Below are 56,732 nucleotides of genomic sequence, written 5' to 3' on the forward strand. Positions count from 1 at the left end.
CAAGATCGAACGTACGGTGGCGCCCTTCGAGGTCGTCAGCTCCTACCAGCCCAGCGGTGACCAGCCGACGGCCATCGCCGACCTGGAGCGGCGTGTCCGCGCGGGCGAGAAGGACGTCGTCCTGCTCGGTGCGACCGGCACGGGAAAGTCGGCCACCACCGCCTGGATGATCGAGAAGCTCCAGCGCCCCACCCTGGTGATGGCGCCGAACAAAACGCTCGCGGCCCAGCTGGCGAACGAGTTCCGGGAGCTGTTCCCCTATAACGCCGTCGAGTACTTCGTCTCGTACTACGACTACTACCAGCCCGAGGCGTACGTCCCCCAGTCGGACACCTACATCGAGAAGGACTCCTCGATCAACGAGGAGGTCGAGCGGCTGCGCCACTCCGCGACGAACTCCCTCCTGACCCGCCGCGATGTGATCGTGGTCGCCTCGGTCTCCTGCATCTACGGCCTGGGCACGCCCCAGGAGTACGTGGACCGGATGGTGCCGCTGAAGGTCGGCGCGGAAATGGACCGCGACCAGCTGCTGCGCCGCTTCGTCGACATCCAGTACACGCGCAACGACCTGGCGTTCACCCGTGGCACCTTCCGGGTCCGCGGCGACACCATCGAGATCTTCCCGGTCTACGAGGAACTGGCCGTCCGGATCGAGATGTTCGGCGACGAGATCGAGGCCCTCTCCACGCTGCACCCGCTCACCGGCGAGGTCATCAGCGACGACCAGGAGCTGTACATCTTCCCCGCGAGCCACTACGTGGCCGGGCCCGAGCGCATGGAGAAGGCGGTCAACGGCATCGAGCGGGAGCTGGAGTCCCGCCTCGCCGAGCTGGACAGGCAGGGCAAGCTGCTGGAGTCCCAGCGGCTGCGCATGCGCACGACGTACGACATCGAGATGATGCGCCAGATCGGCTCCTGCTCCGGGATCGAGAACTACTCGATGCACTTCGACGACCGTGGCCCCGGCTCCCCGCCCAACACCCTCCTCGACTACTTCCCCGAGGACTTCCTGCTGGTCATCGACGAGTCGCATGTCACCGTGCCGCAGATCGGCGCGATGTACGAGGGCGACGCGTCCCGCAAGCGGACCCTCGTCGACCACGGCTTCCGGCTGCCCTCCGCACTCGACAACCGCCCGCTGAAGTGGGAGGAGTTCCAGCAGCGGATCGACCAGACCGTCTATCTCTCGGCCACCCCCGGGACCTACGAGCTGTCCCGCTCCGACGGCTTCGTGGAGCAGATCATCCGCCCCACCGGCCTCATCGACCCGGAGGTCGTCGTCAAGCCCACGGAGGGCCAGATCGACGACCTGGTGCACGAGATCCGCGAGCGCGTCGAGAAGGACGAGCGCGTCCTGGTCACCACGCTCACCAAGAAGATGGCCGAGGACCTCACCGAGTACTTCCTCGAACTGGGCATCCGGGTGCGCTATCTGCACAGCGACGTCGACACCCTCCGCCGGGTCGAGCTGCTGCGCGAGCTGCGCGCCGGGGAGTACGACGTACTGGTCGGCATCAACCTGCTGCGCGAGGGCCTCGACCTGCCGGAAGTCTCGCTGGTGGCCATCCTCGACGCCGACAAACAGGGCTTCCTGCGCTCCGGGACCTCGCTGATCCAGACCATCGGCCGTGCCGCGCGCAATGTCTCGGGCCAGGTCCATATGTACGCGGACAGGATCACCCCGGCGATGGAGAAGGCCATCGACGAGACGAACCGCCGCCGGGAGAAGCAGACCGCCTACAACACCGAGCGCGGTATCGACCCCCAGCCGCTCCGCAAGAAGATCAACGACATCGTCGCGACCATCGCGCGCGAGGAGGTCGACACCGAGGCCCTGCTCGGCAGCGGATACCGGAAGGCGAAGGACGGCAAGCAGGGCAAGGCCCCGGTGCCCTCGCTCGGCATGAAGCCCGCCAAGGGCGCCCGGCCGGGCGCGGTGGTCACCGACCGCCCCGCCGCCGAACTGGCCGGGATCATCGAGGAGATGACCGACCGGATGCGGGCCGCCGCCGCCGAGCTCCAGTTCGAGATCGCCGCCCGGCTACGGGACGAAGTGGGCGAGCTGAAGAAGGAACTGCGGCAGATGAGGGAGGCGGGACTCGCCTGACACCCCGGGACACCTGGTGTGTTGCAGGACCGACACAGAAAGGGCCGAAGTCTCCTGCGCCGTCAGCAGTACTGCGTAGGGTGCTGCGCAACCGCATACGGACGGTTGCGGGGGAAACCATTCGAGAGGGGACAGCGGTGGACGTATCGAAAGGCGGCGCGTCCGGGGGCCCGGGGGTCAATCTGACCAAGGGCCAGGCCATCAGCCTGGAGAAGAAGGGCGGCGGGACCCTGACCGCGGTGCGGATGGGGCTCGGCTGGCAGGCCGCGCCGCGCCGGGGCCTGTTCGGCTCCCGCACCCGGGAGATCGACCTCGACGCCTCGGCGGTGCTTTTCGCCGACAAGCAGCCGGTCGACGTGGTCTTCTTCCGTCATCTCGTCAGCGACGACGGCTCGGTGAAGCACACCGGCGACAACCTGGTCGGCGGCGCCGGCCAGGGCGGCGACGACGAGGCGATCCTCGTCGACCTGGCGCGGGTCCCGGTCCATATCGACCAGATCGTCTTCACGGTGAACTCGTTCACCGGCCAGACCTTCCAAGAGGTGCAGAACGCGTTCTGCCGCATCGTCGACGAGACGAACGGCCAGGAGCTGGCGCGCTACACGCTCGACGGCGGTGGCCAGTACACCGCGCAGATCATGGCCAAGGTCAGCCGCGCGGGCGCGGGCTGGCAGATGACGGCCCTGGGCAACCCGGCCAACGGCCGTACGTTCCAGGACCTGATGCCGGCGATCCTGCCGCAGCTGTGAGCAGCCGCGCGCGACGCGACTGACCGCCTTCGCCGAACGCGGAGGCCGGGCGGTACGGCTTCCCGGCGGCCGGGCACCCGCCCGCGCCGAACGCGGAAGCCGTACCGCTGTCGTACCCACCCACCCCAGCCACACACAGCCGAACACCGACGAGGGGACAGAGGCGATGACGGCCGAGCTGGTCCGGGGGCAGAACCACCCCCTGCCCCACACCCGACTGGAGATCCGGGTGACGGCCGGCGCGCCCGTCCTGGCCTGCGCCACCCTCGGCGGTGCCGGGGGCACCGTGCCCGGCGCCGAATGGATCGTCCACCCCGGCGCGCCCGCGCTCCCCGGTATCGAGGTGTCCCGCCGGGCCGCGCCGGGGCTGCGCTTCCACATCGACCTGGACGCCATGCCCGAGCGGGTCGAGCGGGTCCATGTCCTGCTCGCGCTCCCCGAGGGCGTCGGCGGCCCCGACCGCTTCGGCGCCACCGCTGCCCCCTTCGCCGCCGTCACCTCCACCGACGGCACCGAGATCGCCGGCTTCACCCTCACGGGCCTGGACACGGAGTCCGCCGTCGTCGCGCTGGAGCTGTACCGCCGCCGGGGCGCGTGGAAGGTCCGGGCCGTCGGCCAGGGGTACGCGGGCGGCCTCGCCGAACTCTTCGGCGACCAGGGCCTGCCCCGGGCCGGTGCCCTCGCCGCCGGGATCCAGGAGACGGCCGCACGCCATCTCGCGGGAGCCGTTCAGGCGCCCCTGCCCGGAGCGCCGGACCCGGCGCCGCGCGCGGCGCCACAGCCCCGGGCCCCGGAGCCCCAGGACCGGCCCGGCACCGTACCGGCGCAGCAGCCCGCCCCGCAGAGCGGCACGGGGGCCGGTGGCGCGGTCGGCTACGCGCACCCCGGCCGGCGCGCCTCGGCGCCGCCGGCACCGCCCCCGGCCGCCGCCGAGCCCGCGCCGGGCAGCCCGCCCCGGCCGGTCGCCGGGGACGCCACCGGCTGGACCATGGACGAGCGCCTGTACAACCAGGTCTGGGGCATGTTCGAGGACCTGGCCCGTACCACCGCCGCCTACCGTGGCGCGATGGACTTCGCCGAGTCCCGGATGGACCAGGAGCTGGACCGTGTCCTCGCCGACCCGCGCAACCGCGTCGGCGGAGCGGGGGACAGCGCCCGCGAGGCCGTCCGCGCCCGGCACGACCAGCTCGCCGACCGGGCCCGCGAGGCCCTCGACCGCGATCTCGCCCAGCTCACCGCCGAGTCCGAGGTGGTCGAGCCCGCCCTGCCGCCCGCCTACGCCCGCTGGGACAGCCCGGTCTGGCAGGGCTACCGGGTCCCGATGGAGCTGCCGATGGCGCTGCGCCTGGGCGATGTCCATCTGCCCGAGCGCCCCGATCTGCGGATCCCGATGCTCGTACGGCTGCCGCTGGAGCGCGGGTTGTGGATCGACAGCGGCCGGTCCGGCTCCGAGGCCGCCCTGATGACGGACGGGTCCCGGCTGCGCGGGCTGGCCATGGACACCGCCGTCGGCCTCGCCGCGCGGCTGCTCGCCGTCCATCCGCCCGCCGGGTTCACCGTCCAGGTGATCGACCCGGCCGGCTCGGGGGCCGCGCAGCTGGCCCCGCTGACCGCGTCCGGGGTGCTGGACGAGCCGCCCGCCGCCGGGGCCGGGGGAGTGGCGGCGGTCCTCGCGAAGCTCACCCGGCGGGTGGATCTGGTGCAGATGGCGGTACGCGCCGGCACGCCCGAGTCCCTGCCGCCGGAGCTGGACACCGCCGAGCAGCTGCTGATCGTCAACGATTTCCCGCACGGCTTCGACGACCGCGCGGTCACCCAGTTGCGCTATCTCGCGGACGAGGGTCCGGCGGTCGGTGTCCACCTGCTGATGGTGGCCGACCGCGAGGACGCGAGCGGGTACGGGCCGGTACTCGACCCGCTCTGGCGCTCTCTCCTGCGGATCACCCCACTTCCGGACGATCACCTGCAGGACCCCTGGGTCGGACACGCATGGACATATGAGTCTCCGGTGGTGCCTGCCGGAAGTCGGGTGTTGACTGATATTCTCGGCCAAGTGGCCGAAGCTCGACGCTCCTGGCCGCACTGACCTGCGGATTTGAGACTCCTTTACCCAACTCTTTACCTTCTTTTGGGTTTTAGTGTACTCTCCTCCGTAGCGGAGGGGAGTACTCCCACATCGCGACGTACCCGTCAATACGGGCCGCCATCGGTCCCGGGGCGTCGGCCGGACGGCAGAGCCGTTCAGGTGGAGGAGACCTCCGGCAGCGGACGACGCTGATCAGTTGCCGTACGAAGCCGGAGGAACAGTGGACGTCTCTTTGAACGTGTGGTTGCTGACCATTCTTGGTCTGTCAGCCCTGATCGCCGTCGATTTCTTCATCGGGCGCAAGCCCCATGACGTATCGATCAAGGAAGCGGGGATCTGGACGATCGTCTGGATCGTCCTCGCGGTCCTGTTCGGTTTCGGGGTGATGCTGTTCGGTACGACGCAGGCGTCCGGCGAGTTCTTCGCGGGCTTCATCACCGAGAAGTCGCTCAGCGTCGACAACCTCTTCGTCTTCGTCCTGATCATGGCGAAGTTCTCGGTGCCGACCCATCTCCAGCAGCGGGTGCTGCTCATCGGCGTACTGATAGCGCTGGTCCTGCGCGCGATCTTCATCGCCGCGGGTGCCGCGATCATCGCCAGCTTCTCGTGGGTCTTCTTCATCTTCGGCGCGTTCCTGCTCTACACCGCCTGGAAGCTCATCCAGGAGGCGCGCTCCGGTCATGAGGAAGAGGAGTTCGAGGAGAACCGCCTGCTGAAGTCCGTCGAGAAGCGCTTCGGCGTCGCCGACAAGTACCACGGCACCAAGCTCTTCATCCAGGTCAACGGCAAGCGTGTGCTGACCCCCCTGATGGTCGTCATGCTCGCCATCGGCACCACGGACGTGCTGTTCGCGCTGGACTCCATCCCCGCGATCTTCGGCCTCACCCAGGACCCGTACATCGTCTTCACCGCCAACGCCTTCGCGCTGATGGGTCTGCGGCAGCTCTACTTCCTCATCGGCGGACTGCTCAAGAAGCTGGTGCACCTCAGCTACGGGCTGTCGGTCATCCTGGGCTTCATCGGGGTGAAGCTCGTTCTGCACGCGCTGCACGAGTCAGGGGTGCATGTCCCCGAGATCTCCATCCCGGTCTCGCTCGGCGTCATCTGCGGTGTGCTGGTCATCACCACCATCACCAGCCTCATCGCCTCCAAGAAGCAGGCCGAGCGCGACGCGGCCGAGGGCAAGATCGAGGCCTGATCCGCACCGCGGAGAGCCCGCACCGCGGTATATCCGTCCCGTAGTAGCTGTCCCGCAGAGCCGGTGGACCGGCCCTGCGGGACAGTGCCGTCTACCAGCCCCGCGCCCGCCACTCGGCGAGGTGCGGGCGCTCGGCGCCGAGGGTGGAGTCGTTCCCGTGGCCGGGATAGATCCAGGCCTCGTCCGGCAGGGCCCCGAAGACCTTGGCCTCCAGGCCGTCCAGCAGAGTGCCGAACTCGGCCGGGCCCGCGGTCTTCCCCGGGCCGCCCGGGAAGAGGCAGTCGCCGGTGAAGACATGCGGGTGACCGTATGGATCGTCGTAGACCAGGACGATCGAGCCCGGGGTGTGGCCCACCAGCCACCGCGCGGTGAGGGAGACCTCGCCCACCCGGATGATGTCCCCGTCGTCGACCAGGACATCGGTGGGGACGGGGATGCCCTCCGCGTCGTACCGGCCCGCGTACGTACGCGCACCGGTCGCCGCCACGACCTCGGCCAGCGCCTGCCAGTGGTCGCCGTGGCGGTGGGTGGTGACGACGGACGCGATGCCGTCCTCGCCGATCAGGGTCAGCAGGGTCCCGGCGTCATGGGCCGCGTCGATCAGCAGCTGCTCGCCGGTGGCCCGGCAGCGCAGCAGATAGGCGTTGTTCTCCATCGGCCCGACGGCGGCCTTGGAGATCGTCAGGGCGGACAGTTCATGGACATCCGCAGGTCCGCCGACCTTTACCGCTCCGCTGTACGTCATGCGTTCAGCCTATAGCGGGGGCAGTACGGGCAGGGGGCCGCCGGAGCACTCCAGCGCGGCTCCGTCACGGCGGCCCGCGAGCCAGGCCAGCAGGTCGGAGGCGGGGCCGGTGACGGAGCGCGGGGCGCCCTCCGGGCCGCCGGTGCGCCAGTCGCCCCCGCCGGACGCGGCCAGGGCCAGCGGCGGGATGTCCGGGTTCCCGGCGAAGCGCTCCGCGAGGAAGCCGATCTCCCGGGCGGTGAACTCCTCGGGGAAGTCCTCCGGGCCGTAGCCGAGCCCCAGATCGGCGTGGTGCAGCTCCACCTCGATCCAGCGGCGGAACGGCACACGCGCCGCCACGTCCGTGACCCCGTTGCGCATCGTGATCACCCGGCTCCAGTCGGCGGGGACGGCGGCGGAACGCTGGAAACGGTCCGAGGCGTTCCGTACGTCGGCGAGCTGGTCCGCGAGGGGGCGGGGGGCATCCCGCTCGATGTCCGCGTCCCGGGTGCGGGCGTCCACGTACATCGGCCGGCCTTCGAGAACATTCACCAGCGCGTCCGCGTTACGCGCGAGGTGTGCCAGTACGTGGCCACGGCTCCAGCCCGGCAGCCGTGACGGCGCGGCGGTGGCGGCGTTGTCCAGTGTGGCGGCCGCGGTCAGCAGTCGCTCGGTCGCTTCGCGTACAGAGGCCAGGTCCTGTTCGTGATCGATCATGGCGCCGACGATAGCTCCGCCACTCGATCGGGTGAAGACGACCGGCGACCGCCGTAAATCGAATGCACGTGCTATAGGCTCGGAAGAGGCATCCTGGCATGTAGGCAATCCCCGTTCCATTCGTTCTGGCGCCCCCCTCGCACCCGGCAGGAAAGCAGGGGGCTCCGCCGCTGCTTCTCCTCAGAAAGGTGCGGACCGGCGTGGCCGACCGTCTCATCGTCCGTGGCGCGCGCGAGCACAATCTCAAGAACGTCTCGCTCGACCTCCCCCGTGACTCACTCATCGTCTTCACCGGGCTCTCCGGGTCGGGCAAGTCCTCGCTCGCGTTCGACACGATCTTCGCCGAGGGGCAGCGCCGGTACGTGGAGTCGCTCTCCTCGTACGCCCGGCAGTTCCTCGGCCAGATGGACAAGCCGGACGTCGATTTCATCGAGGGCCTCTCCCCGGCCGTCTCCATCGACCAGAAGTCGACCTCGCGCAACCCCCGCTCGACGGTCGGCACGATCACCGAGGTCTACGACTACCTCCGGCTGCTCTTCGCCCGGATCGGCAAGCCGCACTGCCCCGAGTGCTCCCGGCCGATCTCCCGCCAGTCGCCGCAGGCCATCGTCGACCGGGTGCTCGATCTGCCCGAGGGGAGCCGCTTCCAGGTGCTCTCGCCGCTCGTCCGTGAGCGCAAGGGCGAGTTCGTCGATCTCTTCGCCGATCTCCAGACCAAGGGGTACAGCCGGGCCAGGGTCGACGGCCGGACCATCCAGCTCACCGAGCCGCCCACGCTCAAGAAGCAGGAGAAGCACACCATCGAGGTGGTAGTCGACCGCCTCACGGTGAAGGACAGCGCCAAGCGCCGGCTCACCGACTCGGTCGAGACCGCGCTCGGGCTCTCCGGAGGCATGGTCGTGCTCGACTTCGTCGACCTCGCCGAGGACGACCCCGAGCGCGAGCGGATGTACTCCGAGCATCTGTACTGCCCGTACGACGACCTCTCCTTCGAGGAGCTGGAGCCCCGCTCCTTCTCGTTCAACTCGCCCTTCGGTGCCTGCCCCGACTGCACCGGTATCGGTACGCGCATGGAGGTCGACCCGGAGCTGATCGTCCCGGACGAGGACAAGTCCCTCGACGAGGGCGCGATCCACCCCTGGTCCCACGGCCACACCAAGGAGTACTTCGGACGGCTGATCGGCGGCCTCTCCCAGGCCCTCGGATTCCGTACGGACATCGCGTGGGCCGGGCTGCCGCAGCGCGCCAAGAAGGCTCTGCTGTACGGCCACAAGACCCAGGTGGAGGTCCGCTACCGCAACCGGTACGGGCGCGAGCGCGCCTACACCACCCCCGCCTTCGAAGGGGCGGTCACCTTCGTCAAGCGGCGCCACACGGAGTCCGAGAGCGACAGCAGCAGGGAGCGGTTCGAGGGCTATATGCGCGAAGTGCCCTGTCCGACCTGCGAGGGCACCCGGCTCAAGCCGATCGTCCTGGCGGTGACGGTGATGGAGAAGTCCATCGCCGAGGTCGCCGCGCTGTCGATCAGCGACTGTGCCGACTTCCTCGCCCGCCTCAAGCTGAACGCGCGGGACAAGCAGATCGCCGAGCGCGTGCTCAAGGAGGTCAACGAGCGGCTGAAGTTCCTGGTCGACGTCGGTCTCGACTACCTCTCGCTCAACCGCGCGGCCGGGACCCTCTCCGGTGGCGAGGCGCAGCGCATCCGGCTCGCCACCCAGATCGGCTCCGGTCTGGTCGGGGTGCTGTACGTCCTGGACGAGCCGTCCATCGGTCTGCACCAGCGGGACAACCACCGGCTGATCGAGACGCTGGTCCGGCTGCGCGACATGGGCAACACCCTGATCGTCGTGGAGCACGACGAGGACACGATCAAGGTCGCCGACTGGGTGGTGGACATCGGTCCCGGCGCGGGCGAGCACGGCGGCCGGGTCGTGCACTCGGGGCCGCTGAAGGGGCTGCTGGCCAACAAGGAGTCGATGACCGGCCAGTATCTCTCCGGCAAGAGGTCCATTCCGACCCCGGAGATCCGCCGCCCCGTCGACCCGGGCCGCCGGCTCACGGTGCACGGCGCCCGGGAGAACAATCTGCGGGACATCGACGTGTCGTTCCCGCTGGGGGTGTTCACGGCGGTCACCGGTGTCTCGGGCTCCGGGAAGTCGACTCTGGTCAACGACATCCTCTATACGCACCTGGCCCGCGAGCTGAACGGCGCGAAGTCGGTGCCGGGGCGCCACACCCGGGTCGACGGCGACGACCTGGTCGACAAGGTGGTCCACGTCGACCAGTCGCCCATCGGCCGTACGCCCCGGTCCAACCCGGCCACGTACACCGGCGTCTTCGACCATGTCCGCAAGCTCTTCGCGGAGACGATGGAGGCCAAGGTCCGCGGCTATCTCCCCGGGCGCTTCTCCTTCAATGTCAAGGGCGGCCGCTGCGAGAACTGCTCGGGCGACGGCACGATCAAGATCGAGATGAACTTCCTGCCGGACGTGTACGTCCCGTGCGAGGTCTGCCACGGGGCGCGGTACAACCGGGAGACCCTGGAGGTCCACTACAAGGGCAAGTCCATCGCCGAGGTGCTGGACATGCCGATCGAGGAGGCGCTGGACTTCTTCGAGGCCGTGCCGACGATCTCGCGCCACCTCAGGACGCTCAACGAGGTCGGCCTCGGCTATGTCCGGCTCGGCCAGTCCGCGCCGACCCTCTCGGGGGGTGAGGCGCAGCGGGTGAAGCTGTCGAGCGAGTTGCAGAAGCGTTCGTCGGGCCGCACGGTGTACGTGCTGGACGAGCCCACGACCGGTCTGCACTTCGAGGACATCAGCAAGCTGATCACGGTGCTGTCCGGGCTGGTCGAGAAGGGCAACACGGTGATCGTGATCGAGCACAACCTGGACGTCATCAAGACGGCGGACTGGGTGATCGACATGGGCCCCGAGGGCGGCAACGGTGGCGGCCTGGTCCTCGCGGAAGGCACCCCGGAGCAGGTGGCCGGGGTCCCGGCCAGCCACACCGGCAAGTTCCTGCGGGAGATCCTGGACGCGGAGCGGATCAGCGACGCCGAACCGGTGAAGAAACCGGCGGCGGCCAGGAAGACCGCGGCGAAGGGAGCCACGGCGACGAAGACCGCAGCGACGAAGACCGCGGCGACGAAGAAGACCGTGGCGGCGAAGGGGGCCACGGCCAGGAAGGCGGTCGCGAAGAAGGCGGTCGCGAAGAAGGCGGCCGCGAAGCCCACCACCCGTACCCGCCGGGCCTGACACCGGGCCCGCACCGGGCCTGACGCAGGTCCTGCTCCGGGCCGCCCTGTCCTGCGCCGCCCCGGGCCGCTCCGCCGGATGCCGTGTTCCGGCGGGGCGGGCCGTCCGGAGAGGGGCGCTCCGGGGCGGCCGGAGTGGGGCCGGTATCGTCGCGTATGTCGCTTGCCCTGTCCTGACCAGTGGAGATGCCATGTCCGGCCCGTCCGCCCCTCGCCGTACCGTGTTGAAGGGCGCCGCGCTCGCCGGTGTGGCCGGGCTGGGGGTGGCGGCCTGTTCCACCGAGTCGAAGCTCGGCCACGCCGAGTCGCCCACCCCGACCGCCGCGGAAGCGCTGGGTCCTGAGTCCGAGGTCCCGGTCGGCGGGGCGAAGCTCTACAAGGAGCAGCGCGTGGTGGTCAGCTGCCCCAAGAAGGGCGAGTACAAGGCGTTCAGCGCCCAGTGCACCCACGCGGGCTGTCTGCTGGAGAAGCTGGAGGGCACGGTGGGCGACTGCCCGTGCCACGGCAGCAAGTTCGATGTCACCACCGGCGCGGTGCTCCAGGGCCCGGCGACCGTACCGCTGCCCGCGGTGCCCGTCAGGGCCGAGGGCGGCAACCTCGTGGCGGGCCCGCAGGGCTGAGCGCCCGGGGCGGGAGCCCGAGGGACGCGCGACCCCGCTGTCAGTCCCCGACAGTAGGGTGGTGTGCATGGCCGACCCCTCCAGTTACCGCCCCAAGCCGGGACAGATCCCCGACGCGCCGGGGGTCTACAAGTTCCGTGACGACCACCGCCGGGTGATCTACGTCGGTAAGGCGAAAAGCCTGCGCCAGCGGCTCGCCAGCTACTTCCAGGACCTGGCGGGTCTGCACCCGCGCACCCGCACCATGGTCACCACGGCGGCGTCCGTGGAGTGGACCATAGTCGCCACCGAGGTCGAGGCGCTTCAGCTGGAGTACTCCTGGATCAAGGAGTACGACCCCCGGTTCAACGTCAAGTACCGCGACGACAAGAGCTATCCGTCGCTCGCCGTCACGCTCAACGAGGAGTTCCCGCGCGTCCAGGTCATGCGCGGCCCCAAGAAGAAGGGCGTGCGCTACTTCGGTCCTTACGGACACGCCTGGGCGATCCGCGAGACCGTCGACCTGATGCTCCGTGTCTTTCCCGTACGGACCTGTTCCGCCGGGGTGTTCAGGAACGCGGAGCGCACCGGCCGCCCCTGTCTGCTCGGCTATATCGGCAAGTGCTCGGCGCCCTGCGTCGGCCGGGTCACCCCCGAGGCCCATCGCGAACTGGCCGAGGAGTTCTGCGACTTCATGGCGGGCCGCACCGGTACGTACATCCGCCGGCTGGAGCGGCGGATGACGGACGCCGCCGAGGAGATGGAGTACGAGAAGGCGGCCCGGCTGCGGGACGACATAGGCGCTCTGCGCCGTGCGATGGAGAAGAACGCCGTCGTGCTCGCCGACGCCACCGACGCCGATCTGATCGCGGTCGCCGAGGACGAGCTGGAGGCCGCCGTCCAGATCTTCCACGTCCGCGGCGGCCGGGTCAGGGGCCAGCGCGGCTGGGTCACCGACAAGGTCGAGGCCGTGGAGACGGCGGGCCTCGTCGAGCACGCGCTCCAGCAGTTGTACGGGGAGGAGCGCGGCGACGCCGTCCCCAAGGAGGTCCTCGTCCCCGCGCTGCCGGAGGACGCCGACGCGGTCACCCAGTGGCTGAGCGACCGCCGGGGCTCCCAGGTCTCCCTGCGGATCCCGCAGCGCGGCGACAAGAAGGACCTGATGGCGACCGTCGCGCGCAACGCGGAGCAGTCCCTCGTCCTGCACAAGACCAAGCGCGCCAGCGATCTGACCACCCGGTCCCGCGCGCTGGAGGAGATCTCGGAGGCCCTCGGCCTGGACGGCGCGCCGCTGCGTATCGAGTGCTTCGACATCTCGCACCTCCAGGGCGACGACGTGGTGGCGTCGATGGTGGTCTTCGAGGACGGTCTGGCCCGCAAGAGCGAGTACCGCCGCTTCCAGATCAAGACCTTCGACGGACAGGACGACGTCCGGTCCATGCACGAAGTGATCACCCGGCGTTTCCGGCGCTACCTCCAGGAGAAGGAGCGGACGGGGGAGTGGGGAGAGGCGGAGACCCCCGAGGCGGTCGGCGGCCCCGTCGGTGAGGTGCCCGCCGAGCAGCTCACCGAGGACGACGGCCGCCCCAAGCGCTTCGCCTATCCTCCCCAGCTCCTCGTGGTCGACGGTGGACAGCCCCAGGTCGCCGCCGCCCGGCGGGCCCTCGACGAGCTGGGCATCGACGACATCGCCGTCTGCGGCCTCGCCAAGCGCCTCGAAGAGGTCTGGCTGCCCGGCGACACCGACCCCGTGGTGCTGCCGCGTACCAGCGAGGGGCTCTATCTCCTCCAGCGGGTACGGGACGAGGCGCACCGCTTCGCCATCACCTATCAGCGGGCCAAACGGGCCAAACGCGTCAGGAGCAGCCCGCTCGACGAGGTCGCGGGGCTCGGGGAGTCCCGTAAACAAGCGCTCATCAAGCATTTCGGCTCGTTGAAGAGGCTTCGGCAGGCGACAATCGATCAGATCTGCGAGGTTCCCGGTGTGGGCCGCAAGACGGCCGAGTCCATCATGGTGGCCTTCGCCGCGGCGGCCCCGGCGGCACCCGCCGTGAACACGGCAACAGGAGAGATCATGGAAGACAACGGGGGCACCACGCATGACTGAGCGCGACCGGGACGGAGCAGGGCACGTGAGTACGGGCACCCCAAAGGAGAACGGTGAGGCCGTCGAGGCGGCCATCCCCGAGCTGGTGATCATCTCCGGCATGTCGGGCGCGGGCCGCAGCACCGCGGCCAAGTGTCTGGAGGACCTCGGCTGGTTCGTCGTGGACAATCTGCCGCCCGCGCTGATCCCCACCATGGTGGAGCTGGGCGCGCGCTCGCAGGGCAATGTCGCGCGGATCGCCGTCGTCGTGGACGTCCGCGGCCGGCGGTTCTTCGACAACCTCCGCGAATCCCTCGCGGACCTCGACGCCAAGGAGGTCACCCGGCGGATCGTCTTCCTGGAGTCCTCCGACGAGGCGCTGGTCCGCCGCTTCGAGTCGGTCCGCCGCCCGCACCCCCTCCAGGGCGACGGCCGGATCGTCGACGGCATCGCGGCCGAGCGCGATCTGCTGCGCGAGCTGCGCGGCGACGCCGATCTGGTGATCGACACCTCCAGCCTCAACGTCCACGAGCTGCGCGCCAAGATGGACGCCCAGTTCGCCGGGGACGAGGAGCCCGAGCTACGGGCCACCGTCATGTCCTTCGGCTACAAGTACGGCCTGCCGGTCGACGCCGACCTGGTGGTCGACTGCCGCTTCCTGCCCAACCCGCACTGGGTCCCCGAGCTGCGCCCGTTCACCGGGCTCAACGACGAGGTCTCCGGTTATGTGTTCAACCAGCCGGGCGCCAAAGAGTTCCTCGACCGCTACACCGAGCTGCTCCAGCTGATCGCCGCGGGTTACCGGCGCGAGGGCAAGCGCTATGTGACCGTCGCCGTCGGCTGCACGGGGGGCAAGCACCGCTCCGTCGCCATGTCCGAGAAGCTCGGCGCACGCCTCGCCGCCGAAGGTGTCGAGACCGTCGTCGTCCACCGGGACCTGGGGCGCGAGTGACCGGACGTACGTTCCGTATGCGTCGGCTGCGCAGGGGCGCACCGGCGTTGTCGGCGCGGGGCCGGGGCGCCCAGCCGAAGGTTGTCGCGCTCGGCGGCGGTATGGGGCTGTCCGCCTCGCTGGCGGCGCTCCGCCGGATCACCGGCGATCTCACGGCCGTCGTCACCGTTGCCGACGACGGCGGCTCCAGCGGCCGGCTCCGCGACGAGCTGGGCGTCCTGCCGCCCGGCGATCTCCGCAAGGCGCTGGCGGCGCTCTGCGGCGACGACGACTGGGGCCAGACCTGGGCGCGGGTGATCCAGCACCGCTTCCAGTCCCGGGGCGATCTGCACGAACACGCGGTCGGCAATCTGCTGATCGTCGCGCTCTGGGAGCAGCTGGGCGACCATGTCCAGGCCCTCGACCTGGTCGGCAAGCTGCTGGGCGCGCACGGCCGGGTGCTGCCGATGTCCGCCGTACCGCTGGAGCTCCAGGCGCTCGTACGGGGACACGACCCGCTGCGCCCCGACGAGGTGGACACGGTGCGCGGCCAGGCGACCGTCGCGCTGACCCGGGGCGAGGTGCAGTCCGTCCACCTCGTGCCGAACGACCCGCCCGCCGTCCCCGAGGCCGTCGCCGCGGTCCTGGACGCCGACTGGGTGGTGCTCGGTCCCGGCTCCTGGTTCTCCTCCGTGATCCCGCACCTGCTGGTGCCCGAGCTGCTCGACGCGCTCGTCCAGACCAAGGCCCGCCGGGTCCTCTCGCTGAACCTCGCTCCGCAACCCGGCGAAACCGATGGCTTCTCACCGCAGCGTCATTTGGAGGTTTTGGGGCGACACGCCCCTAAACTCGCCCTGGACGTGGTGCTCGCCGACGAGGCCGCCGTGCCCGACTGCGAGTCACTCTCCGATGCCGCGAAACGGTTCGGTGCCGCGGTCGAGCTGGCGCCGGTGGCAGCGCCCGACAGCTCCCCGGTCCATGATCCGGAGCTGTTGGCAGCCGCGTACGACCGTATTTTTCGGATGCATGGAAGGATCGGCCCATGGCGATGACGCCAGCGGTGAAGGACGAGATCGCCCGCCTCCCCGTCACCCGGACATGCTGCAGGAAGGCGGAGGTCTCGGCCATTCTTCGGTTCGCGGGCGGCCTGCACCTGGTCAGCGGACGTATCGTGATCGAGGCGGAGCTGGACACCAGCATCGCCGCGCGCCGGCTCCGCAAGGACATCCTGGAGATCTTCGGGCACAACTCGGAGCTGGTGGTGATGGCCCCCGGCGGGCTGCGCCGCGGCAGCCGTTACGTCGTACGGGTGATTACGGGCGGTGATCAGCTGGCCCGGCAGACCGGACTGGTGGACGGCCGGGGGCGCCCGATCCGCGGCCTGCCCCCGCAGGTCGTCTCCGGTGCCACCTGTGACGCGGAGGCCGCCTGGCGCGGCGCGTTCCTGGCGCACGGCTCGCTCACCGAGCCCGGCCGCTCCTCCTCGCTGGAGGTGACCTGCCCGGGGCCCGAAGCGGCCCTCGCGCTGGTCGGCGCGGCCCGCAGGCTCCAGATCGCCGCCAAGGCCCGCGAGGTGCGCGGGGTGGACCGGGTGGTCGTCCGGGACGGGGACGCGATCGGCGCGCTGCTGACCCGGCTCGGCGCGCACGAGTCGGTGCTCGCGTGGGAGGAGCGGCGGATGCGCCGCGAGGTCCGCGCCACGGCCAACCGGCTGGCCAACTTCGACGACGCGAACCTGCGCCGTTCGGCCCGCGCGGCGGTCGCCGCCGGGGCCCGGGTGCAGCGCGCGCTGGAGATCCTCGGCGAGGAGGTGCCCGAGCATCTGGCGGCCGCCGGCCGGCTGCGGATGGAGCACAAGCAGGCGTCCCTGGAGGAGCTGGGCGCGCTCGCCGACCCGCCGCTCACCAAGGACGCGGTCGCGGGCCGGATCCGCCGGCTGCTGGCCATGGCGGACAAGCGGGCGCAGGATCTCGGGATCCCCGGTACGGAGTCCGGCCTCAGTGAGGAGCTGGCGGACGGGCTGGTGGGCTGAGCCTTTTTCGGGCGGCCCGGTCTGTCCGTACGTATCCCCTTGCGCTGCCCGTTGCCGGTGCCGTACAGGCGTCGGCAGCGGGCATTTTCCGCCGTTCCCCGCCCGCCTCGATTTGACGTGACCATGAAGTCTGGTGAGCCTGACGTCTGTTCACGGATGTGGCACACAACGGCATGGGGAGCACATGAGGCGGAGAGCGGGATCGATTCTCGCGGCGGGCGCGCTGCTGCTGGGCGCGGTGGCGGCGACGCCGTCGGCGCAGGCGCGGTCGGGACCCGGTACGGGAACGGGCGCGGACGGCGGGGACCCGGTGAAGGTCTTCGACGCCGCGGTCACCAAGGAGCAGATCCCGCTGCTCCTCCGGGCCGGTCAGGACGCCCATGAACTGACCGAGCAGGCCCCCGAGAAGGGGACGGCGAAGGTCGAGCTGTTCCTCACCGACGCGCAGGCCCGTGAGCTGGAGGGGCAGGGCGTCGCGGTCACCGAGCGGAAGATCCCCGCGAAGGCCGGGGCCAGGATCCAGGCGGCGGGGGACGGGGTCTTCCGCCCGTACAGCGGCGAGGGCAATCTCCAGGAGGAGATCGTCGCCACCGGGCGGGCCAACCCCGGTATCGCCAAGGTCGTCTCCATCGGCAAGAGCCTCAACGGCCAGGACATCCTCGCCCTCAAGCTCAGCAAGGGCGCGCGGACGACCGAGGACGGCGCCAAGCCGTCCGTGCTCTACCTGTCCAACCAGCACGCCCGGGAGTGGATCACTCCCGAGATGACCCGTCGGCTGATGCACCATTACATCGACAACTACGGCAAGGACCAGCGGATCACGAAGATCCTCGACTCCACCGAGCTGTGGTTCGTGCTCACCGCCAACCCGGACGGCTACGACTTCACCCACAGCGCGGACAGCGCCCGGCTCTGGCGCAAGAACCTCCGCGACATCAACGGCGACGGGGTCATCACCACCGGCGACGGCGTCGACCTCAACCGGAACTTCCCGTACAAGTGGGGCTACGACGACGAGGGTTCGTCCCCCAGCTCCGACAGCGAGACCTACCGGGGCCCCGGGCCCGCCTCCGAGCCGGAGACCCGTGCGATGGACGCGTTCCAGAAGCGCATCGGCTTCGAGTACGGCATCAACTACCACTCCGCCGCCGAACTGATCCTGTACGGCGTGGGCTGGCAGGTCGCCACCCCGACCCCCGACGATGTGCTGTACGAGGCGCTCGCGGGCACCCCGGAGAACCCGGCCGTCCCCGGCTACTCCCCGCAGGTCGCCTCCGAGCTGTACACCACCAACGGTGAGGCGGACGGGCACGCGGCGAACGTCAACGGGACGATGATGTTCACCCCGGAGATGACCACCTGTCAGACCGCGTCCGCGCTCGACCCGAACGACGCCTGGGAGGCCAAGGACTGCCGGTCCGGCTTCAACTTCCCCGACGACGAGAAGCTGATCCAGGACGAGTTCGCCAAGAACATCCCCTTCGCGCTCTCCGTCGCCGAGACCGCCGCCCACCCCGACCGGCCGTCCTCCGCGGTCGGCCTGACCGCGCCCGACTTCACCCCGGCGCCCTTCACCACCTCGTACGCGCGCGGAGCGGACCAGCAGGTCTCCGTCGTCGCCCGCAAGTCGCTGAAGGCCAAGCGGCTCAGGTACCGGATCAACGGTGGCCCCGAACACACCGAGAAGCTCACGGGGTGGAAGGGCGGCGAGGTCTTCGGAGGCCACGACAACCTTCACTTCGACGAGTACCGCGCCGGAGTCAAGAACGCCCGTACGGGTGACACGGTCGAGGTCTGGTTCACCGGCCTGACCCGCACCGGGAAGGCCGTCGCCGGCGAGCGCTTCACCTACACCGTCGCCGAACGCCCCCGCGCCGACACGCTCGTGGTCGCCGAGGAGAGCGCACCCGCCCAGCAGGTCGAGGCGTACACCGCCGCGCTGCGCGCCAACGGACGCTCCGCCGCCGTCTGGGACGTCGCCACCCAGGGCGCCCCGCACCCGCTCGGCATCCTGGACCACTTCTCCACCGTGGTCCACTACACGGCGGCCGAGGCCCCCGGCGGACCCACCCAGATCGCCCTGCGCGCCTTCCTCAACGAGGGCGGCAAGCTGATCGAGGCCGGCCGGCTGGCGGGCGGCAACGCCCAGGTCGGACGCGCGGTGACCGACGACTTCAGCCAGTACTACCTGGGCGCCCACAGCCGTACGTCCCTCACCGGGGCCACCGGCTTCACCGGCGCCGGAGCGCTCACGGGCGCGGCCGGCTCCCTGGCCGCGCTCCCCGGCAACCCGCTGAACCCGTCGGGCTCCTACACCGTCACCTCCGACATCCTCGACCCGGCGACGTTCCCGCAGTTCAAGAGCGCGCAGTCGGGTTCGTACACGGGCGTCGCCAACCCGTACGCCCCCTACGAGGGCCAGTGGATGGCGTCCGCCGCCCACCGGGAAAACGCCTGGCGCCGCCTCACCCGGACCGTCGACCTCACCGGCGTCACCGCGGCCGACAAGCCGGAGCTGCGGCTCGCGCTGAACTGGAACACCGAGCGGGGGTACGACCACGCCGTCCTGGAGGCCCACACCGCCGGGGCCGAGGACTGGACCACCCTGCCGGAGAGCGGCGGCGCCACCAGCACGGCCGTACCCAAGGAGTGCGAGGCCGGGTTCCTCCTGGAGGGCCACCCCGCGCTCGGCCGCTATCTGACCCTCGGGGCCGACGGCTGCGCCCCGACCGGCACCAGCGGAGCCTGGAACAGCTTCACCGGCAGTTCGAACGGGTGGAAGCAGGTGTCCTTCGACCTGAGCGCCTACGCGGGCAGGAAGGCGGAGCTGTCGATCGGCTACATCACCGACGGGGTCAACGGCGGGCGCGGCGTCTTCGCCGACGGCGCGCGGCTGGTCGTGGGCGGGGCCGACCGGGACACGGAGGGCTTCGAGACCTCCCTCGGGGCCTGGACCGTACCGGGTCCGCCGGCGGGCACCCCCGCCGTCCCCGGGGACTGGGAGCGCACCGGGGCACTGTTCGCCTCGTACGCCTCGGTCACTACGCGTAACACCGTGCTCCTCGGGTTCGGCCTCGAACACGTGCCGGACGCGGCGGAGCGGGCCGCGCTGCTCGGCAAGGCGCTGCGGGCCCTGCGCGGCTGATCCCGGAAAAACGTGGGACCCGCCCGTACCCATCGGTAATGCCGGGTACGGGCGGGTTCGGGTCGCGAAACCACTCGATGTCACCACGCGGCTCGCGGAGAGGTAGGGTCATAAGCGGTCGGGGACATCCCATACAACTCGCCGGCGTCGAAACCCGGCGTACCAACGAGGAGATCGGTTCGTGACGATCCGCGTAGGCATCAACGGCTTTGGCCGCATCGGTCGTAACTACTTCCGCGCGCTGCTGGAGCAGGGTGCAGACATCGAGATCGTGGCTGTCAACGACCTGGGTGACACTGCGACCACGGCGCATCTGCTGAAGTACGACACCATCCTGGGCCGCCTCAAGGCCGAGGTGTCCCACACCGCCGACACCATCACGGTCGACGGTCACACCATCAAGGTGCTCTCCGAGCGCGACCCGGCCGACATCCCCTGGGGTGAGCTGGGCGTCGACATCGTCATCGAGTCGACCGGCATCTTCACCAAGCGGGCCGACGCCGCGAAGCACATCGCCGGTGGCGCCAAGAAGGTCCTCATCTCGGCTCCGGCCTCGGACGAGGACATCACGATCGTGCTCGGTGTCAACGAGGACAAGTACGACGCGGCGAACCACCACATCATCTCCAACGCCTCTTGTACGACCAACTGTGTGGCGCCGATGGCCAAGGTTCTCCTGGAGAACTTCGGCATCGTCTCGGGCCTGATGACCACGGTCCACGCCTACACCAGCGACCAGCGCCTCCAGGACTTCCCGCACAAGGACCTGCGCCGCGCCCGCGCCGCCGCCGAGAACATCATTCCGGCGAGCACCGGTGCGGCCAAGGCCCTCGGCGTGGTCATCCCGGAGCTGGCGGGCAAGCTCAACGGCATGGCGATGCGGGTGCCGGTCCCGACGGGATCCGTCACCGACCTGGTCGTCGAGACGGAGCGCGTGGTGACCAAGGAAGAGGTCAACGCCGCGTTCCAGAAGGCGGCCCAGGGCGAGCTGAAGGGCTACCTGGACTACACCGAGGACGCGATCGTCTCCTCGGACATCGTCAGCTGGCCGGCCTCCTGCACCTTCGACGCCTCCCTGACCATGGTCCAGGGCAACAGCGTGAAGATCATCGGTTGGTACGACAACGAGTGGGGCTACTCCAACCGTCTGGTCGACCTGACCGTCTTCGTCGGCAACCAGCTCTGATCCAGGACCCCTGCGTCACGGTTCCCGGCATTCAGGGTTGATAGGCATCTCGATATGAGCGACAGGGCTCGGTCGGCGCACTTGTGGCGCTGGTCCGAGCCCTGTCGGCCTGTCCAGACATCCCAAGGAGTCCAGCAGCAGATGAAGACGATCGACGAACTTCTCGCCGAAGGGGTCGCGGGCAAGCGCGTATTCGTCCGCGCCGACCTCAATGTGCCGCTCGACGGCACCACCATCACCGACGACGGCCGGATCCGCGCCGTCGCGCCGACGATCGCCCGGCTCGCCGAGGCCGGCGCGCGCGTGATCGTCGCCTCCCACCTGGGCCGGCCCAAGGGCGGGCCCGACCCCGCCTTCTCCCTCGCCCCCGCCGCCGCGCGGCTCGGTGAACTCCTCGGCGCCCCCGTGGCGTTCGCGACCGACACGGTCGGCGAGTCCGCCACCGCCACCGTCGCGGCGCTCACCGACGGCGGCGTCGCCGTCCTGGAGAACCTCCGCTTCAACGCGGGCGAGACCGCGAAGGACGACGCCGAGCGCGGCGCCTTCGCCGACCGGCTGGCCGCGCTGGCCGACCTGTACGTGGGCGACGGCTTCGGCGCCGTCCACCGCAAGCACGCCTCGGTGTACGACCTGCCGGCTCGGCTGCCGCATGCCGCGGGCGGACTCATCGCCACCGAGGTCGGCGTCCTCAAGAAGCTCACCGACGACGTGCGGCGGCCGTACGCGGTCGTGCTCGGCGGCGCCAAGGTATCCGACAAGCTCGCGGTCATCGACCACCTGCTGGAGCGGGCCGACCGCATCCTGGTCGGCGGCGGCATGGTCTTCACCTTCCTCAAGGCGCAGGGCCACGAGATCGGCACCTCGCTCGTCCAGGAGGACCAGATCCCGGCCGTGCGGGGATATCTGAAGCGGGCCGAGGAACGCGGTGTGGAGTTCGTGCTCCCCGTGGACGTCCTGGTCGCCGAGGCGTTCCCGGACCTGAAGAGCAAGGCGCCGGCGGACCCCGCGACCGTGGCCGCCGACGCCATCCCGGCCGGGGTGATGGGGCTGGACATCGGCCCGGAGACCGGCCGTCTCTACGCCTCGAAGCTCGCCGACGCGGCCACCGTCTTCTGGAACGGCCCGATGGGCGTCTTCGAGCACCCCGACTACGCCGGAGGCACCCGGGCCGTCGCCCGGGCGCTCGTGGACTCCCCGGGCTTCTCGGTCGTCGGTGGTGGGGACTCCGCCGCCGCCGTCCGCATCCTGGGCTTCGACGAGCAGGCATTCGGCCATATCTCGACCGGTGGCGGCGCCAGCCTCGAATACCTCGAAGGCAAGACGCTTCCCGGCCTCGCCGCACTGGAGGACTGAACTTCACATGACCGTTTCCACCGACAAGACCGGCCGCACCCCGCTGATGGCGGGCAACTGGAAGATGAACCTCAACCATCTTGAGGCCATCGCCCACACGCAGAAGCTCGCCTTCGCCCTGACCGACAAGGACTACGACGCCGTCGAGGTCGCCGTCCTGGCGCCCTTCACCGACCTGCGGTCCGTACAGACCCTGGTCGACGGCGACAAGCTCAAGATCAAGTACGGCGCGCAGGACATCTCGGCGCACGACTCGGGCGCGTACACCGGGGAGATCTCCGGCCCGATGCTCGCCAAGCTCAAGTGCTCCTACGTGGCGGTCGGCCACTCCGAGCGCCGGCAGTACCACGCCGAGTCGGACGAGATCTGCAACGCCAAGGTGAAGGCCGCGTACAAGCACGGTCTGACCCCGATCCTCTGTGTCGGTGAGGGCCTGGACATCCGCAAGGCCGGACAGCAGGTGCCGTACACGCTCGCCCAGCTCGACGGCGGGCTGAAGGACATCCCGGCCGACCAGGCCGAGACCATCGTGATCGCGTACGAGCCGGTGTGGGCCATCGGCACCGGCGAGGTCGCCACCCCCGAGGACGCGCAGGAGGTCTGCTCGGCGATCCGCGGGCGGCTCGCCGAGCTGTACTCGCAGGAGCTGGCCGACAAGGTCCGTATCCAGTACGGCGGCTCGGTCAAGTCCGGCAATGTCGCCGCGATCATGGCGCAGCCCGATGTGGACGGAGCCCTGGTGGGCGGGGCCGCGCTGGACCCCGAAGAGTTCGTCAAGATCGTCAGGTTCCGCGACCAGTAAGTATGCGGTAGGACGGATCCGTCGTACCCTGGCGGGGGCCGAGAAGGCATTGCCCGTGAATGCATTGCGTGAGACCGCATTCACCCGGGATGCCCGACCCGGCCCCCGTCTTCTGTTTTCGGTCCCGTTCGTTTTCTGTCAGTTGTTGTCTGTTCAGTCCGAGGAAGTTGGTCCAGCCGTGGTTATGGGGTTCTCGATCGCCCTCATCGTCTTCAGCCTGCTGATGACGCTGCTGGTGCTGATGCACAAAGGAAAGGGCGGCGGCCTCTCCGACATGTTCGGTGGCGGAATGCAGTCGTCGGTCGGTGGTTCGTCGGTCGCCGAGCGTAACCTCGACCGCATCACCGTAGTTGTCGGTCTGCTGTGGTTCGCGTGCATTGTCGTGCTTGGTCTGCTGCTGAAGCTGGACAGCTGAGCAAAGGCACGGTAAGGCGCCGCGGGCGCGGCCTATCATGGGGTTCCACGTCCGGCGGCAGGGGTGCAGAGGGGTAACTCCCTTTGTAGGACGCGCGTTGGGCCTTACGTACACTGTGGCCAGCCCGGCAGCGGAGCTGCCTACCGATGCATTGCGGCACCATCACGCAGGGAGTTACGACCGTGGCAAGTGGCAACGCGATCCGGGGAAGCCGGGTCGGAGCGGGGCCGATGGGCGAGGCCGAGCGCGGCGAGTCCGCGCCCCGTCTGCGCATCTCCTTCTGGTGCTCCCATGGGCACGAGACGGTGCCGAGCTTCGCCAGCGACGCGCAGGTCCCGGAGACATGGGACTGCCCGCGCTGCGGATTCCCGGCCGGTCAGGACCGGGACAATCCCCCGGCCCCGCCGCGCACCGAGCCGTACAAGACGCATCTGGCTTATGTACGGGAACGGCGCAGCGACGCGGACGGTGAGGCGATCCTGGCCGAGGCGCTCGCCAAATTGCGCGGCGAGTTCTAGCGCCCCTCCCGGGCTGGTCGCCCTCACGGCAATAGTTGTTCCAGTTCAGTGGCTTATTTCGGCCTTTCTGTCCGGCCGGGCACTCATACGGGTGCCCGGCCGACCGCATTCCCGCCCCGGATCCGGACACCGGGGTGATCCGGCCCGCGCTCGCCTCGTACGCTCGTCCGATCAATTAGGTTGGACGGACAGCAGGGCATGTACGCAGGCACGAGAGAAGTGGGCTGATGTCCGAAATGAACGCGGAAAGCCGTACCAGGCTGAACCGGACGCCCGAGTGGAACGCGCTGGGCAAGCACCGTGAGCAGCTGGGGGAGACGCATCTGCGGGAGCTGTTCGCCGCCGACCCGGCGCGGGGCACCGACTACACCCTCCGGGTGGGCGATCTCCACCTGGACTACGCGAAGCACCTGGTGACGGACGAGACCCTGGGGCTGCTGCGCGAGCTGGCCGCCGCCACCGGGGTGGCGGAGCTGCGGGACGCGATGTTCCGGGGCGAGAAGATCAACACCACCGAGGACCGCGCCGTACTGCACACCGCGCTGCGCGCGCCGCGTGACGCGGTGATCGAGGTGGACGGCGAGAACGTCGTACCGGCGGTGCACGCCGTGCTCGACAGGATGGGCGCCTTCGCCGAGCGGATCAGGTCCGGCGAGTGGACCGGTCACACCGGCAAGCGCATCAGGAACGTGGTCAACGTCGGTATCGGCGGCTCCGACCTCGGGCCCGCGATGGCGTACGAGGCGCTGCGCGCCTTCACCGACCGCGAGCTGACGGTCCGCTTCGTCTCCAATGTGGACGGCGCCGATCTGCACGAGGCCGTACGGGACCTGGACCCGGCCGAGACGCTGTTCATCATCGCGTCCAAGACCTTCACCACCATCGAGACCATCACCAACGCGACCTCCGCCCGCGACTGGCTGCTGACCGGCCTGGGCGCCGACCAGAGCGCCGTCGCCCGGCACTTCGTGGCGCTCTCCACCAACGCCGGGAAGGTCGCCGACTTCGGCATCGACACGGCCAACATGTTCGAGTTCTGGGACTGGGTCGGCGGGCGCTACTCGTACGACTCGGCCATCGGGCTCTCGCTGATGATCGCGATCGGCCCCGGCCGGTTCCGCGAGATGCTCGACGGCTTCCACCTGGTCGACGAGCACTTCCGCACCGCGCCGCCGGAGGAGAACGCGCCGCTGCTGCTCGGGCTGCTGGGCGTCTGGTACGGGGCCTTCTTCGACGCGCAGGCCCACGCGGTCCTGCCGTACAGCCACTATCTGTCGAAGTTCACCGCCTACCTCCAGCAGCTGGACATGGAGTCCAACGGCAAGTCGGTGGACCGGGACGGCAATCCGGTGGACTGGCAGACCGGTCCGGTGGTCTGGGGCACCCCCGGCACCAACGGCCAGCACGCCTACTACCAGCTGATCCACCAGGGCACCAAGGTCATCCCGGCCGACTTCATCGGCTTCGCCCGGCCCGTGGACGACCTGCTGCCCGGACTGGTCCCGCAGCACGATCTGCTCATGGCCAACTTCTTCGCGCAGACGCAGGCGCTGGCCTTCGGCAAGACGCCCGAGGAGGTACGGGCCGAGGGCGTGCCCGAGGAGCTGGTGGCGCACAGGACGTTCCGGGGCAACCACCCGACCACCACGATCCTCGCCGGGGACCTCACCCCCTCGGTACTGGGCCAGCTGATCGCGCTGTACGAGCACAAGGTGTTCGTCCAGGGCGCGATCTGGAACATCGACTCCTTCGACCAGTGGGGCGTCGAGCTGGGCAAGGTCCTCGCCAAGGAGATCGAGCCCGTGCTCACCGGCGACGGGACCGGCGGCTCCACGCTGGACGGATCGACGGCGGCGCTGGTCGCCACGTACCGCTCGCTGCGCGGTCGCTGAACCGATGGGGACGGGGGTACGGCTGCGGCCGCCGAACAACACGCTGGACCGGCGCGCGATCGGCTGGTGGCGCACCCAGTGGCTGCTGCTGACCGTGGTGCCGGTGGCCGTACTGGCCGTGCTGGGGGCCCTGATCGCCCCCGCGCGGCCGTGGCTGCTGATCCCGGCCGGTGTCCTGGCGGCGCTGGGGCTGCTCTGCACGGCGCTGCTGCCGGCGTGGTGGTACCGGGTGCACCGCTGGGAGGTGACGGACGAGGCGGTCTATGTCCGTACCGGCTTCTTCTGGCAGGAGTGGCGGATCGCGCCGATGTCCCGGATCCAGACCGTGGACACCGTGCGCGGTCCGCTGGAGCAGCTCTTCAAGCTCTCCACGGTGATCGTCACCACCGCGTCCTCCAAGGGCGCCGTGCATATCGCGGGCCTCGACCACGAGCTGGCCGCCGAACTGGCCGAGCGGCTGACGCACATCACCCGGGCCACCCCGGGGGACGCGACATGAGCGAGCCCCCGGAACCCGTCCCCGAGGCCGGGTGGCGGCGGCTCGACCGGCGTACGCTCCTGGTCACCGCCCTGGTCATGGCCGGGGTCGTCGGCGGCGCCGGGGTGCCGGTCGTCGTCGGGCTGAGCGGCCGGCTCGGGCTCGGGGCGGCCCTCGGCTGGGCGGCCGCCGGGGCCGTACTCCTGATCGCCTGCGGGACCGGCGGGGACTACATCCGCTGGCGCCGCACCCGCTACCGGATCGGGCCCGAGCGCGCCGAGCTGCACACCGGGCTGTTCGTGGTCAAACGCCGCTCGCTGGCCCGCGAGCGGATCCGCAGCGTCGACCTCACCGCGCACCCGCTGCTGCGGATACTGGGGCTGGTCAAGGTCCGTATCGGCACCGGCGAGCACACCGGCGGCGACTCCACGCTCGAACTCGAACCGGTCACCCGCGCCGAGGGCGAGTGGCTCCGTACCCAGCTCCTCGACCGCGCTCCCGGCGCGCCGGGAGCGCACCGCGAGGGCACGCTCGCCGCGCTCGACCTCCGCTGGATCCGGTACGCGCCGATATCCTTCCTCGCCCCGCTGCTCGGTGGCGCGGCGGTCGGCGGGCTGTTCCAGGTCAGCGACTGGTTCGGGGTACAGGCCCGGATGGTGCGCCGGCTGGGCGACCTCTTCCGCGACACCCCGCTCGGCTGGGTGGTCGTGGCGGTCGCCGTCGTCGTGGGGCTCGCCGGGATCGTCGGCGCGCTCGGACTGTGGACCGAGATGTGGTGGAACTACCGGCTGGAGCGGGAGCCCGGCGGTACCCTGCGGGTCCGCCGGGGGCTCTTCACCTCCCGCTCCGTCTCCATCGAGGAACGGCGGCTGCGCGGCGTGGAGCTGGTCGAACCGCTCGGCGTACGGCTGGTGGGCGCGGCCCGGCTGGACGCGGTCGCCACCGGCCTCGCCCAGGACGAGGAGGACAAGCACGCCGACCACAAGACTCTGCTGCCCGCCGCGCCCCGCGCGCTGGCGGACTCGGTGGCCGCACAGGTCCTGCGCGAACCCGAGTCCCCCACGCGTACGGCCGTGCTGACCCCGCACCCCCGGGCCGCCCGGGGCCGGCGGCTGCGCTGGTCGCTGGCGGCGGCGCTGGCCCCGGCCGCGCTCCTCGCGCTCCTGGGACCGCTGCTCACCGACGTACTGCTCTACGCGGCGGCGGTCTGCGCGGTGGTCCTGGTGCCGGTCGCCGTGGCGCTCGCCCTCGACGCCTACCGCAACCTGGGCCACGGCCTCGGCGGCGGCTACCTGGTGGTCCGCTCGGGCACCCTGCGGCGTACGACGGTCGCCCTCCAGCGCGGCGGAGTCATCGGCTGGACGGTCAAGCGGTCCTACTTCCAGCGCCGCGCCGGTCTGCTGACCCTGACCGCGACAACGGCCGCGGGAGAGGGCGCGTACCACGTGTACGACGCGGCCCAGGCCGAGGGCCTCGCCTTCGCGGCACGGGCGGTACCGGGGCTGCTGGAGCCCTTCCTCGTACGGGACGGCGTACGGGATCCCGTAGGGGACTCCGTACGGGACGACGACGCCCCCGGCCGTACGCGCCGTACGGACTGAGAGCGCCGGAAAGCCGAGGGCCCGGCCCGCCGGGGAGGCGGACCGGGCCCTCGGGACCGGATGTGGTCAGGCCGAGGCCGGGGGGTAGAGGTCGCGCGGCAGCGCGGACGCCGCCGCCGCGTCCAGCAGCCACAGCGTGCGGCTCCTGCCGTACGCGCCCGCCGCCGGGGCCTGGATCTCGCCCGCGCCGGACAGCGCGATCTCCGCCGCCTTCGCCTTGTCCTCGCCCGCCGCCAGCAGCCACACCTCGTGCGCCGCGCGGATCGCGGGCAGCGTGAGCGAGATACGGGTCGGGGGCGGCTTGGGCGCGCCGTGCACGGCGACCACCGTGCGCTCGGTCTCCCGGACCGCCGGCAGCTCGGGGAAGAGCGACGCGACATGGGTGTCCGGGCCGACGCCCAGCATCAGGACGTCGAACGTCGGCACCGGGCCGTGGTCCTCGGGCCGGGCCGCCGCGGCGAGCTCCGCGGCGTACGCGGCTGCCGCCGCCTCCACATCGCTGCCGTACGGACCGTCCGAGGCCGCCATCGCGTGCACCCGGGACGGGTCGAGCGGCACCGAGTCGAGCAGTGCCGCCCGCGCCTGGGTGATGTTGCGCTCCGGGTCGCCCTCCGGCAGGAAGCGCTCGTCGCCCCACCACAGATCCAGCCGCGACCAGTCCACCGCGTCCCGCGCGGGCGCCTCGGCGAGCGCGGCCAGCAGGCCGTTGCCGTTGCGCCCGCCGGTCAGGACGACCGAGGCGGAGCCCCGGGCGGCCTGGGCGTCCACGATCTTCGTGATCAGCCGGGCCGCCGCGGCCTGCGCCATCAGCTCCTTGTCACGGTGGACGACCAGCTGCGGAGTGTTCACTTCGGCGCCGCCTTCTTCGGCATCGTCGCGGGCGTCACCGCGGACGCCGTGGACGAGGGATCCGCCGAGGAGTGCGTGGACGGTACGGAGTGTTCCGCCACCGACGGCCGGGACGGCAGCGGCGGCAGCGCGTCCGTGGCGGAACCCGCCCGCGAGCCGCTGCCCAGCCGGTGCACACCGAACCGCAGCGCCGACGCGTAGGTGTCGTCCGGGTCCAGCCGGCGCAGCTCCTCCGCGATCAGCTCGGCGGTGTCACGCCGCTTCAGCGCGACCGCCCGGTCGGGCTGACCCTGGATGGAGAGCGTCGCCAGGGCGCCGTCCGGCCGGTCCAGCTTGATCGGGCCGCAGGTCGTCTCCATCCGCACGGCCGTGAGGCCGGGACCGCTGGAGACACTGCGCCGTACCGGTACGTTCAGCCGGTTGGCGAGCCACATGGCGAGCAGCTCACAGCTCGGGTTGTGCTCCTCGCCCTCCACCTCCACCGAGGTGACGTCGCAGTCGACCTGGTCCAGGGCGGCCGCGACCATCGAGCGCCACGGGGTGATCCTGGTCCAGGACAGGTCCGTGTCGCCCGGGGTGTAGGCGTCGGCGCGGGCCGTCAGCTCCTCCACCGGGTTATCGGCGGTGTACGTGTCCGTCACCCGGCGCTGCGCCAGCTTGCCCAGCGCGTCCTTGGTGGGGTTGACCGGCGCGTTCACCGGCCACCACACGACGACCGGGGCGTCCGGCAGCAGCAGCGGCAGGACCACCGACTGGGCGTGGTCCATCACATCGCCGTACAGCCGCAGGACGATCGTCTCGCCGGTGCCCGCGTCCGCGCCGACCCGTACCTCGGCGTCGAGGCGGGCCTTGGCCCGGTCGCGCGGCGAGCGGGAGACCCGCTTGACGACGACGAGCTTGCGCGAGGGGTGTTCGAGCGACGCGTCGTTGGCCGCCTTGAGCGCGTCGTATGCGTTCTCCTCGTCGGTGACGAGGACCAGCGTGAGGACCATGCCGACGGCGGGGGCGCCGATGGCCCGGCGGCCCTGTACCAACGCCTTGTTGATCTTGCTGGACGTGGTGTCCGTAAGGTCGATCTTCATGGCCGACGCCAGCTCCGTCCGTCTCGTGCGAGCATTTCGTCCGCCTCGACCGGACCCCAGGTCCCGGACTCGTACTGCGCGGGCTTGCCGTGCGCGTCCCAGAACTGCTCGATCGGGTCGAGGATCTTCCAGGACAGCTCGACCTCCTCCACGCGCGGGAAGAGGTTCGAGTCGCCGAGCAGCACATCGAGGATGAGCCGCTCGTACGCCTCGGGGCTGGACTCCGTGAACGACTCGCCGTACGCGAAGTCCATGGAGACGTCCCGGACCTCCATCGAGGTGCCCGGCACCTTCGAGCCGAACCGCAGGGTCACGCCCTCGTCCGGCTGGACCCGGATGACCAGGGCGTTCTGCCCCAGCTCCTCGGTGGCCGTGTGGTCGAAGGGGGAGTGCGGGGCGCGCTGGAAGACGACCGCGATCTCGGTGACCCGGCGGCCGAGGCGCTTTCCGGTACGGAGATAGAACGGGACGCCCGCCCAGCGGCGGTTGTCGATCTCCAGCTTCACCGCGGCGTAGGTGTCGGTCTTCGAGCGCGGGTCGATACCGTCCTCCTGGAGGTAGCCGAGCGCCTGCTCGCCGCCCTGCCAGCCCTCCGCGTACTGCCCGCGCACGGTGTCCGCGCCGAGGTCCCTGGGCAGCTTCACCGCGCCCAGCACCTTGGTCTTCTCCGCCGCCAGCGCGTCCGCGTCGAAGGAGGCGGGCTCCTCCATGGCGGTCAGCGCGAGCAGCTGGAGCAGGTGGTTCTGGATGACGTCACGGGCGGCGCCGATGCCGTCGTAGTACCCGGCCCGGCCGCCGATCCCGATGTCCTCGGCCATGGTGATCTGGATGTGGTCGACGTACGACCGGTTCCAGATCGGCTCGAAGAGGGTGTTGGCGAAGCGGAGCGCCAGGATGTTCTGGACGGTCTCCTTGCCGAGGTAGTGGTCGATCCGGAAGACCTCGTTGGACGGGAAGACCTCGTGGACGACCTTGTTCAGCTCGATCGCGGAGACCAGGTCGTGCCCGAACGGCTTCTCGATGACCGCGCGGCGCCAGGAGCCCTCGGTCTGGTCGGCCAGCCCGTGCTTCTTGAGCTGCCGCACGACATGCGGGAAGAACTTCGGCGGTACGGAGAGGTAGAACGCGAAGTTCCCGCCGGTGCCCTGCGCCTTGTCGAGTTCCTCGATCGTCGCCTTCAGCGTCTCGAACGCCTGGTCGTCGTCGAAGGTGCCCTGGACGAAGCGCATCCCCTGGATGAGCTGCTGCCAGACCTCCTCGCGGAACGGTGTACGGGCGTGCTCCTTGACGGCGTCGTGGACCTCCTGCGCGAAGTCCTCGTGGTCCCACTCGCGGCGGGCGAAACCGATCAGGGAGAAGCCCGGCGGCAGCAGACCACGGTTGGCGAGGTCGTATACCGCAGGCATCAACTTTTTGCGGGACAAATCGCCCGTGACGCCAAAGATGACCAGGCCCGACGGCCCCGCGATACGCGGGAGCCGTCGGTCCGCGGCGTCACGGAGCGGGTTCGCTCCGTGGGTTGCGGTCAAGGGATCAGCCCTCCGAAGGGGCGAGGCGCTTCAGCTCTGCCTCGGTCGACTTGAGCAGGTCAATCCAGGCGGACTCGAACTTCTCGACGCCCTCGTCCTCCAGGAGCTGGACGACGTCGTCGTACGAGATGCCGAGCTTCGCGACGGCTTCGAGGTCGGCGCGTGCCTGGTCGTACGTACCGCGCACCGTGTCGCCCACGATCCGGCCGTGGTCGGCGGTGGCTTCGAGGGTGGCCTCCGGCATGGTGTTCACCGTGTTCGGCGCGACCAGCTCGTCGACGTACAGCGTGTCCTTGTAGGCCGGGTCCTTGACACCGGTGGAGGCCCACAGCGGACGCTGCTTGTTGGCCTGTGCCTTGTCGAGGGCGGCCCAGTCGTCGCCGCCGAAGACCTCTTCGTACGCCTCGTAGGCCAGCCGGGCGTTGGCCAGGGCGGCCTTGCCCTTGACGGCCTCGGCCTCGGGGGTGCCGAGGGCGTCGAGGCGCTTGTCGATCTCGCTGTCCACCCGGGAGACGAAGAACGAGGCCACGGAGTGGATCGTGGAGAGGTCCAGGCCCGCGGCCTTCGCCTTCTCCAGGCCGGCGATGTAGGCGGCCATGACCTCGCGGTAGCGCTCCAGGGAGAAGATCAGCGTGACATTGACGCTGATACCCCGGCCGATGGTCTCGGTGATCGCGGGCAGACCGGCCCGGGTCGCCGGAATCTTGATCAGCGTGTTGGGGCGGTCCACCAGCCAGGCGAGCTGCTTGGCCTCGGCGATCGTCGCCGCCGTGTTGTGCGCCAGGCGCGGATCGACCTCGATGGAGACCCGGCCGTCCTGGCCCTGGGTCGCGTCGAAGACCGGCCGCAGGATGTCGGCGGCGTCCCGGACGTCCGCCGTCGTGATCATGCGGATCGCCTCTTCGACCGTGACCCCGCGGGTGGCGAGGTCGGCGAGCTGGGCGTCGTAACCGTCGCCGCCGGAGATCGCCTTCTGGAAGATCGACGGGTTGGTGGTGACACCGACCACGTGCTGCTGGTCGATCAGCTCCGCGAGATTGCCGGAGGTGATCCGCTTGCGCGACAGGTCGTCCAGCCAGATCGCCACGCCGCCGTCGGAGAGGCGCTTGAGTGCGTCTGTCATGAGAATTGCATCTCCTACTGTTCGTATAACAGCGTCAGCGCGCTGCGGCCTCAAGAGATTCCTGGGCGGCGGCGGTGACCGCCTCGGCGGTGAAACCGAACTCACGGAAGAGGACCTTGGCGTCGGCCGAGGCGCCGAAGTGCTCCAGCGAGACGATCCGGCCCGCGTCGCCCACGTACCGGTGCCAGGTCAGACCGATCCCGGCCTCGACCGCGACCCGCGCCTTCACCGACGGCGGCAGCACGCTGTCCTTGTACGCCTGGTCCTGCTCCTCGAACCACTCCACCGACGGCATCGACACGACACGCGTCGGCACCCCGGCGGCCTGGAGCCGCTCGCGCGCCTCCACGGCGAGCTGCACCTCGGAGCCGGTCCCGATCAGGACGGCCTGAGGAGCGCCGCCGTCGGCCTCGAACAGGACGTAACCGCCCTTGGCCGCCGCCTCGTTCGCCTCGTACGTCGGCACGCCCTGGCGGGTCAGCGCCAGACCGTGCGGAGCGCCCTTGTCGTGGCGCCGCAGGATCTCGGCCCAGGCGATGGCCGTCTCGTTGGCGTCGGCCGGGCGGACGATGTTGAGGCCCGGGATGGCGCGCAGCGCGGCGAGGTGCTCGACCGGCTGGTGGGTGGGGCCGTCCTCGCCCAGACCGATGGAGTCGTGCGTCCATACGTACGTGACCGGTACCCGCATCAGCGCGGCGAGCCGGACGGCGGGACGCATGTAGTCCGAGAAGACGAGGAAGGTGCCGCCGTAGATACGGGTGTTGCCGTGCAGCGCGATGCCGTTCATCGTCGAGCCCATGGCGTGCTCGCGGATCCCGTAGTGCACCGTGCGGCCGTACGGGTCGGCCTCCGGCAGGGGGTTGCCCACCGGGAGGAACGACGACGTCTTGTCGATGGTGGTGTTGTTCGAGCCCGCGAGGTCGGCGGAGCCGCCCCACAGCTCGGGGATGACCTCGCCGAGCGCCTGGAGCACCTTGCCGGAGGCGGCGCGCGTCGCGACGGCCTTGCCGGTCTCGAAGGCGGGGAGCTTCTCCTCCCAGCCCGCCGGGAGTTCACCCGCCCGCACCCGGTCGAACGTGGCGGCGCGCTCGGGGTTGGCGGTACGCCACGCGGCGAACGCCTTGTCCCATTCGCCGCGCACCTCGCGGCCGCGGTCGAGCGCCTCACGCGTGTGCGTGATGACCTCGTCCGAGACGTCGAAGGACTTCTCCGGGTCGAAGCCCAGAATCTTCTTGGTGGCCGCGACCTCGTCGCCGCCGAGCGCCGAGCCGTGCGCGGCCTCGGTGTTCTGCGCGTGCGGGGCGGGCCAGGCGATGATCGAGCGGGCCGCGATGAAGGAGGGGCGCTCGGTCTCGGCCCGGGCCGCCCGCAGCGCCTTGTACAGGCCGTCCGGGTCGAGGTCGCCGCTCGGCAGCTGCTCGACGCGCTGGACGTGCCAGCCGTACGCCTCGTACCGCTTGAGGGTGTCCTCGGACACGGCGGTCTCGGTGTCGCCCTCGATCGAGATGTGGTTGTCGTCCCACAGCAGGACCAGATTGCCGAGCCTCTGGTGACCGGCCAGCGAGGACGCCTCCGCGGAGACACCCTCCTGGAGGCAGCCGTCGCCGGCGATGGCCCAGATGGTGTGGTCGAACGGGGAGGTGCCCGCGGCGGCCTCCGGGTCGTACAGACCGCGCTCGTAACGAGCGGCCATCGCCATGCCCACCGCGTTCGCGACACCCTGGCCGAGCGGTCCCGTGGTCGTCTCGACGCCGACGGTGTGCCCGTACTCCGGGTGCCCGGGAGTCTTCGAACCCCAGGTACGGAACGACTCCAGGTCGCTCAGCTCCAGGCCGTAACCGGCCAGGTAGAGCTGGATGTAGAGGGTCAGCGACGAGTGTCCCGCCGAGAGGACGAACCGGTCGCGGCCGGTCCACTGCGCGTCGGCGGGGTCGTGCCGCATGAGCTTCTGGAAGAGCACATAGGCGGCGGGGGCCAGGCTCATGGCCGTACCCGGATGGCCGTTGCCGACCTTCTGTACGGAATCCATGGCCAGGACGCGGGCGGTGTCAACGGCCCGGCGGTCCAAATCGGTCCACTCGAGGTCTGTGGTGGTCGGCTTGGTGCTCACCCTGAGTCAGGGCTCCTCTCCACATGATCAAGTCCGGCGTCTGAGGTTCGCACCGGTTCGTCGTCGAGCCTACCCGCAGCGTCTGCTACGTCCGGAGTGCGTTTCCAGGGTGCGGCCAGGCTCCGGACTTCGCCTCCCCGCAACTCCGCGGCAGGTTCACGGCAGGGGGTACGGGCCGTGTCCGGAGGGCGTTCAACACGGTTGACACGACGCCCACCCCCGCGAAAGGCGGCATGGGGGCAACGTCTACAGTGCAGTGGTACGCGCAAGCCTTTGATGGGGGCCTAGAGGCCGGTGGGCTTGCTGGGATTTCTCTGTCAGGGGTGTGTGTGACGGCCGTCGAGTCCCGACCCGCAGGGGTCGCCTTGACTCCGAGCTCGGGCGGCCGCCGGCCGTTCGGGGCCCGCGTCAAAGCGTTTGTGGCGTTGACCAAACCACGGATCATCGAACTACTGCTCATCACCACCGTTCCGGTGATGTTCCTCGCCGAACAGGGTGTGCCCGATCTGTGGCTGGTGCTCGCCACCTGCCTCGGCGGTTATCTCTCGGCGGGCGGCGCCAACGCGCTGAACATGTACATCGACCGTGACATCGACGCCCTGATGGACCGCACCTCCCAGCGCCCGCTGGTCACCGGCATGGTCTCGCCGCGCGAGGGGCTGGTCTTCGGGCTCACTCTGGCCGTCGTCTCGACCCTCTGGTTCGGACTGCTGGTCAACTGGCTGTCGGCCTGGCTCTCCCTGGGCGCGCTGCTCTTCTACGTCGTCGTCTACACGATGATCCTCAAGCGCCGCACCGCGCAGAACATCGTCTGGGGCGGGATCGCCGGCTGTCTGCCCGTCCTCATCGGCTGGTCCTCGGTGACCAACTCGATGTCCTGGGCCCCGGTCATCCTCTTCCTCGTCATGTTCTTCTGGACGCCGCCGCACTACTGGCCGCTGTCGATGAGGGTCAAGGAGGACTACGCGCGCGTGGGCGTCCCGATGCTGCCGGTCATCGCCGCCAGTACGGTGGTGGCCCGCCAGATCGTCCTCTACAGCTGGGCCATGGTCGCCGTCTCGCTGCTGCTGACCCCGCTGGGTTACACCGGCTGGTTCTACACCTCGGTGGCGCTGCTGGCCGGTGGCTGGTGGCTCTGGGAGGCGCACGGGCTCCAGTCGCGCGCCAAGGCGGGGGAGTCGGGTGTCAAGCTCAAGGAGATGCGGCTGTTCCACTGGTCCATCACCTATGTGTCGCTGCTCTTCCTCGCGGTGGCGATAGACCCGTTCCTGCGGTAGCGCCCCGGTAAGGTTCCCCCGAACGAATTCCGCGACGGGCGGGACGCGTGGTCAAAGCCACGCGTCCCGCCCGTCGCGAGTTGATCTACCCGTCGGTAGCATCCAGTCCATGGCAGAGACTCAGCAGGATGAGAAAAGCGAACAGAACGGCGACGACAAGGCCCGCGCCCGGCAGGAGGCCCGCGCCGAACGGCGCGCGGCCCGGCTGGCCAAGCAGATCAAGGCCTTCGCGGGCCGCCACGGCGGCGCGGAGGGACAGCTCGCCCACATCGGCCGGGCGGGCACCCGCATCGTGCTCGTCGGCGAGGACGGGGAGTGGGGCGACCTCGTCGCGCCCACCTACGCCGTGGCGCTCGGCGCCGCCGAGAAGGCGGGACTCGCCCTGCACGAGTCCTTCGACGGGGAGTTCGCGGCGAAGGTGCGCACGGGACCGTACGAGTGGAAGCGGATGGCCGGCCTCCAGCTCGGCGGGGGCCGCGGCGCCTGAGGCGTTACCGGCCGGGGCGCCACCCGATCGGGGCTCGTGCGTGAGGACTGCAGGAGAAACGGCCGAAGGCCGGTCCTGGCCGGCGGCCCACGGTTCACGACGGGAAACCCGATGATCGAAACAGTGTCCCTGGTGGACCAGCACTGCCACGGCGCGCTCCGCACGGAGCTGGGCCTCGGCACCTTCGAGACCCAGCTGGCCGGAACGGCGTCCGCCGCCGCGGCGGGCACCACCTTCTTCGACACCCAGACAGGCTTCGCGGTACGGCGCTGGTGCCCGCCCCTTCTCGGGCTGGAACCGCACTGCACCCCCGCCCGCTATCTCGGCCGCCGCCGCGAACTCGGCACGCTCGAAGTCTCCCGGCGGCTGCTCGGCGCCACCGGGATCACCACCTATCTGGTGGACACCGGGCTCCCCGGCGACCTGGCGAGCCCCGCGGAGATGGCCGCGATGGGGCAGGCCGGGGCCCGTGAGATCGTCCGCCTCGAATCGCTGGCCGCGCGCGTCGCCGATGTCTCGGGCGGCGTCGGCACCTTTCTGGCCGGGCTCGCCGAATCCGTCCACACCGCCGCCGCCACCGCCGTCGCCCTCAGCTCCGCCACCGGTACGGGACACGGCCTCGCGCCGGCCCCCGAACCCCCGGGACCGGGAGCGGTACGGGGCGCGGCGGCCCGCTGGCTCGCGGAGCGCCGTACCGGGGAACCGCCCACCGACCCCGTACTCCTGCGGCATCTGCTGTGGACCGCCGTCGGCTCCGGGCTGCCGCTGCAACTGCGCTCAGGGGCCGGCGGACCGCTCGGGGCCGCGGACCGCCCCGACCCGGCGTCGCTCGCCGGATTCGCGGCGGCCACGGCGGGGCTCGGCACCGAGCTGATCCTGCTGGACAGCTATCCGCACCACCGGCAGGCGGCCCAACTGGCCGGATTCTTCCCGCATGTGTACGCCGACCTGGGCCCCGCCCTCGTCCACACCGGGGCCGGGGCGCGGGCCGTACTCGCCGAGATGCTGGAACTCGCGCCGTTCGGGAAGCTGTTGTTCTCCAGCGGCGCGCGCGGACTGCCGGAGCTCCAGGTGGTCGCCGCCCGCAACTTCCGGGCGGCGCTGGGGAAGGTCCTCGGCGGCTGGGTCGACGACGGCGCCTGGTCGCCCGCCGACGCCCGGCGGGTCGCCGGGATGATCGCGGCGGGCAACGCCCGCAGGGTGTACGGGCTGGCGGAGGGCGGCTGACGGCGGCTCGGGTTCTCAGAGCCTGTCGGGCTCTCAGACGGATGACAGCGTCGGATCCGGCTGGGCCGGGATCTCCGCTGTCGTCCGCGGCCGCTCGCGCAGGCTCATCGCCACCCGCAGCACGGCGATCCACACCAGGCACGAGCCGAACATATGGATGCCGACCAGGATCTCCGGGGTGTTCGTGAAGTACTGCACATACCCGAGGGCGCCCTGAGCCAGCAGCACCAGCAGCAGATCGCGGGCGCGCGCCCGGGTGTCGGCCGGGGCGTCCACCACCCGGAGCACCAGCCACATCGCCACGGCCAGCGCGCAGACCAGCCAGGCGAACGCGGCGTGCACATGGGCGGTGGTCGCGTAGTCGAACGGCATCCGGGGCACATCGCTGCTGTCGCCCGCGTGCCGGCCCGAGCCGGTCACCGTCGTACCCGCCACGATCAGGACGGCCGTGGCGCCGATCAGTGCCCAGGACAGCCTGCGCACCGGACGCGGGACGCGCGGGCGGGGGGTGCCCTCACCCTCACGGGTGCGCAGCCAGGTCAGCGTGGTGACGGTGAGCAGCCCGGTGGCGAGGAGAAAGTGCCCGGCCACGGTCCACGGGTTCAGCTCGGTCAGCACCGTGATGCCGCCGATGATGCCGTTGGCCATCACCAGCCAGAACTGCGACCACGCGATCCGGGTCAGCCCCGGCCGTTCCGGCTTCGCGGAGCGCGCCGAGATGATCGCCCAGCCGACCGCGGCCGACAGGACGTACGTCAGCATGCGGTTGCTGAACTCGATCGCGCCGTGCAGCCCCTGCTCGGGTGTGGCGATCAGACTGTCGGCCGTGCACTTGGGCCAGGTGTCGCAGCCGAGCCCGGAGCCGGTCAGCCGGACCGCGCCGCCGGTGACGATGATCATCACGCTCATCAGGACGGCGATCAGCGCGGCGCGCTCGACGGTCCGGGGCGAAGGGGTCCAGCGCTGGGCGATGTACGCGAGGGGGGTCAACACGCCAACCATCGTAGGGCGGCGCTTGTGCAGGTTTTCACGAGGGGTACGTATGCCACGTTTCGGCAGGTCGAAGCCGGTTCCAGGGCCTCCGGAAGGCCGCCGGGCGGCTGCCCGCCCGGCTACTCCCAGCGGAAGAGCCGGCCCGCCGCGCCGAGGCCCAGCACCGCCCAGACGGCGAGGATCCCGAGGTCGCCCCAGGGCAGCGTGGCGCCGTGCTGGAGAACCTCCCGCAGCCCGTGGGAGAGCGCCGAGATCGGCAGCAGCCCGAGCGCCGAGGCCGCCGCGTCCGGGAACTTCTCCAGCGGCACGATCACCCCGCCGCCCATCAGCAGCAGCAGGAAGACCAGGTTCGCGGCGGCCAGGGTGGCCTCCGCCCTGAGCGTGCCCGCCATCAGCAGCCCGAGCCCGGAGAAGGCGGCGGTGCCGAGGACCAGGAGCAGCAGGACGGCCACCGGGTTGCCGCGCGGAGACCAGCCCAGCGCGAGCGCGATCGTCGTCAGCAGCAGGATCTGGAGCACCTCGGTGACCAGTACGGAGAAGGACTTCGCCGTCATCAGCGCCCAGCGCGGCAGCGGGGAGACCGCGAGCCGCTTCAGCACCCCGTACCGCCGCTCGAAGCCGGTGGCGATGGCCTGGCCGGTGAACGCGGTCGACATCACGGCCAGCGCCAGGACGCCGGGGGCGAGGAAATCGACGGCGCTGCCCTCGCCGGTGTCGACGATGTCCACCGTCGAGAAGAGCAGCAGCAGCAGCGACGGGATGATCACGGTCAGCAGCAGCTGTTCGCCGTTGCGCAGCAGCAGCTTCGTCTCGAACGCGGTCTGGGCCGCGATCATGCGGAGCAGCGGGGCGGCCCCGGGCGCCGGGGCGTACGTACCGGCGCCCGTGTCGGTGCCTGTGCTCATGAACGCAGCTCCTTGCCGGTCAGTTCGAGGAAGACGTCCTCCAGGGTGCGCCGCTCCACGGCGATCCCGTCCGCCATCACGCCGTGCTGGGCGCACCAGGAGGCGACGGTGGCCAGCAGCTGCGGATCGATCCCGCCGCTGATGCGGTAGGTGCCCGGGGTCGGCTCGGCGGCGCCGGTGCCGTCCGGCAGCGCCTTGAGCAGGGAGCCGAGGTCGAGTCCGGCCCGGCCGGTGAAGCGCAGGGTGTTCTCGGCGCCGCCCCGGCAGAGCGCCTCGGGGCTGCCCTGGGCGATGACCCGGCCCGCGTCGATGATCACGACATCGTCGGCCAGCTCCTCGGCCTCGTCCATGAAGTGCGTGGTCAGCACCACGCCGACGCCGTCGGCCCGCAGCTCGCGGACCAGCTCCCAGGTGGAGCGGCGGGCCTGCGGGTCGAGCCCGGCGGTCGGCTCGTCGAGGAAGACCAGCTCGGGGCGGCCGACCACGGCCAGGGCCAGCGCGAGCCGCTGCTGCTGGCCGCCGGAGAGCCGGCGGTAGGTCGTACGGCCGCAGCTTTCGAGGCCGAGCCGCTCGATCAGCGCGTCCACGTCGAGGGGGCGCGCGTGCAGCCGGGCCATGTGCCGGAGCATCTCGTCGGCGCGCGCGCCGGAGTACACGCCGCCGGACTGGAGCATCACGCCGATGCGCGGGCGCAGCCGGGCGGCGTCCGCGACGGGGTCGAGACCGAGGACGCGCACGGTCCCGGCGTCCGGCCTGCGGTAGCCCTCGCAGGTCTCGACGGTGGTGGTCTTGCCCGCGCCGTTGGGTCCCAGGACCGCCGTGACCGTACCGGCGCGGACCACCAGGTCGAGGCCGTCGACGGCGGTCTTGGCGCCGTACCGCTTGACCAGGCCGCGGACCTCTACCAGAGGCTCTCCGGGGGGTGTGCTCGCGGCGGGGCCGCTGTCGGGCAGGGAGCCACCCGGGAAGCTGCTGTGCATGCGGCGAGTCTAGGCAGGCCGCGGGCGGTCCCCGGCTGGTGGGGTGAGAAAGGTGAGAAAGGGGCGCCTTCATGCCAACGTGCTCCTCGGGGCGGTTCCGTACGGTGAGCGGGCGGTACGCGGGCGGGGAATAATGTGCGGAACGCACGGGGTCGACAGATTTCTTAGGTAACCCTTAGTGACGAAGGGCACCGCCGCCCGGGCCGGGGGCTGTTGTCACTGGCGGAGGAATTACGCAACAATGGCGTTGTGAAATACGTTGGCGAGGCTCCCCATGAGGAACTCGCGACCGGCGAGCACTCCACTCGCAACCGGGTCGCGCGCTCCATCCTGGACCACGGCCCGTCCACCGTCTCCGATCTGGCGGGACGCCTCGGGCTCACCCAGGCGGCGGTCCGCAGGCATCTCGACGCCCTGACCGCCGATTCCGTGGTGGAAGCGCGCGACCAGCGAGTTTACGGCTCGCGCGGGCGCGGCAGACCCGCCAAGGCGTTCGCCCTGACGGACTGCGGCCGGGACGCCTTCGACCAGTCCTACGACCAGCTCGCCGCCGACGCCCTGCGCTGGATCGCCGGTGCGGCCGGCGGCGGGGAGCGGGGCGAGGCGGCCGTCGCGGCCTTCGCCCGAGCCCGGTTCGACCGGTCCGGCGCGTACCGCGCGGCGGTCGAGGCCGCCGAGCCCGACCGGCGTACGGAGGCGCTCGCCAAGGCGCTGAGCGCCGACGGGTACGCTGCTACGGCCCGTAGCGCGCCGAACCAGCAGGGCGAGCAGCTCTGCCAGCACCACTGCCCGGTCGCGCACGTCGCCGAGCAGTTTCCCCAGCTGTGCGAGGCGGAGACGGAATTCTTCTCCGAACTGCTCGGGACCCATGTGCAGCGGCTGGCCACCATCGCCCACGGCGACGGTGTCTGCACGACCTTCATTCCCCGCGCCACCGCACAGCCATCGCAGACCACCCATCACGCATCTGAAAGCACAGCCGGGAGGAACCCCGCATGACGCTCCCCACGGAGACTGCCCATCCCGAACTCGAGGGTCTGGGCACGTACGAATTCGGCTGGGCCGACTCCGACGCCGCGGGCGCCGCGGCCAAGCGCGGTCTCTCCGAGGCTGTCGTCCGCGACATCTCGGCGAAGAAGAACGAGCCGGAGTGGATGCTGAAGCTGCGGCTCAAGGGGCTGCGGCTGTTCGACAAGAAGCCGATGCCGAGCTGGGGCTCGGACCTGTCGGGCATCGACTTCGACAACATCAAGTACTTCGTGCGCTCGACCGAGAAGCAGGCCGCTTCGTGGGAGGAGCTGCCGGAGGACATCAAGAACACGTACGACAAGCTCGGCATCCCCGAGGCGGAGAAGCAGCGCCTGGTCGCCGGTGTCGCCGCGCAGTACGAGTCCGAGGTGGTCTACCACCAGATCCGTGAGGACCTGGAGGAGAAGGGTGTCATCTTCAAGGACACCGACACCGCGCTCAAGGAGAACCCGGAGCTGTTCCAGGAGTACTTCGGCACGGTGATCCCGGTCGGCGACAACAAGTTCGCCTCGCTGAACACGTCCGTCTGGTCGGGCGGCTCGTTCATCTACGTGCCCAAGGGCGTCCACGTCGACATCCCGCTCCAGGCCTACTTCCGTATCAACACGGAGAACATGGGCCAGTTCGAGCGGACGCTGATCATCGTCGACGAGGACGCGTACGTCCACTACGTCGAGGGCTGTACCGCGCCGATCTACTCCTCGGACTCGCTGCACAGCGCCGTCGTGGAGATCATCGTCAAGAAGGGCGGCCGCTGCCGCTACACGACGATCCAGAACTGGTCGAACAACGTCTACAACCTGGTGACCAAGCGCGCCGTGGCCTACGAGGGCGCGACGATGGAGTGGGTCGACGGCAACATCGGCTCCAAGGTCACCATGAAGTACCCGGCGATCTACCTGATGGGCGAGCACGCCAAGGGCGAGACCCTGTCCATCGCCTTCGCGGGCGAGGGCCAGCACCAGGACGCCGGCGCCAAGATGGTCCACATGGCCCCCAACACCTCCTCGAACATCGTCTCCAAGTCGGTGGCGCGAGGCGGCGGCCGTACCTCGTACCGAGGTCTGATCGAGATCGGCGAGGGCGCCGAGGGCTCCAAGTCCAACGTGCTCTGCGACGCGCTGCTGGTCGACACCATCTCGCGCTCGGACACCTACCCGTACGTCGACGTCCGCGAGGACGACGTGTCGATGGGCCACGAGGCGACCGTCTCCAAGGTCTCCGAGGACCAGCTCTTCTATCTGATGAGCCGCGGGATGACCGAGTTCGAGGCCATGGCGATGATCGTGCGCGGCTTCGTCGAGCCGATCGCCAAGGAGCTGCCCATGGAGTACGCGCTGGAGCTGAACCGGCTGATCGAGCTGCAGATGGAAGGCTCCGTCGGCTAGCCGTCGGCCCGTGGTCCCGTGCGAACGTACGGGGCCGTACGGCCCGCACCCGCTGCCGTCACCGGCCGCGACCCCGATTTCTACGCAGAGGCAGAGAGAGAGCACGACGACAGCCATGGCTGAGGCTCAGAATATTCCGGCGGGTTCCACCACCGCCGGATCGATCGCGGTGGCCGCCGAGTCGACCGTCGCCACGCGCATGAGCGCGCACCCGTCCTTCGACGTCGCGGACTTCCCCGTCCCGCACGGCCGCGAGGAGGAGTGGCGGTTCACGCCGCTGGACCGGCTGCGCGGGCTGCACGACGGCACGGCCGCCGCCGTGGACGGCCTCACGGTCGAGGTGAGCGCCCCCGAGGGCGTCACCATCGAGACCGTCGGCCGCGACGACGCGCGCCTCGGCCGGGCCGGCACCCCGGTGGACCGGGTCGCCGCCCAGGCGTACTCCTCCTTCGAGAGGGCCTCGGTCGTCTCGGTGCCCAAGGAGAGCGTCCTCACCGAGCCGATCAGGATCACCGTCCACGGCGAGGGCGGCACCATTTACGCCCACCAGGTCATCGAGCTGGGAGCCTTCGCCGAGGCGGTCGTGGTCATCGACCACACCGGCGACGCGGTGCTCGCCGCCAACGTCGACTACCTCATCGGCGACGGCGCCAAGCTCACCGTCGTCTCCGTCCAGGACTGGGACGACAAGGCCGTCCACGTCGCCCAGCACAACGCGCTGGTCGGCCGCGACGCCTCGTTCAAGTCGGTCGTCGTCACCTTCGGCGGCGATGTCGTACGGCTCCACCCGCGCGTCCAGTACGCGGGCCCCGGCGGCGAGGCCGAGCTGTTCGGCCTCTACTTCACCGACCAGGGCCAGCACCAGGAGCACCGCCTCCTGGTCGACCACAACGCGCCGCACTGTACGTCGAACGCCCTGTACAAGGGCGCGCTCCAGGGCGCCGACGCCCACGCCGTCTGGATCGGTGACGTCGTCATCCGCGTCCAGGCCGAGGGCACCGACACGTACGAGATGAACCGCAACCTGGTCCTCACGGACGGCGCGCGGGTCGACTCCGTACCGAACCTGGAGATCGAGACCGGTGAGATCGCCGGGGCCGGACACGCCTCCGCGACCGGCCGCTTCGACGACGAGCAGCTCTTCTACCTGATGGCCCGCGGCATCCCGGAGACCGAGGCCCGCCGCCTCGTCGTCCGGGGCTTCTTCGCCGAACTGGTCCAGCAGATCGGACTGCCCGACGTCGAGGAGCGCCTGCTGGCCAAGATCGAGACGGAGCTGGAGGCGTCAGTCTGATGACCTTCGTCCGCGCCTGTGGATTCGGCGAGCTGGAGGAGGACACCCCCAAGCGGGTGGAACTCGACGGCACGCCGGTCTCCGTCGTCCGCACCGGGGGCGAGGTGTTCGCGATCAACGACATCTGCTCGCACGCGAACGTCTCGCTCTCCGAGGGTGAGGTCGAGGACTGCATGATCGAATGCTGGCTGCACGGCTCCAGCTTCGACCTGCGCACCGGCAAGCCGTCCGGTCTGCCCGCGACGCGCCCCGTCCCCGTATACCCCGTAAAGATCCAAGGGGACGATGTGCTCGTCTCCGTCACCCAGGAGTCCTGAGTCACCCATGGCAACGCTTGAAATCCACGACCTGCATGTCACCGTCGAGGCGGACAACGCCACGAAGGAAATCCTCAAGGGCGTCGACCTGACCGTCAAGCAGGGCGAGACGCACGCCATCATGGGCCCCAACGGCTCCGGCAAGTCGACCCTCGCGTACTCCCTCGCGGGCCACCCGAAGTACACGATCACCGGTGGCACCGTGACGCTGGACGGCGAGGACGTCCTGGAGATGACCGTCGACGAGCGTGCCCGCGCCGGCCTCTTCCTCGCGATGCAGTACCCCGTCGAGATCCCCGGCGTCTCCGTCTCCAACTTCCTGCGCACCTCCGCCACCGCCGTCCGCGGCGAGGCCCCCAAGCTGCGTACCTGGGTGAAGGAGGTCCGGGAGACCATGGAGCGCCTCTCCATGGACCCCGCCTTCGCCGAGCGCAACGTCAACGAGGGCTTCTCCGGCGGCGAGAAGAAGCGCCACGAGATCCTCCAGCTCGAACTGCTCAAGCCGAAGATCGCGATCCTCGACGAGACCGACTCCGGCCTCGACGTGGACGCGCTGCGGGTCGTCTCCGAGGGCGTCAACCGCGTCCGCGAGAGCGGCGAGGTCGGCACCCTGCTGATCACGCACTACACGCGGATCCTCCGCTACATCAAGCCCGACTTCGTGCATGTCTTCGCCCAGGGCCGCATCGCCGAGTCCGGCGGCGCCGAGCTGGCCGACAAGCTGGAGAACGAGGGCTACGAGTCGTACGTGAAGGGTGGCGTAACCGCGTGACACAGCTGCCGGGCCTTCTCGACACTGAGACGATCCGCAAGGACTTCCCCTTGCTGGACCGTACGGTCCACGACGGGAAGAAGATCGTTTACCTGGACAACGCGGCGACCTCGCAGAAGCCGCGCCAGGTGCTCGACTCCCTCAACGAGTACTACGAGCGGCACAACGCCAACGTCCACCGTGGCGTGCACGTACTCGCCGAGGAGGCCACGGCGCTGTACGAGGGCGCCCGGGACAAGGTCGCCGCCTTCATCAACGCACCCAGCCGCGACGAGGTGATATTCACCAAGAACGCCTCCGAGTCGCTCAACCTCGTGGCCAACATGCTCGGCTGGGCCGACGAGCCCTACCGGGTCGACCACGAGACCGAGATCGTCATCACGGAGATGGAGCACCACTCCAACATCGTGCCGTGGCAGCTGCTCTCGCAGCGCACCGGCGCGAAACTGAAGTGGTTCGGCCTCACCGACGACGGCCGCCTCGACCTGTCCCACATCAACGAGATCATCACCGCGAAGACGAAGATCGTCTCCTTCGTCCTGGTCTCCAACATCCTGGGCACGGTCAACCCGGTCGAGGCGATCGTCCGCCGCGCCCAGGAGGTCGGCGCGCTCGTCCTGATCGACGCCTCGCAGGCGGCCCCGCACATGGTGGTCGACGTGCAGGCGCTCCAGGCCGACTTCGTGGCCTTCACCGGCCACAAGATGTGCGGTCCCACCGGCATCGGCGTCCTCTGGGGCCGTCAGGAGCTGCTGGAGGACCTGCCGCCGTTCCTGGGCGGTGGCGAGATGATCGAGACCGTGTCGATGCACTCGTCGACGTACGCGCCCGCGCCGCACAAGTTCGAGGCAGGTACGCCCCCGATCGCCCAGGCGGTCGGCCTCGGCGCGGCCGTGGACTACCTCACCGCGATCGGCATGGACAAGATCGCCGCGCATGAGCACGCGATCACCGAGTACGCGGTCAAGCGGCTGCTCGAAGTCCCCGACCTGCGGATCATCGGTCCGGCCACGGCCGAGGACCGGGGCGCCGCGATCTCCTTCACGCTCGGCGACATCCACCCGCACGACGTGGGCCAGGTCCTCGACGAGCAGGGCATCGCCGTCCGGGTCGGCCACCACTGCGCGCGGCCGGTCTGCCTGCGGTACGGAATTCCCGCGACCACGCGGGCGTCGTTCTATCTGTACTCCACTCCGGCCGAGGTCGACGCTCTGGTCGAGGGGCTGGAGCACGTCCGTAACTTCTTCGGATGAGGCTGAGGGGCTGACGAGCGTGAAGTTGGATTCCATGTACCAGGACGTCATCCTGGACCACTACAAGCACCCCCACGGGCGCGGTCTGCGGGACGGCGACGCCGAGGTGCACCATGTCAACCCCACCTGCGGTGACGAGATCACCCTTCGGGTGCGGTACGAGGGCTCGCGGCTCGCGGACATCTCGTACGAGGGCCAGGGCTGCTCGATCAGTCAGGCCAGCGCCTCCGTGCTGAACGACCTCCTGGTCGGCAAGGAGCTGGCCGAGGCGCGGAAGATCCAGGGCACCTTCCTGGAGCTGATGCAGTCCAGGGGCCGGCTGGAGCCGGACGACGCGATGGAGGAGGTGCTGGAGGACGCGATCGCGTTCGCCGGCGTCTCGAAGTACCCCGCCCGCGTCAAGTGCGCCCTGCTGTCCTGGATGGCCTGGAAGGACGCCACGGCCCAGGCCCTGGGCGACGACACTCTGAAGGAGACGGCATGAGCGAGAACGACACCGTGACGATGAAGCCGGCCTCCGAGGAGGAGGTCCGCGAGGCGCTGTACGACGTCGTCGACCCCGAGCTGGGCATCGACGTGGTCAACCTCGGGCTGATCTACGGCATCCACATCGACGACGCCAATATCGCCACCCTGGACATGACCCTGACGTCGGCGGCCTGTCCGCTGACCGATGTGATCGAGGACCAGGCCAGGTCGGCGACGGACGGCCTCGTCAGCGAACTCAAGATCAACTGGGTCTGGATGCCCCCGTGGGGCCCCGACAAGATCACCGACGACGGCCGCGAGCAGCTGCGCGCGCTGGGCTTCAACGTCTGATCCCGCGATCCCGGACTTCCATCGGCCCCACGACCCGTGACCGGGTGGTGGGGCTTTTGGCTGCCCTCCTCGGCTGACGCCTAGGATGTCGGCCATGGGGGCCTTACTGCGATTGACGGATATTCGGCACGGGTAGGGGGACCGGGTCGTCCTGGACGGAGTCACCCTCGCCGTCGGGGCGGGCGAGTGCGCCGTGTTGACCGGGGAGAACGGCTCGGGGAAGTCCACGCTGCTGCGGCTCGCCGCCGGGCGGGAGACCCCATGGACCGGAACGGTCACCTTCCGGGACAGGACCGTGTCCGAGGACGACCCGGCCATGCGGGCGGCGATCGCCGCCGTACTGGACAGTGGGGTGGGCTATCCGGACCTCGGCGTCCGGGAACATCTGATGCTGGTCGCGCTCGCGCACGGCCTCGGCGGATCGGCGGCCGCAGCCGTCGACGAGGTGCTGGCCGAACACCGCCTCGACGGGCGGGCCGAGGCGCGTCCGCATCAGCTCTCCTCCGGACAGGCCCAACTCCTGTCACTGGCACAGGCGTTCATCCGCCCCTGCGAACTGCTCATCCTGGACGAACCGGAGCAGCGGATCGACAAGGACGGCCGGAAGCGGCTCGCCGAGCGGCTGAACGCCGTGAAGGCGGACGGTGTCGCCGTGCTGCTCGCCACCCACGACAGGACGTTGGCGGATGCCGTGGCCGACACGGTGTTCGCCGTCTCCGACGAGGGCCGAACGGCCATCGCCGGTGGGTGACCGGCGGGTCCGCCGACCGGTGGCGGTCACGGACCGGGACACGCTCGCCGACCGCACCGCCTCGGTGCTGGCCTGGCTCCGTGTCGTACAGGCTCCCGGGCGCGACAAGCAGCGTCGGAGCCTCGCCTACACGCTGTACTGCACGGCTCTGCTCTTCGCTATCTGGGGTGTTCCGCTGCTGCTGGCGGCGGCACGGGCCGGGGTCGACGGCCGGTTCGACGGCCCGGTGGCCGAGCGCCTGCTGTCCGCACTGCCTGTCCTGGTCCCCGCCGTGCTGGCCAGTGCCGTACTGCTGCCGGCCCTGCGCGGCCGATGGCAGGGGCCGGTGTCGCTGGACCGGGCGGCCCTGACCTGGCCGGCGGCCCAGCCGATTCTGCGGCGGGCGCTGCTGCTGCCCCGGTTCACCGCGTCGGCCGTGGTCGCCTCGGCGATCGGGGCGGCGGTGGGCGCGGTCCTCGGCTTCCTGCTGTACACCCTGAGCGCGGGCGGCGGGTGGCCCCTGACCGGTGCCGGGGCGGCGGCCGGCGCGGTGTCCGCGCTCGCCGGTACGAGCCTGGCGGTCCTGGTCCAGCGGTACGGCGACACGGTGCTCGCCCGGCGGCCCTGGATCCTGCGGGCGGCACGGGCGGCACGGGCGGCCGTTGCCGTGCTGTGGTCGGCGGCGGGCGTCTCGCTGGTGTACGGCCCGTGGTACCCGCAGGCCATCGTGCTGGTCCTGGGGGCGGCGGGGGCGGTCGCGGCGGTGCTGGGGACGGCGGTCGCCGTACGGTACGGAGTCCGTGCCGTCCCGGATGTCCCGGCGCGGGTGCTGCGGGCACAGGCCGGTACGGCCCTGCGGATCCGGGCGTCGCTCTACGCGCTGGACCCGAGGCAGGCGCGCGCGGCGGTCCGGGCCACCCGCAGCCGTACGTCCCGGGGCGTTCCCCGGCTGCCGTTCCCCCGCAGGCCGGGGCTGGTCGTACCGTGGCGGGACGCGACCGCGCTGCTCCGGGCCCCCGGGCGGCTGGTGTGGGCGCTGGTCTGGGCGGCGGTGGCCGTGGCGCTGCTGGCCCTGTCCCCGTCCCCGGACGGGGCGCCCGTCGCGGTCACCCTGATGGCGCTGCCCGCCGCCTATCTGGCCGCCGCGCAACTGGCCGAGTCCGCCCGGGTGGAGACCGACGACCCCCGGAGGGCCGCACAACTTCCCTGGACCCCGGGACAGTTGGCGCGCAGACACGCCCTGGTGCCTGCCGTGTCGCTCACGGTGCTGTTCGGCTGCGGCGGGGCGGTGGCCTTCTGCGCCGGACGCTGGTCCGACGGCCTGCTGCTGCTCCCGGCCCTGGTGCCCGCGCTGGTCGGAGCCGCGCTGGTGAATGCGTACCGGGGCACCGTACCGGCGGAGTTGCTCATCGGCTCTATGACCCCGCTGGGCGACACCGGCCCGCTCGGCGCCCTGCTGTGGCAGGTACGTGGGCCACTGGTGGCGCTGGTCTGCCTGGCCCTGGTGGACGGCCCGGCCCGGGGCGCGGCTCCGGACCCGCTGGGCCTGCTGTGGCCGCTGGTGGTGGGGGCCGGGATGTTGTGGTGGGCCGGGGCGACCGCGCGGGGGAAAACGTAACGCCCGCCGCCGGTCCTGTCGCGCGGTGAGGTGTCGCGCCGGCTCAATCGGCCCGGACCCCCCTGCGCGGGTCGACCGGTGTGAGGACGCCGAGCCGGTCCTCGATCGCCTCGGCCGCGTCGGCACGGGTACGGGGATCGGGCCGTCGGGGGCGGGCACGGTCACGTTTCCGGGGGCGGACCGTCTCCGTGGATGAACGTCAGCCGTTTGCCACGAGAGGTGCCGGCGCGGTTTCTTCCGCGAGGTGATCTCGTGAGGTGACTCGGCCCAGGAGCCCCGCGAGCCGCGATGAGTCCTGCGGCGTCCGGCGGTCGTCGGCCGAACCCCGTTACCGAGGAGGACTTCTGATGCGTAGCGTGACCTATTCGATGGGCGTCTCCCTTGACGGCTACATCGTCGGTCCGGACGGCGGCTTCGACTGGACGGGGCCCGACGGGGAGGTCTTTCGCTTCGTCACCGACGAGATCCGGGAGATCGGCGTCCATCTGCTGGGACGACGGTTGTACGAGACGATGCTGTACTGGGAGACCGCCGACCAGGACCCCTCGCTCGACGCCCCGATGCGTGAGTGGGCCGCGATCTGGAAGCCGCTCCCCAAAGTGGTGTTCTCCACCACGCTGTCGGCGGTGCGGGGCAATGCCCGCCTGGTCTCCGGCGGCTTGGCGGAGGAGATCGAGCGGTTGCGGGCCGAGCCGGGGGAGGGCGACATCGCGATCGGCGGCGCGACTCTCGCCGCCGAGGCCGCCGCGCTGGGTCTGATCGACGAGTACCGGGTCAGGGTCTACCCGGTGCTGGTCGGCGGCGGCATCCCGTTCTTTTCCCGGCGCGAGCGCCGGGTGGATCTCGAACTCGTCGAGACCCACGCCTTCGGTTCGGGAATCGTCTACCTCCGCTACCGCGTCGCGCGCCGGACGAGTCGTCCCGCATCCGATGGCACACCCGGAAATGCGGGGGTGGCGCGGTAAATCGCCGCCGTATCAGCCGACCAGCAGTACGAGTTTCCCTCGCACGTGACCGTCCTCGCCGACGCGGTGTGCCTCCGCGATCTCGGCGAGCGGGAAGGTCCGCACGTCGGGGAGCGCGAAGTGCCCGGCCTCGATCAACTCGCCGATCCCGGTGAGCGCATGGATCGCGCGTCCGTCGTCCCCGCGGCTGAATCTCACCCCGTGCTCCTGCGCGCCGCTGACGTCGGCGACCGTCAGGACGTGCTCCGGTCCGTCGGTGAGCCCGATGAGCTGGGGCAGCACGCCGCTCCCGGCGACATCGAGCGCCAGGTCGACGCCGTCGGGCGCGAGCGCGCGAACCCGCTCGACCATGCCTTCGCCGTACGCGACGGGCTCGGCCCCCAGCGCACGCAGGTAGTCGAGGTTTGCCGGACCGGCGGTGCCGATCACGCGCGCGCCGCGTGCCACCGCGAACTGAACCGCGGCGCTGCCGACGCTTCCGGAGGCGCCGTTGATGAGCACCGTGCTGCCGCTTGCGACACCGAGCTGGTCGATCGCGCGCATGGCCGTCTCAACGGCGGCCGGCAGCGCGGCAGCACCGGCGAAGTCGAGCGACGGTGGGATCGGTGCGTAGAAGGACAGCACCGCCAGCTCGGCCTGTGCCGCTCCATCAAGGCAGAAGCCGAACACGCGATCACCGACGGCCACATCCGAGGCGCCCTCGCCCACCTCGTCGACGACGCCCGCCGCCTCGTAACCCAGGGTCTGCGGGAGCTCCTCATCCATCAGGCCCCTGCGCTTCTTCCAGTCACTCGCGTTGAGGCCGGCCGCGCGCACCGCGATCCGGACCTGGCCGGGACCCGGATGCGGGTCGGGAAGTTCCACGATCCGGAGGACCTCAGGGCCCCCGAACTCGCTGAAGCGGGCGGCTTTCAACCGTGGCTCCGATCTTCACCCGATACTGTCGCGCCTGTCGCGCGCCCGGCAGCGGACACTGTTCGACACTGTTCCGTCGGTTTCGAAGCACCGTACGTCACGGAGGGGCTGATGGGGCTTGTGGTGGTGCCGGGTCGCGGCGGCCATCGTCAGGACGCGTTGGGCTACGCGGGCCGCGACGCCTTCATCCGTCCCGCCCCCGTGCTGTTCGAGGTCCAGCGCACCGACCGTCTGGCAACCGTACGCGGGCCCGTACCGCACCACTGGTCGCCGAGGGCGCGGGCCGCGAGCGCGGCGGAAGCCGTGATCGCCAACGATCCGGTGGTGTCTGTCTGCCGGTCGACGGCTCGGTCTCTCCTGCTGGGGCCGACCTGGCGGGCCGGCCCCCCCGCACCCGCGCAGATCCAGAGCGGCGGCTACACGAAGGACGTGGACGCGCGGCTCCGCTACGGCCACACCAGCCGCGGTACGACCCCCGCTCCGCCCCGGTACGCCCGCAGCGCCCGGTCCGGCGAGACGGTACGCATCCGGTGGTGCCCCTCGACGCTGATCACCTCGGCGTGATCCTCGAACGCCATGCCCCAGGCGGCGACCCGGCCGTCGACGCGGACGCCGTACTCCTGGACGACGGCGAAGAGACGGGGCGCGGTGTCGGTGACCATCGCGTGGAGGAAGGTGGCGAACTCCTCGCGGCCGTAGAGGGGTTGCGTGCCGGTGGGGAGGGGGGTGAGAGGGGTGAGGAGGGTGGGGGCGGGGATGGGCTGGGTCCAGGTGTTGATGTTCTCCATGGTGTTGCCTCCGTGTCGTTGGAGTGGGCCGCGACGTTGGGCCTGTGAGCAGAATGCCGGACAGATTCGACCTGAGGCAATATTCCTCGCGTAATCAACCCGAACGAGTTGTATGTGGGTGACTTGGGCGACATACTGCCCCACATGGCATGGAAGAGGATCCCGACTCCGCAGTCGGTCTACCGACGTCAACTCGCCCTCCGCCTACGTGAGCTGCGGGATGAATCGGGGCTCACGTTGAACGAGGTAGCCGCCCGTATAGAGGTACATCAGGGGTCGTTGAGCCGCCTGGAGAACGGGGATCGCGGCACGACGCCCGTCATGGTGAACGCCATGCTCGACGTTTACGGCGTCGATGACTCGGCTGTACGGGACGACATCCTCGACCTTGTTCGGGCGGACCGGGCGCGGAGCAAGCCCTGGTGGAAGAAGTATTCGGCGGTGCTCAGCCCCACCCGATACGACGGCTACCTGACTCTGGAAGCCAGTGCGCTGTCGCTGTGCAGCTACCAACCGTTGCTGGTGCCGGGGCTGTTGCAGACACCTGCTTACGCCGAGGCGGTCATCTCCGGCATGGGGCTGGGCCTGACGCCGAGGCAGGTCACATCCCTCGTTGACGTGCGCGTGCGACGGCAGGAGGAGCGCCTCGGAGGCGAGAACCCAGTAAAACTTTGGGCGATCATCGAGGAAACGGCCTTGCTGCGTCAGGTGGGCTCCCCGGAGATAATGCGCGACCAGCTCAAGCGGCTGCTCGACATCGAGGAAACGCCGCACATCACGGTGCAGTTGGTGCCGCTCACAGTCGGCGCCCATCCCGGTCTTTATGGCCCGTTCGTGGTCATGAGCTTCCCTGAGCCCGCTTCGGACCTGGTGTGGCTGGAGAACCCGCAGAACTCCATCTACCTTGAGAATCCGGAAGATGTGGACGCGTACGGAGACTCCTTCGATCACCTGCGCGCACTGGCTCTCGGACCGCCCGAGACCCGGACCCGCATCGAGCAGATGATCAAGGAGCTACCCAAGTGACCGAACTGGATCTCGCCCAGGCTCAGTGGCAGAAGAGTTCGTACAGCGGGGCCGCTAACGACTGCGTCGAGCTTGCGGTGTTGGGTGACCGTGTTGCCGTACGTGATTCCAAGTGCCCCGAGCGGCCCGCGCTCGTCCTGAGCCGCGCCGACGTACGGGCATTCATCGCTGCTATCCGGGAAAGGTGACGGCCGTGAGCGGTCTCGCAGGGGCTCGGTGGCGTAAGAGCAGTTACAGCGGTGGTGCTAACGACTGTGTTGAACTTGCGGTATTGGACAGCCAGGTGGCTTTCCGTGACTCCAAGCGTCCTGAGCTGTCACCGCTGGTGGTTGGTCGTTCCGACGCGCAGACGTTCATCGCTGGCGTCGGGGCTCGGTGGCGTAAGAGCAGTTACAGCGGCGGAGCTAACAACTGTGTTGAACTTGCGGTGGTCGGTACTCGGATCGCGATCCGTGATTCCAAGTGCCCGGAGCAACCCGTGCTCGTCCTGAGTCGTGCCCGCGTGCGGGCGTTCATCACGGGTATCCGGGAGCGGTGACGGCCGTGGGCGGCCTTGCCGGGGCCTCGGTGGTCTGACCGGGCTGCGGGCAGGAGTCGACGGGGGAGCGCGGGCCGGCTACGCGCCGGCCGGCGCTTCCACGAGTGGATCTCCTGTGTCCGTGAGGACGGCCTCCTGCCCGCCCCGGAGGGGGTCAGCCGCGCTTGGCCCCGCATTCCACCCTCGCGCGCCACAGGAAATCGGCGCTGGTGTCCGAGTGGTTCACGACGATGGAGCTGAGAACGACGCCGTCGGCCCTGCGGCAGGCGGCCTCGAAGGCGGCTCGGTCCTGTGACGCGTACTTGATGTCCTCGTGTCCGGAGCCGTTGTAGTACCAAATGGAGCGATCGGCGTGTGCGGTACCGGAGAACGCCACGGCGGCTGTTGCCGCGAGCGTGGCTCCCGCCGCCATTCTGCGAACCAAACGCTTCGTCGACATCTTGATGGCCATAGGTCTCTCCATGTTCATGCAGGGGGGTGCCGTTTCTCGCCGGGGTGAACGCGAGAGCTGTCGGCGTGGAGGCGTCACAGGGACCCCGTACACATCCCTCGACAAGGTCATGAAACAGGACGAACGAAGGCCGCCAACGCGCACTGCTTGAGACTTCACCAAATATTCTCGCGCGCTCGACCAATTCGTTACGGAATCCGCCCGCCCGGCCGGAGGGTTCCCAGTCGTGGCGCTTTGTGAGGCGAAGATCCGGAAAGCAGTGCTGTAAATTACCCTACCGTCCGGTAGGAATTCGGCGCCTTCTCCGTCGAGGCCGTTCGCATGCGAAAGGCGCGTTATGGGGAGCCGTTTCCGGCCGGTCCGGTCGAAGTCCGCCCTATTGCCGAGTGGGGGCGGCAACAGGCTTACCAGTTCAGCAGAACACAGTCACAGGCCGCCCGCTATGCGGTGGGGACGGGGCAGGGATGCGACGGGCAGGGGGCCTGCGCCCCCGGCCCGGTGCTCGCTGGGCGCGCCGCAGCCGAGGGCGGTCCGGTTGTCCGGGGGGTGCGCCCTGGTTACGGTGCGGGCGGAGCGTTCGTGGGGTGGCTCGGGCCTGCCGCCTCGATCAGGGTCGGGGCCAGGTTCTCCTTGCGGATGCGCTGGTCCACGTACAGCAGGCCGAGCACCAGTTGGGGGAAGGTCGCGGTGAGGATCTGGCTGATCAGGCCGGCGAGCAACGCCAGGATCGCGAAGCCGCTCAGGAAGGTGACGAGGTCGCCCGGGGTGAGGTCGCCGGCGGGGTCGAGGGCCGCGGTCTGGCCCGCCGTGACGGCCAGTACGTTGATGACCTGTTCGATGAGCATTCCGGTGACGCCCGCCAGTAGCAGGGCCAGCGCCGACATGCCGAAGACGCGCCACCAGGACCCGCGGACCAGTTGGGCCGAGCGGCGCAGGGCCATGACGGGGCCGTGGGACTCGATCACCGCGGCCGCCGGGGCCAGGCTGTAGCGGGTCCAGAGCCAGATCGACAGCGGTGCGAGGGCCAGCATGGCCAGGGCGCCGGCCAGGACCAGCCAGAGGACGGAGCCGTCGGGGGACGAGTCGAGGGTGAGGACCGAGAGGGTGATCCCGACTGTGGCCACCGTGAGCACGACGAAGGGGGCGAAGGCGATCGCCGTGGTGAGCAGCGTGGTGCAGAGCACCGGCAGGAAGCCCGTTCCGACCCGGCCGATGACCGCGCCGAAGGTCGTCGGACGGCCCAGGACCGCTTCCTGGATCACCGCCGGGCAGGCGGTCTGGACCACCGCCTGGGCGATTACCAGGGCCAGTATGCCGACGCCCCAGACACAGAGGAACGCGATCAGGACCGGACGGAGCACCGGCAAGGACAGGTCCTCTGCGGACAGCATGCTGGTGAAGCTCTGGATCCGGTCGCCCAGGACGGTGTACGCGATGCCCATCGTCGCCGCGACCACCAGGGCGGCAGCCCCGTACGCCACGAGGGTCACCCCGAACAGCGGCTTCCAGTAGCGGCCGATGACGGCGAAGGCGCCGGTGAATATCTCGCCGGTGCGCAGGGGGCCGAGCGGGATGACCCCGGGTTTGGGCGGCGGCGGCACCCAGCCCCAGCCGCCGCCGGGCAGGGCGCCCCAGACGTACGGGCCGTTCGGGCCGGTCTGGCCGGTCGCGTCCCCGGGGCCGGGAGGGCCGTACGTACCGTTCGGGCCGGTCTGGTCGGTTCCGTCCCGACCCTGCCCCGTTTCCTGCGTCACTGCTCTGCCCCTGTCTTCGCTGTCGCGCTCGTTTGTCGCGCTTGGTAGTCATATTCGTTGTTGCGTTCGAATGTCATACCGTATCCGGTCGTTGACACCACCGACGCTGTTCGAACAGGCGCTGGTTGCGTCCGGTGCGGCGGTAGGTTGACCCGATGAGCGCCCCGCCCCTCCCGTCACTCCCGTCCGTTCCGGCCCCCGGGCCCGAGATCACCCACGCCGAGTGCCGGCAGTGCGGCACGCTGATCGCCGGCCTCGACGGCCGGTACAGCTGTGGTGTCTGCGGCTGGGTCAACCACCACTCGGAGGGGCACGGGCCGCTGCCCCGGGCCGAGGACGACATCGACTACCGGGCGGGCGGGGCCGAGGGCAATCGGCTGAGCTGAGGACCGTTCCCCGAGACCGGTTGGCCCGCGCGCCGTCGGGACCGTTAGGTTCTGAGCATGACCGACACGTCTTCCTCCAGCTCTGCCCGCACCACCGGCGCCGTCGCCGCCGGTCTCGCCACCCTCACCGAGGACGGCACCGTCCTCGACACCTGGTTCCCGGCCCCCGTGCTCTCCGACGGCCCCGGACCGGCCGGCACCGAACGGCTGACCGCCGAGCGTGCCGTGGAGCTGCTGGGGGAGGGCGCGGCC

Annotated in this window: 53 protein-coding genes (2 of these 53 running past the window's edge); 38 read left to right on the forward strand and 15 right to left on the reverse strand. The window is 70.3% G+C overall.

Going from position 1 to position 56,732, the window contains the following annotated elements:
* From uvrB to ACIP8W_RS12050, 4 genes are all read left to right on the forward strand, one after another.
* Nucleotides 1–2,107: the 3' portion of an excinuclease ABC subunit UvrB gene (gene uvrB, locus ACIP8W_RS12035; RefSeq protein WP_402202834.1), read on the forward strand. The gene continues 14 nt to the left of window position 1, outside the view; 2,107 of the gene's 2,121 nt are visible here — the last part of the coding sequence; the start codon falls outside the window, past its left edge; the stop codon is at nt 2,105–2,107.
* 137 nt (nt 2,108–2,244) lie between these two features.
* Nucleotides 2,245–2,856 carry a TerD family protein gene (locus ACIP8W_RS12040; protein ID WP_401948895.1) on the forward strand — a complete coding sequence of 204 codons (612 nt, stop codon included), beginning with the start codon at nt 2,245–2,247 and terminating at the stop codon, nt 2,854–2,856.
* Nucleotides 2,857–3,022: 166 nt separating this feature from the next.
* Nucleotides 3,023–4,942 carry a TerD family protein gene (locus ACIP8W_RS12045; protein ID WP_402202836.1) on the forward strand — a complete coding sequence of 640 codons (1,920 nt, stop codon included), beginning with the start codon at nt 3,023–3,025 and terminating at the stop codon, nt 4,940–4,942.
* Between the two features lie 220 nt (nt 4,943–5,162).
* Complete coding sequence (locus ACIP8W_RS12050; protein ID WP_401948901.1) at nt 5,163–6,140, forward strand: TerC/Alx family metal homeostasis membrane protein; 978 nt, start codon at nt 5,163–5,165, stop codon at nt 6,138–6,140.
* Between the two features lie 91 nt (nt 6,141–6,231).
* Here ACIP8W_RS12050 and ACIP8W_RS12055 read toward each other — a convergent pair whose 3' ends face one another.
* On the reverse strand, nt 6,232–6,885 hold the full coding sequence (locus tag ACIP8W_RS12055) for an MBL fold metallo-hydrolase (protein WP_401948903.1): 654 nt from the start codon (nt 6,883–6,885) through the stop codon (nt 6,232–6,234).
* A 9-nt stretch (nt 6,886–6,894) separates the two neighbouring features.
* Entirely contained in the window at nt 6,895–7,581 is a 687-nt protein-coding gene (locus ACIP8W_RS12060) for a maleylpyruvate isomerase family mycothiol-dependent enzyme (protein WP_401948906.1), read from the reverse strand.
* 200 nt (nt 7,582–7,781) lie between these two features.
* On the opposite strand from ACIP8W_RS12060, the gene uvrA reads away from it, so the two are divergent.
* From uvrA to ACIP8W_RS12135, 15 genes are all read left to right on the forward strand, one after another.
* On the forward strand, nt 7,782–10,838 hold the full coding sequence (gene uvrA / locus ACIP8W_RS12065) for an excinuclease ABC subunit UvrA (RefSeq protein ID WP_402202839.1): 3,057 nt from the start codon (nt 7,782–7,784) through the stop codon (nt 10,836–10,838).
* A 190-nt stretch (nt 10,839–11,028) separates the two neighbouring features.
* Complete coding sequence (locus ACIP8W_RS12070) at nt 11,029–11,457, forward strand: Rieske 2Fe-2S domain-containing protein (protein ID WP_401948911.1); 429 nt, start codon at nt 11,029–11,031, stop codon at nt 11,455–11,457.
* 67 nt (nt 11,458–11,524) lie between these two features.
* Complete coding sequence (gene uvrC, locus ACIP8W_RS12075) at nt 11,525–13,543, forward strand: excinuclease ABC subunit UvrC (protein ID WP_401948914.1); 2,019 nt, start codon at nt 11,525–11,527, stop codon at nt 13,541–13,543.
* Nucleotides 13,536–14,474 carry an RNase adapter RapZ gene (gene rapZ, locus ACIP8W_RS12080; RefSeq protein WP_401948916.1) on the forward strand — a complete coding sequence of 313 codons (939 nt, stop codon included), beginning with the start codon at nt 13,536–13,538 and terminating at the stop codon, nt 14,472–14,474. Before uvrC ends, rapZ begins: the two co-directional genes overlap by 8 nt.
* Nucleotides 14,471–15,505 carry a uridine diphosphate-N-acetylglucosamine-binding protein YvcK gene (gene yvcK, locus ACIP8W_RS12085; protein ID WP_401948919.1) on the forward strand — a complete coding sequence of 345 codons (1,035 nt, stop codon included), beginning with the start codon at nt 14,471–14,473 and terminating at the stop codon, nt 15,503–15,505. Before rapZ ends, yvcK begins: the two co-directional genes overlap by 4 nt.
* A complete protein-coding gene (gene whiA / locus ACIP8W_RS12090; RefSeq protein ID WP_401948922.1) occupies nt 15,496–16,485 on the forward strand; it encodes a DNA-binding protein WhiA in 990 nt (329 codons plus the stop codon). Before yvcK ends, whiA begins: the two co-directional genes overlap by 10 nt.
* Before the next feature lie 184 nt (nt 16,486–16,669).
* The gene (locus tag ACIP8W_RS12095) at nt 16,670–19,630 is read left to right on the forward strand and encodes a M14 family zinc carboxypeptidase (protein WP_402202842.1); all 2,961 of its coding nucleotides are present in this window, start codon (nt 16,670–16,672) and stop codon (nt 19,628–19,630) included.
* A 181-nt stretch (nt 19,631–19,811) separates the two neighbouring features.
* Nucleotides 19,812–20,816 carry a type I glyceraldehyde-3-phosphate dehydrogenase gene (gene gap, locus ACIP8W_RS12100; protein ID WP_401948928.1) on the forward strand — a complete coding sequence of 335 codons (1,005 nt, stop codon included), beginning with the start codon at nt 19,812–19,814 and terminating at the stop codon, nt 20,814–20,816.
* A 141-nt stretch (nt 20,817–20,957) separates the two neighbouring features.
* Nucleotides 20,958–22,169 (forward strand): phosphoglycerate kinase, encoded by a 1,212-nt coding sequence (locus ACIP8W_RS12105; protein WP_401948931.1) that lies wholly within the window; start codon nt 20,958–20,960, stop codon nt 22,167–22,169.
* A gap of 7 nt (nt 22,170–22,176) precedes the next feature.
* On the forward strand, nt 22,177–22,971 hold the full coding sequence (tpiA, locus tag ACIP8W_RS12110) for a triose-phosphate isomerase (protein ID WP_402202845.1): 795 nt from the start codon (nt 22,177–22,179) through the stop codon (nt 22,969–22,971).
* 184 nt (nt 22,972–23,155) lie between these two features.
* Nucleotides 23,156–23,386 carry a preprotein translocase subunit SecG gene (gene secG / locus ACIP8W_RS12115; protein ID WP_401949509.1) on the forward strand — a complete coding sequence of 77 codons (231 nt, stop codon included), beginning with the start codon at nt 23,156–23,158 and terminating at the stop codon, nt 23,384–23,386.
* Between the two features lie 182 nt (nt 23,387–23,568).
* Complete coding sequence (locus tag ACIP8W_RS12120) at nt 23,569–23,904, forward strand: RNA polymerase-binding protein RbpA (RefSeq protein WP_401948937.1); 336 nt, start codon at nt 23,569–23,571, stop codon at nt 23,902–23,904.
* A 236-nt stretch (nt 23,905–24,140) separates the two neighbouring features.
* Nucleotides 24,141–25,796, forward strand: coding sequence for a glucose-6-phosphate isomerase (pgi, locus tag ACIP8W_RS12125; RefSeq protein ID WP_401949512.1), 1,656 nt, complete (start codon nt 24,141–24,143; stop codon nt 25,794–25,796).
* Between the two features lie 4 nt (nt 25,797–25,800).
* A complete protein-coding gene (locus ACIP8W_RS12130) occupies nt 25,801–26,295 on the forward strand; it encodes a PH domain-containing protein (RefSeq protein ID WP_401948939.1) in 495 nt (164 codons plus the stop codon).
* Nucleotides 26,292–27,875, forward strand: a complete 1,584-nt coding sequence (locus tag ACIP8W_RS12135; protein ID WP_401948942.1) for a PH domain-containing protein — start codon at nt 26,292–26,294, stop codon at nt 27,873–27,875. Before ACIP8W_RS12130 ends, ACIP8W_RS12135 begins: the two co-directional genes overlap by 4 nt.
* Before the next feature lie 66 nt (nt 27,876–27,941).
* Here the strand turns inward: ACIP8W_RS12135 and pgl are convergent, their stop codons facing one another.
* The 5 genes from pgl to tkt are packed head-to-tail and all read right to left on the reverse strand — an operon-like array spanning nt 27,942 to nt 34,568.
* Entirely contained in the window at nt 27,942–28,724 is a 783-nt protein-coding gene (pgl, locus tag ACIP8W_RS12140) for a 6-phosphogluconolactonase (RefSeq protein WP_401948944.1), read from the reverse strand.
* Complete coding sequence (gene opcA, locus ACIP8W_RS12145; protein ID WP_401948946.1) at nt 28,721–29,806, reverse strand: glucose-6-phosphate dehydrogenase assembly protein OpcA; 1,086 nt, start codon at nt 29,804–29,806, stop codon at nt 28,721–28,723. Before opcA ends, pgl begins: the two co-directional genes overlap by 4 nt.
* On the reverse strand, nt 29,803–31,335 hold the full coding sequence (gene zwf / locus ACIP8W_RS12150; protein ID WP_401948949.1) for a glucose-6-phosphate dehydrogenase: 1,533 nt from the start codon (nt 31,333–31,335) through the stop codon (nt 29,803–29,805). The genes opcA and zwf overlap by 4 nt, the downstream gene beginning before the upstream one ends.
* A 4-nt stretch (nt 31,336–31,339) precedes the next feature.
* Entirely contained in the window at nt 31,340–32,458 is a 1,119-nt protein-coding gene (gene tal / locus ACIP8W_RS12155; RefSeq protein WP_401948951.1) for a transaldolase, read from the reverse strand.
* A 34-nt stretch (nt 32,459–32,492) separates the two neighbouring features.
* A complete protein-coding gene (tkt, locus tag ACIP8W_RS12160; protein WP_402153133.1) occupies nt 32,493–34,568 on the reverse strand; it encodes a transketolase in 2,076 nt (691 codons plus the stop codon).
* A gap of 329 nt (nt 34,569–34,897) precedes the next feature.
* Here tkt and ACIP8W_RS12165 point away from each other — a divergent pair, with 329 nt between their 5' ends.
* From ACIP8W_RS12165 to ACIP8W_RS12175, 3 genes are all read left to right on the forward strand, one after another.
* Nucleotides 34,898–35,845 (forward strand): heme o synthase, encoded by a 948-nt coding sequence (locus ACIP8W_RS12165; RefSeq protein ID WP_401948957.1) that lies wholly within the window; start codon nt 34,898–34,900, stop codon nt 35,843–35,845.
* 109 nt (nt 35,846–35,954) lie between these two features.
* Nucleotides 35,955–36,332 (forward strand): hypothetical protein, encoded by a 378-nt coding sequence (locus ACIP8W_RS12170; protein WP_401948959.1) that lies wholly within the window; start codon nt 35,955–35,957, stop codon nt 36,330–36,332.
* A gap of 111 nt (nt 36,333–36,443) precedes the next feature.
* On the forward strand, nt 36,444–37,559 hold the full coding sequence (locus ACIP8W_RS12175) for an amidohydrolase (protein ID WP_401948962.1): 1,116 nt from the start codon (nt 36,444–36,446) through the stop codon (nt 37,557–37,559).
* Between the two features lie 33 nt (nt 37,560–37,592).
* Here ACIP8W_RS12175 and ACIP8W_RS12180 read toward each other — a convergent pair whose 3' ends face one another.
* The 3 genes from ACIP8W_RS12180 to ACIP8W_RS12190 all read right to left on the reverse strand — a co-directional run bounded on the left by ACIP8W_RS12180 (nt 37,593) and on the right by ACIP8W_RS12190 (nt 40,437).
* On the reverse strand, nt 37,593–38,561 hold the full coding sequence (locus ACIP8W_RS12180) for a heme A synthase (protein WP_401948965.1): 969 nt from the start codon (nt 38,559–38,561) through the stop codon (nt 37,593–37,595).
* A 110-nt stretch (nt 38,562–38,671) separates the two neighbouring features.
* Nucleotides 38,672–39,457, reverse strand: coding sequence for an ABC transporter permease (locus tag ACIP8W_RS12185; protein WP_401948967.1), 786 nt, complete (start codon nt 39,455–39,457; stop codon nt 38,672–38,674).
* On the reverse strand, nt 39,454–40,437 hold the full coding sequence (locus ACIP8W_RS12190; protein ID WP_401948970.1) for an ABC transporter ATP-binding protein: 984 nt from the start codon (nt 40,435–40,437) through the stop codon (nt 39,454–39,456). The genes ACIP8W_RS12185 and ACIP8W_RS12190 overlap by 4 nt, the downstream gene beginning before the upstream one ends.
* A gap of 249 nt (nt 40,438–40,686) precedes the next feature.
* On the opposite strand from ACIP8W_RS12190, the gene ACIP8W_RS12195 reads away from it, so the two are divergent.
* The 11 genes from ACIP8W_RS12195 to ACIP8W_RS12245 all read left to right on the forward strand — a co-directional run bounded on the left by ACIP8W_RS12195 (nt 40,687) and on the right by ACIP8W_RS12245 (nt 50,622).
* Complete coding sequence (locus tag ACIP8W_RS12195) at nt 40,687–41,436, forward strand: helix-turn-helix transcriptional regulator (RefSeq protein WP_401948973.1); 750 nt, start codon at nt 40,687–40,689, stop codon at nt 41,434–41,436.
* Nucleotides 41,433–42,854, forward strand: a complete 1,422-nt coding sequence (gene sufB, locus ACIP8W_RS12200; RefSeq protein ID WP_401948975.1) for a Fe-S cluster assembly protein SufB — start codon at nt 41,433–41,435, stop codon at nt 42,852–42,854. The genes ACIP8W_RS12195 and sufB overlap by 4 nt, the downstream gene beginning before the upstream one ends.
* Before the next feature lie 115 nt (nt 42,855–42,969).
* Nucleotides 42,970–44,148 (forward strand): Fe-S cluster assembly protein SufD, encoded by a 1,179-nt coding sequence (sufD, locus tag ACIP8W_RS12205; RefSeq protein WP_401948978.1) that lies wholly within the window; start codon nt 42,970–42,972, stop codon nt 44,146–44,148.
* Complete coding sequence (locus tag ACIP8W_RS12210) at nt 44,148–44,465, forward strand: non-heme iron oxygenase ferredoxin subunit (protein WP_401948981.1); 318 nt, start codon at nt 44,148–44,150, stop codon at nt 44,463–44,465. The genes sufD and ACIP8W_RS12210 overlap by 1 nt, the downstream gene beginning before the upstream one ends.
* A 7-nt stretch (nt 44,466–44,472) precedes the next feature.
* The gene (gene sufC / locus ACIP8W_RS12215; protein WP_401948983.1) at nt 44,473–45,237 is read left to right on the forward strand and encodes a Fe-S cluster assembly ATPase SufC; all 765 of its coding nucleotides are present in this window, start codon (nt 44,473–44,475) and stop codon (nt 45,235–45,237) included.
* A complete protein-coding gene (locus ACIP8W_RS12220; RefSeq protein WP_401948986.1) occupies nt 45,234–46,490 on the forward strand; it encodes a cysteine desulfurase in 1,257 nt (418 codons plus the stop codon). The genes sufC and ACIP8W_RS12220 overlap by 4 nt, the downstream gene beginning before the upstream one ends.
* A 19-nt stretch (nt 46,491–46,509) precedes the next feature.
* Nucleotides 46,510–46,974, forward strand: coding sequence for a Fe-S cluster assembly sulfur transfer protein SufU (sufU, locus tag ACIP8W_RS12225; protein ID WP_401948988.1), 465 nt, complete (start codon nt 46,510–46,512; stop codon nt 46,972–46,974).
* Nucleotides 46,971–47,309, forward strand: coding sequence for a metal-sulfur cluster assembly factor (locus ACIP8W_RS12230; RefSeq protein ID WP_401948991.1), 339 nt, complete (start codon nt 46,971–46,973; stop codon nt 47,307–47,309). The genes sufU and ACIP8W_RS12230 overlap by 4 nt, the downstream gene beginning before the upstream one ends.
* Nucleotides 47,310–47,460: 151 nt before the next feature.
* Nucleotides 47,461–48,060, forward strand: a complete 600-nt coding sequence (locus ACIP8W_RS12235) for an ATP-binding cassette domain-containing protein (protein ID WP_402202906.1) — start codon at nt 47,461–47,463, stop codon at nt 48,058–48,060.
* Nucleotides 48,061–48,079: 19 nt separating this feature from the next.
* Nucleotides 48,080–49,657, forward strand: a complete 1,578-nt coding sequence (locus tag ACIP8W_RS12240; protein WP_402202852.1) for a DUF6297 family protein — start codon at nt 48,080–48,082, stop codon at nt 49,655–49,657.
* A gap of 347 nt (nt 49,658–50,004) precedes the next feature.
* Entirely contained in the window at nt 50,005–50,622 is a 618-nt protein-coding gene (locus ACIP8W_RS12245) for a dihydrofolate reductase family protein (protein ID WP_401949003.1), read from the forward strand.
* A 12-nt stretch (nt 50,623–50,634) separates the two neighbouring features.
* Here ACIP8W_RS12245 and ACIP8W_RS12250 read toward each other — a convergent pair whose 3' ends face one another.
* The 3 genes from ACIP8W_RS12250 to ACIP8W_RS12260 form a co-directional block, all read right to left on the reverse strand.
* Entirely contained in the window at nt 50,635–51,537 is a 903-nt protein-coding gene (locus tag ACIP8W_RS12250; protein ID WP_401949005.1) for an NADP-dependent oxidoreductase, read from the reverse strand.
* A 164-nt stretch (nt 51,538–51,701) separates the two neighbouring features.
* Complete coding sequence (locus tag ACIP8W_RS12255) at nt 51,702–51,851, reverse strand: hypothetical protein (protein ID WP_402202854.1); 150 nt, start codon at nt 51,849–51,851, stop codon at nt 51,702–51,704.
* Between the two features lie 132 nt (nt 51,852–51,983).
* Entirely contained in the window at nt 51,984–52,325 is a 342-nt protein-coding gene (locus ACIP8W_RS12260) for a hypothetical protein (protein WP_401949010.1), read from the reverse strand.
* A 144-nt stretch (nt 52,326–52,469) separates the two neighbouring features.
* Here ACIP8W_RS12260 and ACIP8W_RS12265 point away from each other — a divergent pair, with 144 nt between their 5' ends.
* Genes ACIP8W_RS12265 through ACIP8W_RS12275 form a run of 3 tightly spaced genes read left to right on the forward strand, consistent with a single transcriptional unit; the run spans nt 52,470 to nt 53,889 of the window.
* Nucleotides 52,470–53,351, forward strand: coding sequence for a helix-turn-helix domain-containing protein (locus ACIP8W_RS12265; RefSeq protein ID WP_401949013.1), 882 nt, complete (start codon nt 52,470–52,472; stop codon nt 53,349–53,351).
* Nucleotides 53,348–53,539: a DUF397 domain-containing protein gene (locus ACIP8W_RS12270; protein WP_401949015.1), complete on the forward strand. Its 192-nt coding sequence runs from the start codon at nt 53,348–53,350 to the stop codon at nt 53,537–53,539. The genes ACIP8W_RS12265 and ACIP8W_RS12270 overlap by 4 nt, the downstream gene beginning before the upstream one ends.
* Before the next feature lie 5 nt (nt 53,540–53,544).
* Nucleotides 53,545–53,889 (forward strand): DUF397 domain-containing protein, encoded by a 345-nt coding sequence (locus ACIP8W_RS12275; protein ID WP_402202857.1) that lies wholly within the window; start codon nt 53,545–53,547, stop codon nt 53,887–53,889.
* 154 nt (nt 53,890–54,043) lie between these two features.
* Here the strand turns inward: ACIP8W_RS12275 and ACIP8W_RS12280 are convergent, their stop codons facing one another.
* Together ACIP8W_RS12280 and ACIP8W_RS12285 are read right to left on the reverse strand one after the other, a co-directional pair.
* Nucleotides 54,044–54,340 carry a hypothetical protein gene (locus tag ACIP8W_RS12280; protein ID WP_401949020.1) on the reverse strand — a complete coding sequence of 99 codons (297 nt, stop codon included), beginning with the start codon at nt 54,338–54,340 and terminating at the stop codon, nt 54,044–54,046.
* 557 nt (nt 54,341–54,897) lie between these two features.
* Nucleotides 54,898–56,094, reverse strand: coding sequence for a hypothetical protein (locus tag ACIP8W_RS12285; protein WP_401949023.1), 1,197 nt, complete (start codon nt 56,092–56,094; stop codon nt 54,898–54,900).
* 155 nt (nt 56,095–56,249) lie between these two features.
* Here ACIP8W_RS12285 and ACIP8W_RS12290 point away from each other — a divergent pair, with 155 nt between their 5' ends.
* Nucleotides 56,250–56,480: a hypothetical protein gene (locus ACIP8W_RS12290; RefSeq protein ID WP_401949026.1), complete on the forward strand. Its 231-nt coding sequence runs from the start codon at nt 56,250–56,252 to the stop codon at nt 56,478–56,480.
* 57 nt (nt 56,481–56,537) lie between these two features.
* A protein-coding gene (gene dapD, locus ACIP8W_RS12295) for a 2,3,4,5-tetrahydropyridine-2,6-dicarboxylate N-succinyltransferase (RefSeq protein ID WP_402202859.1) crosses the window boundary here: on the forward strand, nt 56,538–56,732 show its beginning. It continues 804 nt past the right edge of the window; the window shows 195 of its 999 coding nt (coding positions 1–195); it begins with the start codon at nt 56,538–56,540; the stop codon falls past the right edge of the window.

Source organism: Streptomyces sp. NPDC088554 (assembly GCF_044752945.1).
Classification (GTDB): domain Bacteria; phylum Actinomycetota; class Actinomycetes; order Streptomycetales; family Streptomycetaceae; genus Streptomyces.

Excerpts from the sequence above, each read along its gene's own strand:
- ACIP8W_RS12045 (WP_402202836.1), top strand. The coding sequence starts at position 3,023 with ATGACGGCCGAGCTGGTCCGGGGGCAGAACCACCCCCTGCCCCACACC.
- ACIP8W_RS12055 (WP_401948903.1), bottom strand. The coding sequence starts at position 6,885 with ATGACGTACAGCGGAGCGGTAAAGGTCGGCGGACCTGCGGATGTCCAT.
- ACIP8W_RS12060 (WP_401948906.1), bottom strand. The coding sequence starts at position 7,581 with ATGATCGATCACGAACAGGACCTGGCCTCTGTACGCGAAGCGACCGAG.
- ACIP8W_RS12070 (WP_401948911.1), top strand. The coding sequence starts at position 11,029 with ATGTCCGGCCCGTCCGCCCCTCGCCGTACCGTGTTGAAGGGCGCCGCG.
- uvrC (WP_401948914.1), top strand. The coding sequence starts at position 11,525 with ATGGCCGACCCCTCCAGTTACCGCCCCAAGCCGGGACAGATCCCCGAC.
- rapZ (WP_401948916.1), top strand. The coding sequence starts at position 13,536 with ATGACTGAGCGCGACCGGGACGGAGCAGGGCACGTGAGTACGGGCACC.
- whiA (WP_401948922.1), top strand. The coding sequence starts at position 15,496 with ATGGCGATGACGCCAGCGGTGAAGGACGAGATCGCCCGCCTCCCCGTC.
- ACIP8W_RS12095 (WP_402202842.1), top strand. The coding sequence starts at position 16,670 with ATGAGGCGGAGAGCGGGATCGATTCTCGCGGCGGGCGCGCTGCTGCTG.
- ACIP8W_RS12105 (WP_401948931.1), top strand. The coding sequence starts at position 20,958 with ATGAAGACGATCGACGAACTTCTCGCCGAAGGGGTCGCGGGCAAGCGC.
- tpiA (WP_402202845.1), top strand. The coding sequence starts at position 22,177 with ATGACCGTTTCCACCGACAAGACCGGCCGCACCCCGCTGATGGCGGGC.
- secG (WP_401949509.1), top strand. The coding sequence starts at position 23,156 with ATGGGGTTCTCGATCGCCCTCATCGTCTTCAGCCTGCTGATGACGCTG.
- pgi (WP_401949512.1), top strand. The coding sequence starts at position 24,141 with ATGAACGCGGAAAGCCGTACCAGGCTGAACCGGACGCCCGAGTGGAAC.
- ACIP8W_RS12130 (WP_401948939.1), top strand. The coding sequence starts at position 25,801 with ATGGGGACGGGGGTACGGCTGCGGCCGCCGAACAACACGCTGGACCGG.
- ACIP8W_RS12135 (WP_401948942.1), top strand. The coding sequence starts at position 26,292 with ATGAGCGAGCCCCCGGAACCCGTCCCCGAGGCCGGGTGGCGGCGGCTC.
- opcA (WP_401948946.1), bottom strand. The coding sequence starts at position 29,806 with ATGAAGATCGACCTTACGGACACCACGTCCAGCAAGATCAACAAGGCG.
- tal (WP_401948951.1), bottom strand. The coding sequence starts at position 32,458 with ATGACAGACGCACTCAAGCGCCTCTCCGACGGCGGCGTGGCGATCTGG.
- ACIP8W_RS12170 (WP_401948959.1), top strand. The coding sequence starts at position 35,955 with ATGGCAGAGACTCAGCAGGATGAGAAAAGCGAACAGAACGGCGACGAC.
- ACIP8W_RS12175 (WP_401948962.1), top strand. The coding sequence starts at position 36,444 with ATGATCGAAACAGTGTCCCTGGTGGACCAGCACTGCCACGGCGCGCTC.
- ACIP8W_RS12180 (WP_401948965.1), bottom strand. The coding sequence starts at position 38,561 with ATGGTTGGCGTGTTGACCCCCCTCGCGTACATCGCCCAGCGCTGGACC.
- ACIP8W_RS12185 (WP_401948967.1), bottom strand. The coding sequence starts at position 39,457 with ATGAGCACAGGCACCGACACGGGCGCCGGTACGTACGCCCCGGCGCCC.
- ACIP8W_RS12190 (WP_401948970.1), bottom strand. The coding sequence starts at position 40,437 with ATGCACAGCAGCTTCCCGGGTGGCTCCCTGCCCGACAGCGGCCCCGCC.
- sufB (WP_401948975.1), top strand. The coding sequence starts at position 41,433 with ATGACGCTCCCCACGGAGACTGCCCATCCCGAACTCGAGGGTCTGGGC.
- sufD (WP_401948978.1), top strand. The coding sequence starts at position 42,970 with ATGGCTGAGGCTCAGAATATTCCGGCGGGTTCCACCACCGCCGGATCG.
- ACIP8W_RS12210 (WP_401948981.1), top strand. The coding sequence starts at position 44,148 with ATGACCTTCGTCCGCGCCTGTGGATTCGGCGAGCTGGAGGAGGACACC.
- sufC (WP_401948983.1), top strand. The coding sequence starts at position 44,473 with ATGGCAACGCTTGAAATCCACGACCTGCATGTCACCGTCGAGGCGGAC.
- ACIP8W_RS12230 (WP_401948991.1), top strand. The coding sequence starts at position 46,971 with ATGAGCGAGAACGACACCGTGACGATGAAGCCGGCCTCCGAGGAGGAG.
- ACIP8W_RS12245 (WP_401949003.1), top strand. The coding sequence starts at position 50,005 with ATGCGTAGCGTGACCTATTCGATGGGCGTCTCCCTTGACGGCTACATC.
- ACIP8W_RS12260 (WP_401949010.1), bottom strand. The coding sequence starts at position 52,325 with ATGGAGAACATCAACACCTGGACCCAGCCCATCCCCGCCCCCACCCTC.
- ACIP8W_RS12265 (WP_401949013.1), top strand. The coding sequence starts at position 52,470 with ATGGCATGGAAGAGGATCCCGACTCCGCAGTCGGTCTACCGACGTCAA.
- ACIP8W_RS12280 (WP_401949020.1), bottom strand. The coding sequence starts at position 54,340 with ATGGCCATCAAGATGTCGACGAAGCGTTTGGTTCGCAGAATGGCGGCG.
- ACIP8W_RS12290 (WP_401949026.1), top strand. The coding sequence starts at position 56,250 with ATGAGCGCCCCGCCCCTCCCGTCACTCCCGTCCGTTCCGGCCCCCGGG.